This window comes from Salibacterium qingdaonense (assembly GCF_900114715.1).
GTDB classification, from domain to species: domain Bacteria; phylum Bacillota; class Bacilli; order Bacillales; family Marinococcaceae; genus Salibacterium; species Salibacterium qingdaonense.
Genome location: NZ_FOTY01000020.1, coordinates 1 through 57,671, shown reverse-complemented (window position 1 = coordinate 57,671; position 57,671 = coordinate 1). Strand labels below are relative to the sequence as shown.

60 protein-coding genes and 1 pseudogene (1 of these 61 running past the window's edge) are annotated in these 57,671 nt (G+C 45.3%); 35 read left to right on the top strand and 26 right to left on the bottom strand.

Annotation, left to right across the window (positions count from 1 at the left end):
• Nucleotides 1-843, top strand: part of the annotated coding region (locus tag BM058_RS13540) for a zinc-binding dehydrogenase (protein ID WP_090927590.1) (this coding region is incomplete at its 5' end). The annotated region extends 23 nt beyond the left edge of the window; 843 of its 866 annotated nt are in view.
• 63 nt (nt 844-906) lie between these two features.
• Here BM058_RS13540 and BM058_RS13535 read toward each other — a convergent pair.
• Nucleotides 907-1,461: an SDR family NAD(P)-dependent oxidoreductase gene (locus BM058_RS13535; protein WP_245737002.1), complete on the bottom strand. Its 555-nt coding sequence runs from the start codon at nt 1,459-1,461 to the stop codon at nt 907-909.
• A 13-nt stretch (nt 1,462-1,474) separates the two neighbouring features.
• On the opposite strand from BM058_RS13535, the pseudogene BM058_RS13530 reads away from it, so the two are divergent.
• The 12 genes and pseudogenes from BM058_RS13530 to BM058_RS18325 all read left to right on the top strand — a co-directional run.
• Nucleotides 1,475-1,687 (top strand): annotated as a pseudogene (locus BM058_RS13530) (transposase); the annotation flags it as partial.
• Between the two features lie 176 nt (nt 1,688-1,863).
• Entirely contained in the window at nt 1,864-2,880 is a 1,017-nt protein-coding gene (locus BM058_RS13525) for a LacI family DNA-binding transcriptional regulator (RefSeq protein WP_090927586.1), read from the top strand.
• Between the two features lie 156 nt (nt 2,881-3,036).
• The gene (locus BM058_RS13520) at nt 3,037-4,107 is read left to right on the top strand and encodes a TRAP transporter substrate-binding protein (RefSeq protein WP_090927585.1); all 1,071 of its coding nucleotides are present in this window, start codon (nt 3,037-3,039) and stop codon (nt 4,105-4,107) included.
• Between the two features lie 94 nt (nt 4,108-4,201).
• Complete coding sequence (locus BM058_RS13515; protein ID WP_090927584.1) at nt 4,202-4,699, top strand: TRAP transporter small permease; 498 nt, start codon at nt 4,202-4,204, stop codon at nt 4,697-4,699.
• 13 nt (nt 4,700-4,712) lie between these two features.
• Nucleotides 4,713-5,996, top strand: coding sequence for a TRAP transporter large permease (locus tag BM058_RS13510; protein ID WP_090927583.1), 1,284 nt, complete (start codon nt 4,713-4,715; stop codon nt 5,994-5,996).
• A gap of 14 nt (nt 5,997-6,010) precedes the next feature.
• Complete coding sequence (locus tag BM058_RS13505; RefSeq protein WP_090927582.1) at nt 6,011-7,060, top strand: Ldh family oxidoreductase; 1,050 nt, start codon at nt 6,011-6,013, stop codon at nt 7,058-7,060.
• Nucleotides 7,061-7,080: 20 nt separating this feature from the next.
• Nucleotides 7,081-8,238 (top strand): iron-containing alcohol dehydrogenase, encoded by a 1,158-nt coding sequence (locus BM058_RS13500; protein ID WP_090927581.1) that lies wholly within the window; start codon nt 7,081-7,083, stop codon nt 8,236-8,238.
• A 14-nt stretch (nt 8,239-8,252) separates the two neighbouring features.
• Nucleotides 8,253-9,719: an aldehyde dehydrogenase family protein gene (locus BM058_RS13495; RefSeq protein WP_245737001.1), complete on the top strand. Its 1,467-nt coding sequence runs from the start codon at nt 8,253-8,255 to the stop codon at nt 9,717-9,719.
• Between the two features lie 70 nt (nt 9,720-9,789).
• Complete coding sequence (locus tag BM058_RS13490; RefSeq protein WP_090927580.1) at nt 9,790-10,467, top strand: RraA family protein; 678 nt, start codon at nt 9,790-9,792, stop codon at nt 10,465-10,467.
• Entirely contained in the window at nt 10,464-11,432 is a 969-nt protein-coding gene (locus BM058_RS13485) for a 2-hydroxyacid dehydrogenase (protein WP_090927579.1), read from the top strand. The genes BM058_RS13490 and BM058_RS13485 overlap by 4 nt, the downstream gene beginning before the upstream one ends.
• 77 nt (nt 11,433-11,509) lie before the next feature.
• Complete coding sequence (locus tag BM058_RS13480) at nt 11,510-11,782, top strand: hypothetical protein (RefSeq protein WP_090927578.1); 273 nt, start codon at nt 11,510-11,512, stop codon at nt 11,780-11,782.
• A gap of 359 nt (nt 11,783-12,141) precedes the next feature.
• Nucleotides 12,142-12,312 carry a hypothetical protein gene (locus BM058_RS18325; RefSeq protein ID WP_177195562.1) on the top strand — a complete coding sequence of 57 codons (171 nt, stop codon included), beginning with the start codon at nt 12,142-12,144 and terminating at the stop codon, nt 12,310-12,312.
• Between the two features lie 109 nt (nt 12,313-12,421).
• On the opposite strand, the gene BM058_RS13475 is transcribed toward BM058_RS18325, so the two are convergent.
• From BM058_RS13475 to BM058_RS13460, 4 genes are all read right to left on the bottom strand, one after another.
• Nucleotides 12,422-13,618 carry an MFS transporter gene (locus BM058_RS13475; RefSeq protein ID WP_090927577.1) on the bottom strand — a complete coding sequence of 399 codons (1,197 nt, stop codon included), beginning with the start codon at nt 13,616-13,618 and terminating at the stop codon, nt 12,422-12,424.
• A gap of 134 nt (nt 13,619-13,752) precedes the next feature.
• Nucleotides 13,753-14,637 (bottom strand): RpnC/YadD family protein, encoded by an 885-nt coding sequence (locus tag BM058_RS13470; protein ID WP_090927576.1) that lies wholly within the window; start codon nt 14,635-14,637, stop codon nt 13,753-13,755.
• Between the two features lie 81 nt (nt 14,638-14,718).
• A complete protein-coding gene (locus tag BM058_RS13465) occupies nt 14,719-15,621 on the bottom strand; it encodes a DMT family transporter (RefSeq protein WP_177195561.1) in 903 nt (300 codons plus the stop codon).
• Between the two features lie 80 nt (nt 15,622-15,701).
• Nucleotides 15,702-16,868 (bottom strand): DUF4317 domain-containing protein, encoded by a 1,167-nt coding sequence (locus BM058_RS13460; protein ID WP_090927574.1) that lies wholly within the window; start codon nt 16,866-16,868, stop codon nt 15,702-15,704.
• 241 nt (nt 16,869-17,109) lie between these two features.
• Between BM058_RS13460 and BM058_RS13455 the strand changes: the two genes are divergently transcribed.
• From BM058_RS13455 to BM058_RS13415, 10 genes are all read left to right on the top strand, one after another.
• Nucleotides 17,110-18,399: an ABC transporter substrate-binding protein gene (locus BM058_RS13455; protein ID WP_245737000.1), complete on the top strand. Its 1,290-nt coding sequence runs from the start codon at nt 17,110-17,112 to the stop codon at nt 18,397-18,399.
• An 80-nt stretch (nt 18,400-18,479) separates the two neighbouring features.
• A complete protein-coding gene (locus BM058_RS13450; RefSeq protein ID WP_090927572.1) occupies nt 18,480-19,331 on the top strand; it encodes a carbohydrate ABC transporter permease in 852 nt (283 codons plus the stop codon).
• A complete protein-coding gene (locus tag BM058_RS13445) occupies nt 19,328-20,161 on the top strand; it encodes a carbohydrate ABC transporter permease (protein ID WP_090927571.1) in 834 nt (277 codons plus the stop codon). The genes BM058_RS13450 and BM058_RS13445 overlap by 4 nt, the downstream gene beginning before the upstream one ends.
• A 16-nt stretch (nt 20,162-20,177) precedes the next feature.
• The gene (locus tag BM058_RS13440) at nt 20,178-21,902 is read left to right on the top strand and encodes a glycoside hydrolase family 35 protein (protein ID WP_090927570.1); all 1,725 of its coding nucleotides are present in this window, start codon (nt 20,178-20,180) and stop codon (nt 21,900-21,902) included.
• Between the two features lie 26 nt (nt 21,903-21,928).
• Complete coding sequence (locus BM058_RS13435) at nt 21,929-22,912, top strand: LacI family DNA-binding transcriptional regulator (RefSeq protein ID WP_090927569.1); 984 nt, start codon at nt 21,929-21,931, stop codon at nt 22,910-22,912.
• Nucleotides 22,913-22,929: 17 nt separating this feature from the next.
• Nucleotides 22,930-24,945: a beta-galactosidase gene (locus BM058_RS13430; RefSeq protein ID WP_090927568.1), complete on the top strand. Its 2,016-nt coding sequence runs from the start codon at nt 22,930-22,932 to the stop codon at nt 24,943-24,945.
• Between the two features lie 16 nt (nt 24,946-24,961).
• Entirely contained in the window at nt 24,962-27,091 is a 2,130-nt protein-coding gene (locus BM058_RS13425; protein WP_090927567.1) for an alpha-galactosidase, read from the top strand.
• A 171-nt stretch (nt 27,092-27,262) separates the two neighbouring features.
• A complete protein-coding gene (locus BM058_RS18025) occupies nt 27,263-27,529 on the top strand; it encodes a hypothetical protein (RefSeq protein ID WP_143083030.1) in 267 nt (88 codons plus the stop codon).
• A gap of 83 nt (nt 27,530-27,612) precedes the next feature.
• Nucleotides 27,613-28,206 (top strand): hypothetical protein, encoded by a 594-nt coding sequence (locus tag BM058_RS13420; RefSeq protein ID WP_245736999.1) that lies wholly within the window; start codon nt 27,613-27,615, stop codon nt 28,204-28,206.
• A 112-nt stretch (nt 28,207-28,318) separates the two neighbouring features.
• Entirely contained in the window at nt 28,319-29,026 is a 708-nt protein-coding gene (locus BM058_RS13415; RefSeq protein WP_090927565.1) for an SAM-dependent methyltransferase, read from the top strand.
• A gap of 151 nt (nt 29,027-29,177) precedes the next feature.
• On the opposite strand, the gene BM058_RS13410 is transcribed toward BM058_RS13415, so the two are convergent.
• On the bottom strand, nt 29,178-30,053 hold the full coding sequence (locus BM058_RS13410) for a DMT family transporter (RefSeq protein ID WP_090927564.1): 876 nt from the start codon (nt 30,051-30,053) through the stop codon (nt 29,178-29,180).
• 123 nt (nt 30,054-30,176) lie between these two features.
• On the opposite strand from BM058_RS13410, the gene BM058_RS13405 reads away from it, so the two are divergent.
• Nucleotides 30,177-31,397, top strand: a complete 1,221-nt coding sequence (locus BM058_RS13405; RefSeq protein ID WP_090927563.1) for an aminotransferase-like domain-containing protein — start codon at nt 30,177-30,179, stop codon at nt 31,395-31,397.
• Nucleotides 31,398-31,545: 148 nt separating this feature from the next.
• Here the strand turns inward: BM058_RS13405 and istB are convergent, their stop codons facing one another.
• Both istB and istA read right to left on the bottom strand, forming a co-directional pair.
• On the bottom strand, nt 31,546-32,325 hold the full coding sequence (istB, locus tag BM058_RS13400; RefSeq protein ID WP_090927562.1) for an IS21-like element helper ATPase IstB: 780 nt from the start codon (nt 32,323-32,325) through the stop codon (nt 31,546-31,548).
• Nucleotides 32,322-33,875, bottom strand: a complete 1,554-nt coding sequence (gene istA, locus BM058_RS13395) for an IS21 family transposase (RefSeq protein ID WP_090927561.1) — start codon at nt 33,873-33,875, stop codon at nt 32,322-32,324. Before istA ends, istB begins: the two co-directional genes overlap by 4 nt.
• 512 nt (nt 33,876-34,387) lie before the next feature.
• On the opposite strand from istA, the gene BM058_RS13385 reads away from it, so the two are divergent.
• Together BM058_RS13385 and BM058_RS13380 are read left to right on the top strand one after the other, a co-directional pair.
• Nucleotides 34,388-34,924: a YceI family protein gene (locus BM058_RS13385; RefSeq protein WP_090927559.1), complete on the top strand. Its 537-nt coding sequence runs from the start codon at nt 34,388-34,390 to the stop codon at nt 34,922-34,924.
• A gap of 179 nt (nt 34,925-35,103) precedes the next feature.
• The gene (locus BM058_RS13380; RefSeq protein ID WP_090927558.1) at nt 35,104-35,430 is read left to right on the top strand and encodes a hypothetical protein; all 327 of its coding nucleotides are present in this window, start codon (nt 35,104-35,106) and stop codon (nt 35,428-35,430) included.
• A gap of 46 nt (nt 35,431-35,476) precedes the next feature.
• Here BM058_RS13380 and BM058_RS13375 read toward each other — a convergent pair whose 3' ends face one another.
• The 5 genes from BM058_RS13375 to BM058_RS13355 form a co-directional block, all read right to left on the bottom strand.
• A complete protein-coding gene (locus BM058_RS13375; protein WP_090927557.1) occupies nt 35,477-35,770 on the bottom strand; it encodes a hypothetical protein in 294 nt (97 codons plus the stop codon).
• Nucleotides 35,771-35,986: 216 nt separating this feature from the next.
• Entirely contained in the window at nt 35,987-36,460 is a 474-nt protein-coding gene (locus tag BM058_RS13370; protein ID WP_090927556.1) for a hypothetical protein, read from the bottom strand.
• Between the two features lie 94 nt (nt 36,461-36,554).
• On the bottom strand, nt 36,555-36,755 hold the full coding sequence (locus tag BM058_RS13365; RefSeq protein WP_090927555.1) for a hypothetical protein: 201 nt from the start codon (nt 36,753-36,755) through the stop codon (nt 36,555-36,557).
• A 56-nt stretch (nt 36,756-36,811) separates the two neighbouring features.
• Nucleotides 36,812-37,438, bottom strand: a complete 627-nt coding sequence (locus BM058_RS13360; protein WP_143083029.1) for a hypothetical protein — start codon at nt 37,436-37,438, stop codon at nt 36,812-36,814.
• Nucleotides 37,439-37,565: 127 nt separating this feature from the next.
• A complete protein-coding gene (locus tag BM058_RS13355; protein ID WP_177195560.1) occupies nt 37,566-38,390 on the bottom strand; it encodes a metallophosphoesterase in 825 nt (274 codons plus the stop codon).
• Nucleotides 38,391-38,546: 156 nt separating this feature from the next.
• Here BM058_RS13355 and BM058_RS13350 point away from each other — a divergent pair, with 156 nt between their 5' ends.
• On the top strand, nt 38,547-39,251 hold the full coding sequence (locus BM058_RS13350; RefSeq protein WP_090927552.1) for a hypothetical protein: 705 nt from the start codon (nt 38,547-38,549) through the stop codon (nt 39,249-39,251).
• A gap of 372 nt (nt 39,252-39,623) precedes the next feature.
• Nucleotides 39,624-40,688 carry an alpha/beta hydrolase gene (locus BM058_RS13345; protein ID WP_245736998.1) on the top strand — a complete coding sequence of 355 codons (1,065 nt, stop codon included), beginning with the start codon at nt 39,624-39,626 and terminating at the stop codon, nt 40,686-40,688.
• A gap of 19 nt (nt 40,689-40,707) precedes the next feature.
• Here the strand turns inward: BM058_RS13345 and BM058_RS13340 are convergent, their stop codons facing one another.
• Nucleotides 40,708-41,310: a class I SAM-dependent methyltransferase gene (locus BM058_RS13340; RefSeq protein ID WP_090927551.1), complete on the bottom strand. Its 603-nt coding sequence runs from the start codon at nt 41,308-41,310 to the stop codon at nt 40,708-40,710.
• A gap of 351 nt (nt 41,311-41,661) precedes the next feature.
• Nucleotides 41,662-42,636: a sodium:calcium antiporter gene (locus BM058_RS13330; RefSeq protein ID WP_281244700.1), complete on the bottom strand. Its 975-nt coding sequence runs from the start codon at nt 42,634-42,636 to the stop codon at nt 41,662-41,664.
• A gap of 442 nt (nt 42,637-43,078) precedes the next feature.
• Here BM058_RS13330 and BM058_RS13325 point away from each other — a divergent pair, with 442 nt between their 5' ends.
• The 3 genes from BM058_RS13325 (at nt 43,079) to BM058_RS13315 (ending at nt 45,765) form a co-directional block, all read left to right on the top strand.
• Nucleotides 43,079-43,927, top strand: coding sequence for an SWIM zinc finger family protein (locus tag BM058_RS13325; RefSeq protein ID WP_090927548.1), 849 nt, complete (start codon nt 43,079-43,081; stop codon nt 43,925-43,927).
• A gap of 199 nt (nt 43,928-44,126) precedes the next feature.
• Complete coding sequence (locus BM058_RS13320; RefSeq protein ID WP_090927547.1) at nt 44,127-44,672, top strand: sigma-70 family RNA polymerase sigma factor; 546 nt, start codon at nt 44,127-44,129, stop codon at nt 44,670-44,672.
• Nucleotides 44,673-44,730: 58 nt separating this feature from the next.
• Nucleotides 44,731-45,765, top strand: a complete 1,035-nt coding sequence (locus BM058_RS13315; protein ID WP_177195559.1) for a DUF4179 domain-containing protein — start codon at nt 44,731-44,733, stop codon at nt 45,763-45,765.
• A 159-nt stretch (nt 45,766-45,924) separates the two neighbouring features.
• On the opposite strand, the gene BM058_RS13310 is transcribed toward BM058_RS13315, so the two are convergent.
• A complete protein-coding gene (locus tag BM058_RS13310) occupies nt 45,925-46,821 on the bottom strand; it encodes an Rpn family recombination-promoting nuclease/putative transposase (protein WP_090927545.1) in 897 nt (298 codons plus the stop codon).
• Nucleotides 46,822-46,910: 89 nt separating this feature from the next.
• On the opposite strand from BM058_RS13310, the gene BM058_RS18320 reads away from it, so the two are divergent.
• Complete coding sequence (locus tag BM058_RS18320; RefSeq protein WP_177195558.1) at nt 46,911-47,069, top strand: hypothetical protein; 159 nt, start codon at nt 46,911-46,913, stop codon at nt 47,067-47,069.
• Here the strand turns inward: BM058_RS18320 and BM058_RS13305 are convergent.
• From BM058_RS13305 to BM058_RS13280, 6 genes are all read right to left on the bottom strand, one after another.
• Nucleotides 47,063-47,752, bottom strand: a complete 690-nt coding sequence (locus BM058_RS13305) for an ABC transporter ATP-binding protein (RefSeq protein WP_090927544.1) — start codon at nt 47,750-47,752, stop codon at nt 47,063-47,065. The two genes, BM058_RS18320 and BM058_RS13305, sit on opposite strands and share 7 nt — an antisense overlap.
• Nucleotides 47,749-48,123 (bottom strand): GntR family transcriptional regulator, encoded by a 375-nt coding sequence (locus tag BM058_RS13300; protein WP_090927543.1) that lies wholly within the window; start codon nt 48,121-48,123, stop codon nt 47,749-47,751. Before BM058_RS13300 ends, BM058_RS13305 begins: the two co-directional genes overlap by 4 nt.
• 3 nt (nt 48,124-48,126) lie before the next feature.
• On the bottom strand, nt 48,127-48,897 hold the full coding sequence (locus BM058_RS13295; RefSeq protein ID WP_090927542.1) for a hypothetical protein: 771 nt from the start codon (nt 48,895-48,897) through the stop codon (nt 48,127-48,129).
• A gap of 151 nt (nt 48,898-49,048) precedes the next feature.
• Nucleotides 49,049-49,594 carry a CBO0543 family protein gene (locus BM058_RS13290; protein ID WP_090927541.1) on the bottom strand — a complete coding sequence of 182 codons (546 nt, stop codon included), beginning with the start codon at nt 49,592-49,594 and terminating at the stop codon, nt 49,049-49,051.
• A 385-nt stretch (nt 49,595-49,979) separates the two neighbouring features.
• Nucleotides 49,980-51,488 carry a PH domain-containing protein gene (locus BM058_RS13285; RefSeq protein ID WP_090927540.1) on the bottom strand — a complete coding sequence of 503 codons (1,509 nt, stop codon included), beginning with the start codon at nt 51,486-51,488 and terminating at the stop codon, nt 49,980-49,982.
• The gene (locus BM058_RS13280) at nt 51,485-51,982 is read right to left on the bottom strand and encodes a PH domain-containing protein (RefSeq protein ID WP_090927539.1); all 498 of its coding nucleotides are present in this window, start codon (nt 51,980-51,982) and stop codon (nt 51,485-51,487) included. Before BM058_RS13280 ends, BM058_RS13285 begins: the two co-directional genes overlap by 4 nt.
• A gap of 149 nt (nt 51,983-52,131) precedes the next feature.
• On the opposite strand from BM058_RS13280, the gene BM058_RS13275 reads away from it, so the two are divergent.
• Nucleotides 52,132-52,677 (top strand): hypothetical protein, encoded by a 546-nt coding sequence (locus BM058_RS13275; RefSeq protein WP_143083027.1) that lies wholly within the window; start codon nt 52,132-52,134, stop codon nt 52,675-52,677.
• A gap of 4 nt (nt 52,678-52,681) precedes the next feature.
• Here the strand turns inward: BM058_RS13275 and BM058_RS13270 are convergent, their stop codons facing one another.
• The 3 genes from BM058_RS13270 to BM058_RS13260 are packed head-to-tail and all read right to left on the bottom strand — an operon-like array spanning nt 52,682 to nt 54,777.
• Nucleotides 52,682-53,092: a hypothetical protein gene (locus BM058_RS13270; protein WP_090927537.1), complete on the bottom strand. Its 411-nt coding sequence runs from the start codon at nt 53,090-53,092 to the stop codon at nt 52,682-52,684.
• A 34-nt stretch (nt 53,093-53,126) separates the two neighbouring features.
• Nucleotides 53,127-53,756 (bottom strand): DUF4166 domain-containing protein, encoded by a 630-nt coding sequence (locus tag BM058_RS13265; RefSeq protein WP_090927536.1) that lies wholly within the window; start codon nt 53,754-53,756, stop codon nt 53,127-53,129.
• Between the two features lies 1 nt (nt 53,757).
• A complete protein-coding gene (locus BM058_RS13260; protein WP_407690188.1) occupies nt 53,758-54,777 on the bottom strand; it encodes a DoxX-like family protein in 1,020 nt (339 codons plus the stop codon).
• Between the two features lie 118 nt (nt 54,778-54,895).
• Between BM058_RS13260 and BM058_RS13255 the strand changes: the two genes are divergently transcribed.
• Nucleotides 54,896-55,879 carry an alpha/beta hydrolase gene (locus tag BM058_RS13255; RefSeq protein WP_090927534.1) on the top strand — a complete coding sequence of 328 codons (984 nt, stop codon included), beginning with the start codon at nt 54,896-54,898 and terminating at the stop codon, nt 55,877-55,879.
• A 37-nt stretch (nt 55,880-55,916) separates the two neighbouring features.
• Nucleotides 55,917-56,123 (top strand): hypothetical protein, encoded by a 207-nt coding sequence (locus BM058_RS13250; RefSeq protein WP_090927533.1) that lies wholly within the window; start codon nt 55,917-55,919, stop codon nt 56,121-56,123.
• A gap of 309 nt (nt 56,124-56,432) precedes the next feature.
• Here the strand turns inward: BM058_RS13250 and BM058_RS13245 are convergent, their stop codons facing one another.
• Nucleotides 56,433-57,272 carry an aldo/keto reductase gene (locus tag BM058_RS13245; protein ID WP_090927532.1) on the bottom strand — a complete coding sequence of 280 codons (840 nt, stop codon included), beginning with the start codon at nt 57,270-57,272 and terminating at the stop codon, nt 56,433-56,435.
• Nucleotides 57,273-57,671: the final 399 nt, after the last annotated feature.

Genomic DNA, 57,671 nt, shown 5'->3' with positions numbered 1-57,671 from the left:
TGGACAGTATACCCGTCTATGGATGGACAGGCAACGCCGTCAGCAATCGGTCATTTGAAAACAGCATTAACACTGATAGGAAAAGATGTCGTTCTTTTTCCATTCACATCAAGCGGCAGGGAAGGATCTGAGCATATCTCAGAGGATATGTCTTTTATCGGCTCGGAATACGATGGAGGATATGCAGAGTATGTCGTTTGGCCGGCTGACTTATGTTATGAGATGCCTCTATCCGATTCGGTCGAAAGTGCTGCGTTTTCTGTAAGCGGCATGACGGCCTGGCACATGGTGGAACAAATCCAGGTAAAGCCGGAGGAAACGATTGTCGTGACCGGTGCCAATGGCGGCGTCGGTTCTCTGAATGTCCAAATGGCTGCCAATGTATTCGGGGCTGAAGTAATCGCGGTTGTTGGGGATCTGGATCTGGAGGATAAAATGAAAGAATTAGGAGCTGCTCACGTCCTATCGTATAAGTCCAGCCAGCTTGCTGATCAGATCCTCGAAGTAAACGGCGGGCCTGTGGACTCCGTCCTGGATGTCGTCGGCGATGCTTTGTTTACCACGTCGTTGCAGGTACTCAAAAAGGGGGGCAAATTCTGCACTTCCGGTTCAGCAGGCGGGCAAAAGACAGAGCTCGATTTCAGGACCCTCTACTTAAAGCACATCACCCTGTATGGTTCTGTTTTAGGGACAAGAAAAGAGTTCGAACAAATGCTTGATGCTATAGCAGAAGGCAAAATCAAACCTGTCATTGACCGCACGTTTCCACTGGAAGAAGCTCGAGACGCTCAAACCTATTTTAAACATGCAGGGAAACTCGGGAAGATCGTGCTTATTCCGTAAAAGTATTTCACCCTTTGTACTTTTCTCCCGGACTCATGCGTTTAAACGGAATAAGAAGGGCGGTCATAACGCCGTCCACCCTCCATCCACTTTAATGGTTTCTCCGGTAACAAAATTAGAAATCGTTGAGGATAAGTAAAGCACTGCGCTGGTCACATCAGAAGGATCTGCCAGTTTTCCAAGGGGAATACGTTGGTAAACATCCTTTTCAAACGCTTTGTCTTCAAACATGGAAGAGGTCAATTCTGTATTGATAAAAGTAGGAGCCACAGCGTTTACGTTTATATGATACTCAGCCCATTCTATAGCAAGCGTCTTCGTAAGCTGAATCATTCCCCCTTTACTAGAGCAATACGCTGCCCGGTTCCAATACCCCACAAAGCCCATTTGGGAAGCAATGTTTATTATGTTTCCGCCTTTATTTTCCATCATGCAGGCTGCTGCCTTCTGGCTGCAGAAGAAAGCAGACTTTAAATTAGTGTCCAGCACTTGATCCCAATCTTCTTCGGTAACGTCAATGGCAGGTTTAGTAATGTTTAGTCCGGCATTATTTACCAGTATGTCAAGGCTCCCTGCATAGTCCACAGCCGTACGGAACATATTCTCCATATCCTGCATATTTGTGACATCCATCGCCATCGATGAATATAAGGGAGATACAAACAAAGGCAATTATCAAGTCCTTATCGCTGATGGCAGCACCGGGGAACCTCCTTGATATTCTGCCGGATCGAACCGCCGCTATCGTTAAACAGTATTTACGGGAAAAAGGGACGAACGTGGAGATGGTGGTCATGGATATGAGTCCTTTGTCCAACAGGCACTAGGATCCCCAATTATAATTCTCTGATTAAATAGTAACATTTTAAATTTTCTAATGATTATTGAAAATACTATTGAAAACATTCAGAGTTATGTTAAAATACGTATATAAATCATAAAACCGGTTTCAGAAACCGGTTCGGTTTTTAAAAACGGGATGTAATGTTTGTATTTACGTATAAAGAAAGGTGAAAATATATGCCCACTATAAACGATGTAGCAAAAAAAGCAGGTGTATCCAAAAGTACTGTTTCTAGAGTTCTTAATGATAATTTTAGTTATATGTCTGAAACGACAAAAAAGAATATTATCGAAGCAATGAATGAACTTAACTACACTCCCAACTCAGTAGCTCAAAGTCTGAAAAAAAAATCTACCCAAACTATTGGTATTATTCTTTCTGATATTTCTAATCCTTTCTGGTCTGAAGTATTAAAAGGAGTCCAGAGCGAGTGTACAAGAAGTGGTTACACCTTAATGGTAAGTAGTTCTGAAGAAAATGCAGAAGTAGAAGAAGAAAATGTACTTACGTTAAAAAATAAGCAAGTAGATGGCTTAATTATTAATACTACTGGTGAAAATACAAAATTGTTTGATAATTTAATTAAAGAAAAGTACCCTTTTGTATTTTTAGATCGTTTTACTGATGAGTTAAAAACGGACACTGTTGTAGTAGATAACATTTCTGGTTCCAAAAGGTCAATGCAGTATTTAATTGATCAAGGACATACAAAGATTGGTATACTAGCTTATCCCCCGGAAAACCGAAGTCCAAGAATTGATAGGCTTAAGGGATATAAAGAGGCTTTGGAAGAAAACAATATACCTATCAACGAAGACTTCATAAAAATTTGTGATCCTGTTAGGGGAAGTGGAATTGAGGCTACTAAGGAATTGTTGTGTTCTTCAAATGATAAACCTACTGCTATTTTTTCAACTAACACACTTTTGAATTTAGAAATTCTAATGGGAGTAAAAAGAGTTGAATTAAATGTTCCTAATGACGTTTCTGTGATAGGATATGATGATTATCCTTGGGTCCCTTTGTTAGACCCACCGCTGAGTACCGTCGCCCAGCCTGCGTATGAAATGGGGATGAAAGCTGCTATCTTAATAATAAAAAGAATGAATAGAAAGAGGCAGATAAAGCCCAAGATGGTTCAGTTAGAACCTGAATTAATTATAAGAGATTCTTGTAAATCATTAGAAATTTAACCACCCCAAATTTTGATTAGGAGGTGTATACAAATGCAATGCTTAAATTGGTAACGCTTACAATAGTTGTGGGAGAACTTATAGTTGGAGGCACCCAACTATAAGTTTCTAAGAAAAAATAACTTAGGGTATTATTATAACACAGGAGGTCTTTTTATGAAAAATTTTAAAGTAGCGGCTGTCTTATTGATAAGTTTTCTTGCATTGTTGGTCATTACCGCTTGTTCGCAATCAGAGTCAGGTAGTGGACAAGAAGAAAATACTGATGGTAGTGGACAGGAAGAAAATACCGAAAGCAGTGGTGATGATGAAAATGATGAGATTGTATTACGTTTAGGTCATGGAACTGCGACTAACTCGTTGTATCATAAAGGGTCTGAAAAATTTAAGGAATTGGTAGAAGAGAAGACGGATGGAGAAATCACAGTAGAACTGTATCCTGACGGTCAGTTAGGGCACGATCGTGATTTAACGGAAGGAATGGACATGGGAACTGTTGAGATGGGGATGATAGGTGTTGAACCACTAACTTCTATGGCCCCAAAACTACAAGCAGTAAATCTTCCTTATCTATTCACTGACCGTGAAACAGCTTATGAAGTTTTAGACGGTGAAATTGGTCAAGAGATGGTAGAGAATCTTCCTGAAGAGTCAGGCATGCGAGTGTTAGGATATTTTGAGAACGGTTTCAGGAATGTATCCAACTCACAACAACCAATTGAAGAACCAGAAGATCTTAACGGACTAGATATCAGAACTCCGGAAAGTGATGTTTCTTTATCTATATTTAATGCACTGGGTGCTAACCCGACACCAATGGATTTTGGTGAATTATACACTGGATTGGAACAAGGAACTGTGGATGGACAGGAAAACCCAGTATCACTCATTTACACAGCAAAACTATACGAAGTACAGGATTATGTGTCCTTAACGAATCATATGTATTCTCCAATGGTTTTGGCTATAAGTGAACAGACTTGGTCCAGCTTATCCTCAGAGCAACAAGATATAGTGATGGAAGCATCAGATGAAGCAAAACAGTATGAGCGAGAACTAAGTCAAGAGGAAGAAGCAAATTACATTGACATGTTAAAAGAAGAAGGAACTAACATTAATGAACCTGAGACCGAACCATTTGAAGAAGCAACGCAGGAAGTTTATGAAGAATATAAAGGTGACTTTGACGAAGAATTTTATGAAAAGTTAATGGAAGCAACAGAATAAAAGGCAGGGATATGGCCTGGTAGGTTACACCAGGCTATTATCCTTTCAGAATTAACTTGTGTATTTTAGGCTATCACCTATAGGAGGTGAAAAAGTGACGGACTTTATTAGAAAAACAAGATCATCTATAAATCAATTGACAGAGATATTTACAGCGACATTGGTAGTAACAATGGTGATTACAGTTGCAGCACAAGTTTATTGGAGATATGTTCTTGACAGCTCACTTGCTTGGTCAGAAGAATTATCTAGGTTTTTATTTATTTGGATAATTTTCCTTGGCTCAGAAATTGCATTTAGAAAAAATGCACATATAGCTGTAGACTCATTATTTGAATCTCTAAAGGGAAAACCTAAAATATTTTTAAGTATATTAATAGATTTAATCATTGTACTATTTGCAGTAATTGTATTGATAAGTGGTATCAAATTATTTCAATCAACCACGGATGATATTTCAACAGGATTAAACTTGCCGATGAGTTATGTTTATTTGTCAATTCCAGTATCAATGGGGCTGATTATCTTTAACAAGTTATATGAGATAACAAAAAAGCTTATAGAAAAAACTGCTAAAATTTCAGAAAGTTAAGGGGGTGTGTTACATGGTTATCGGTATTTTAATGGGTGTGTTTGCTCTGTTACTGGCAATTGGAATTCCGGTAGCAGTATCAATAGGTCTTGCATCCATAGCTGCTGTAATGTTTATGGGAGATTTAAGCTTATCGGTGATCGCCCAAAGATTTGGAAATGGCGTTAATTCTTTTCCCCTTTTAGCGATACCATTCTTTGTATTAGCGGGAAGTCTTATGAATTCGGGAGGTATTGCTACTCGCCTTATTGACTTTGCTAGTTGTTTAGTAGGGTTTATCCGTGGCGGTTTAGCTATGGTCAATATTGTAGCCAGTAAGTTTTTTGGTGGTATATCAGGTTCTTCTGTAGCGGATGCAGTGGCGATAGGTTCGGCACTTATTCCTGCTATGCAGAAAAAAGGGTATGATGGAGGTTTCGCAGCCGCCGTTACTGCAGCTTCTTCCACCATAGGGATTATTATTCCTCCAAGTATTCCAATTATTATTTATGGAGTAATGGCAGGGGAGTCTATCAGCCAATTATTTTTAGCCGGAGCAATTCCGGGAGTTTTGGTTGGGTTAAGTTTAATGCTTGTTACTTATTTAATGGCATTAAAAAATCCTGAACAGTTTCCAAAAGAAAATCTCCCAACATTAAAGGGAATAGGCATATCTCTTAAAAGGGCATCATTAGCATTATTAATGCCTATTATAGTCCTTGGAGGAATTATCGGAGGAGTAGTTACAGCTACAGAAGCTGCAGTAATTGCAGTTGGTTATTCGTTGATAGTTGGAGGACTGGTTTATAAAGAAATTAAATTGAAAGACTTTAAAAGTATTTTGAGTGAAACTATTACTGGTACAGCAACGGTAATGCTATTAGTAGCCACCGCCTCTCTTTTTGGTTGGATTGTAGCTTACGAACAAATACCTCTCATTATAGGGGACTGGATTCAAGGAGTTTCTGGTAATCCAATAATTACTTTACTCATTATAAATTTGTTTTTGTTACTTACCGGTCTGTTTATGGATCTTACAGCGGCACTGATTATTTTAACGCCTGTATTACTTCCAATTGCGACCACACTTGGAATGGATCCAGTTCATTTTGGGATTATGATGATTGTAAACCTAGCCATTGGTTTGGTAACACCCCCAGTTGGGATATGTTTATTCGCGGTATGTAATATTGCAAAGATAACAATTTCGCATGTTTCAAGGGCAGTGGTTCCTTTATTAGCGGCAATGGTTATTATACTTTTGCTAGTAGCTTTCATACCACAAATATCTATGTATCTACCTAATTTAACTAAATAGGGGGGCATTTTATTTTGCATTTTTATTCAGAGAATCTAAAAGCATTTGTCAGAGATGTCTTAATTAAAGAGGGATTATCAACAGAAAACGCTAGCATTGTCGCTGAAAGTTTAGTAACTGCAAACCTACGAGGTGTCGATTCTCACGGTGTAACTAGACTTCCTATATACGTAAAAAGATTAAACTCTGGTGCTGTAACTCCAAATCCACAAGTTCAAATCGTTCAGGAAAATGACTCTACGCTGTTAATCGATGGTGATGGTGGAATGGGACAAATTGTTGGAACAAAAGCGATAGAAATGGGAGCTAAAAAGGCAAAAGAACATGGCGGCGTTTATATAGGGATTAAGAATTCTACTCATTTTGGTACTGGATCGTTTTTCGTTCAACAAGCTATCAATGAAGATTTAATTGCTTTTGCAAAGTCCAATGCACCTTCAACTATGGCGCCATGGGGAGGTGTTGATCCTTATTTTGGAACGAATCCTTATGCCTTCGGGGTTCCGGCTGAAAGAAACAAATCGATTATTTTTGATATGGCTACAAGTGTTGTAGCCAGAGGGAAGATTATTTCTGCAGAACAAGCGGGAGAGAAAATTCCAGAAGGATGGGCTATTGATAAACAAGGTAGACCTACGACAAATGCAAAAGATGCATTGGAAGGTACTGTTCTCCCATTTGCCGGTCCAAAAGGTTATGCTATTTCATTAATGATTGATGTTATGAGTGGTGCTTTAACTGGAGCTGGATTTGGAGCACACGTTAATAATATTTATGGTGATTTTGATAAACCACAAAATGTTGGTCATTTCTTTCAACTTATTGATGTGAACAGTTTCATGCCGGCAGAACAATTTAAGAGCCGGGTGGATCAAATGATTGATGAAATAAAAAAATCACCAAAAGCAGAAGGTGTGGAAGAAATATTCCTCCCTGGAGAAATTGAGTTTAACAATCATAATCACCGTAGTAAATATGGAATTAATCTTGGCAGGGAGGTGTTTGATTCTTTAAAACGTGAGGGAGAAAAAGCCGAGATCGAAATTGAAAACTATATGCATTAAATATAAGAGGAGGACCTTTTTTGAATTCGTTAAACCGAGTATTTGAATACGAACTGCCAACAGAAATTTGTTTTGGTTTAAAGTCATTGCAAAAATTACCTGAAAAAGTTGAAAAGTATAATGGATCAAGAATATTTGTAATATCCGATCCAGGTGTAAAAGATGCAGGAATTTTAGAAAAAGTTACTGATCAACTATCTAATATTCCTCATGAAGAGTTTTGGGACATTGAAAGAGAGCCAGATGTGAAAACGATTCGTAAGATACAAGACAAGATAAATGATTTTAATGCGGATTTAGTAATTGGTGTCGGTGGTGGAAGTGCACAAGATGCAGCTAAAGCTGTAGCAATTATGGCAACGAATGAGGGCGACATTACTGAATATGCTGGGTTGGATAAAGTTCCGAATGCAGGACTTCCTACCATATGCATCCCTACCACTGCAGGAACTGGAAGTGAAGCTACGATTTGGACTGTGATGTCTGATAAAGAAAATAATAAAAAATTCGGTGTCGGAGGTAAATTAATAGCTCCTACGGTAGCATTGTGCGATCCAGAGTTAACCGTTTCTTTACCTGCTTCTATAACGGCTTCAACTGGAGTTGATGCACTCACCCATGCTTTAGAATCATTTGTGAATAAAGCGACGCAGCCTATATCAGAAGCATTGTCCAGGGAAAGTATGCGATTAATTTCTAAGAGCCTGCGTCAAGCTGTACACCAAGGCGATAATATTGAAGCTCGTTACGACATGTTATTAGGAAGCACTATTGCAGCGACAGCCTTTAACCCAACAAGATTAGGTCTTGCTCATGCTTTATGTATGCCGCTCGGAGGTAAGTTCAAAGTTCCACATGGCACGGCAAATGCAATCTTGCTTCCACAGGTGATGAAATACAATTTAGCTGGAAATGCTGAACGGTATAAAGAAATCGCTGAAATATTTGGAGAAAATACAGAAAATCTACCACTACATGAAGCTGCTGAACTATCGGTGAAAGCCATCAGAAAATTGAATAAAGATGTTGGAATTCCTACTGGTTTAAGTGAATTTGGGGTAACCGAAAATGATCTTGATTATATTGCCGAAGGTGCAATCGGAAGCGATAACGTAGATGTTAATCCTAAAAAGCCTATAATAGAAGATTTAAAACAAATTGTTAGAAATTCATTATAAAAGGAGTAGATACTATGAGTAACATGACTACAACAGCGTTATACCAAAACTTCATTAATGGAGAATGGGTGGAAAGCTCTAGCAACGAAGTGTATGAAGTTGTAAATCCAGCAGATAATCAAGAAAAAATCGGACAGTTTCCTTTATCTACTGAGGAGGATGTAAATAAAGCAGTAGACAGTGCGCATAAGAGCTTTAAAACATGGAGAAAAGTACCAGCTTCTCAAAGAGCATCCTATATCTATCGTTTTATTGATTTACTTGATCAAAATAAAGAAAAGTTAGGACATGCTCTTTGTAAAGAGCAGGGTAAACCACTTAAAGAAGCCATCACAGAAGTCACCCGTGGTGTAAGTGAAATGCGTTTTGTGGCTGGAGAAGCCGTTCGTTTAGAAGGTACTACATTGCCTAGTGATCGCCGCGGGGTGCTTAATATGGCAATTAGAGAACCTATAGGAGTAATCGCTGCGGTAACACCATGGAATTTCCCAGTGCTCACTCCATTAAGAAAATGTTTTCCTGCTTTAGCGTGTGGTTGCACAGTAGTTCTTAAACCAGCAACAGAAACGCCATTAACATCTGTTATTATCGCAGAACTAATAGAAGAAGCAGGATTTCCTGCTGGTACTTTTAATTTAGTAATGGGAAGCGGCAGAAAAGTCGGAGATTCACTTGTTGGTAACAGTTTGGTGAAGGGCATTTCGTTTACTGGATCTACTCCGGTAGGACGTAATATATACAAGACAGCAGCTAATAATTTTACAAAAGTCCAATTGGAATTGGGAGGAAATAATCCAGCTGTTGTAGCTGATTATAACGACTTAGATGATGCAGCTACTCAAATTGTAGGAGGATGTTTTGGGAATGCAGGTCAACGTTGTACAGCAATTGGTCGAGTAATTGTTTTAGATAAGCATGCAGATGAATTAGAGAGATTAATTATTGAAAAAGTGAAATCTTATAAAGTAGGCGATGGTATAGAAGAAGAAACTACAATTGGACCGGTTATTAATGAGGATGCCCGTAATACACTTCATCACTATATGCAATTAGCCAATAATGAAGGAGCTAATATTGTTTTAGGAGGGAATAATGTAACAGGTGAGTCCTTCCAGAATGGTTATTTCTTTGAACCAACAGTGATTTCGAATGTATCCCCGGATATGACTATTGCCAAAGAGGAAATTTTTGGTCCCGTACTTGTTATTATCAGAGTCTCTTCAATAGAAGAAGCCATTGAAGTAAGTAATAATACAGAATATGGATTAACTGCTTCTATTTTCACAGATAAGATGGAATACGGATATCAGTTTATGGAGGATGTGGAGTCAGGAATGATCCATATCAACAATGGAACCGTTAGTGAAGGTCACATGCCATTTGGAGGTGTGAAGAATTCCGGAGTAGGCCCATATTCCATAGGAGGAACAAACAAAGACTTCTATACTGATTTAAAAGTGACTTATATTCAACATCGATAAAAAATTTTTCTATATTATAAAACCGGTTTTAGAAACCGGTTTTATAATATAGAATAGGGGGAAAAAATTAATGAGCAATATTGGATTTAGAGTTTTACCTCTGAACAACAGGGCTTCAAAAGAAATAATAGAACAATATAGTAACTTTGTTACTCCTCATATCTCTGATAATATTAATCGCTTAAATAGTGTGAATTCCAGCATCCGACCTATCCATACTCAAGGAAAACTCGTAGGTAGTGCTTTGACGGTAAAGACAAGACCAGGTGATAACTTATTAGTTCATAAAGCTATTGATATGGCTGAACCAGGAGACGTAATTATGATAGATGCCGGGGGAGATTTAAGTAACGCAATTATGGGTGAAATCATGGTTAGGATATCCAAGAAGAAAGGCATCAATGGTTTTGTTGTAGATGGTGCTATTCGTGATTCAAAAGAAATTAGAGAAATGAATTACCCTTTATATTCTAAAGGAGTCACTCACCGGGGTCCTTATAAAGATGGACCTGGTGAAATAAACGTTCCTGTTCAAATAGGCGGAACAGTAGTAAATCCAGGTGATATTGTAGTTGGGGATATGGATGGCATTGTTGTTGTACCAATGGAAGAGGCAGATGACTTGCAGCGAAAAATTCAACAAACGATAGAAGATGAAAGAAAAACGATGGAATCTATCGAAAACGAAACGGTTGATAGAAGTTGGGTGAACACTCGGCTTAGAGAGAAGGGATGTGAAGGAGTTTGAAGCCAAAAATTTATATAACTAGAAAATTACCTGATCAAATAACTCAAAAACTAAAAGAATATTGTGAAGTAGATATGTGGGAAGAAGAAGATACTTCTGTTCCTCGAGAAGTTTTAGAAAAAAAAATAACGGAAGTTGATGGCTTATATTGTTTATTAACAGAAACTATTGATCACCATTTAATTAATAAAACAAGTAAATTGAAAGTGATCAGTAATATGGCTGTAGGGTATAACAATATTGACATTGAAGCAGCTAACAAGAAAGGAATTATGGTAACAAACACACCAGGTATTTTAACGGAAACCACAGCAGATTTGACTTTTTCGCTTCTTATGGTTACTGCAAGAAGAGTAGTTGAAGCAACAAACTTTATAAAAGAAGGTAATTGGCAGACGTGGTCCCCTATGTTATTGACAGGCCAAGACGTATATGGTGCGACTATGGGAATAATTGGAATGGGACGGATAGGAGAAGCCGTAGCCAGAAGAGCTAAAGGATTTAATATGAATGTATATTACTATAATAGAACACGAAAACCTGACCTGGAAGAAGAGTTACAATTATTCTATGTGGACAAAGAAACATTACTGAAAAATTCAGATTTTGTTTGCGTGTTAACCCCCTACTCTGCAGAAACCAGTAACCTGATAGATACCTTTGAGTTTCAATTAATGAAAGAAACGTCAATCCTTGTTAATACCTCAAGAGGAGGGATTGTGAATGAGGACGCGTTATATAAAGCTCTCGTGGATGGAGAAATTTGGGGTGCAGGTTTAGATGTTTTTGAAGAAGAACCGCTATCTAAAGATAATCCCCTTTTATCTCTCCCCAATCTGGTTGCTCTTCCTCATATAGGCAGTGCCAGCAAAAAGACAAGGTTAAAGATGGCAGATATGGCAGCTGATCAGCTAATACAAGGTTTACAGGGCTCGGAACCTACAAATCTTGTAAACGAGTTATAGCACTCGGCAAATCATAAAAATGACCTTTTTCTGGATGGCAGATGCGGCGCGAAGGTACTGCAGGAGCACAAGCGCTGTTGTGTAGCAGACTTTGGTTCGACAAGAGCAGTTATGCCGGCGATGACGTTGCTGCTTGCATCAGCGCTGAGCGATGGCAGGAAGATAAAAATAAGGCCGGTAAATCCGAGAAGGACACCGCTGATATGAAAGAAACTCAGTTTTTCCGGGAGACGATTCAGACAAGTAGAATCGATCAGATCGGCGTGGTGCCGATGATGATGGACGCGATACTGCTCGTCACGCATTTGGTCCCAGGCGAGAAGGAAAAACGGCAGAACGGTTTTGAATAACGCAATAGAGACTCATAACAGCCTCGGCGTACGCTGGGGCTGATTTTCTTTATTCGGGGCGGGATTTTCATGAACGCGGCGCTCACAATTAACGTGACCGCGCCGATAGTCGTCCGGACGGTGCTCAATGTAAGTGGGGCGGGGTCATCCAGCCCAGGTTCGGCAAAGAATACTGTGCTCCCCATATGATATGTTCAGTATTAAGAATACGTATCTCCTAATCGATTCCTTTTTCCCATTATTGCTTAAAGGAGAAAAAAATAATTGGTTTAAGAAAATTCAAATATCAATCATCGGAACGTTTAGGAAGGGGCTGGGATAAGTTATAATAAAAGTATCGTTTAGCGGAGGTGCATAATATGTCTATTCCAGAAAAAATTATCAAGGAAATTGACATGTTGAGTGAGGAAGAAAGGCAGAGGGTACTCGATAAAATAAAAGAAAAATATATGTCTCCGGATGTTATTTTACTAAATAAAAATTATGACTGGTGGGATAATGAGGAGGATGACATATACAATGAGCGGTAGGATGAAGCAGGGCGATGTTTGGTTGGCGGATGTCCTATTTAAAGGGACTGATCAAACGAAGCAGCGCCCTGTTATTATTGTAGGAAATGAATTGGCATTGGCCTGGATTTCATCCAGCCGGTTTCTTTACAGAGGAAGAAGCCAACCCTGCCAGAAAGATTCCGATAAGGACAAAAACAAAAGCATGTAAGAGCCCCAAAATTTCTCCAAATAACCCCAGAATCGGCGGGCCGGCAAGAAAGGCGGAGTACCCGATAATAGAAACAATACTTACTCTGGTGACGGCTCCTTCTGATTCGTCGCCGGCAGCGGAAATGCCGACCGGAAAGCCCAGCGATGTGCCAAGTCCCCATAAAAAGACACCAACTGATGCCACAGGCAGATATCCTGAGAATATCACAAGAGCCAGTCCTGAGAACGCTAATCCGGAGGCGGTTCGAAGAACGGGAACCCGGCCGAATCGATCGAGGAAAAATCCGCCTGCTGTGCGGCCCAGGAACATGGCCGTTAAAAACAGGGTGAACATGGCGCTCCCGGTGATAGGCTGCACGTGGAAACCGTCCACCATGGCAAGAGGCAGCCAGTCATTGGCCGATCCTTCCGCAAACGCCATGCCGAAGACAACGAGACCAATAAGCAGCGTCCTGGGTTCTTTCCACACGGTCCATGCGCTGACAGATGGATCCGTTTCTGTTTTCTTGCGGGGAAGATCCTCTTTTCCCGTCCCATGCGGCAGAAATCGGTAGGAAAAAAGAAGAATCAGAGCCATCACCACGCTGATGATAAGTAAGTGGACGGTGACAGAAATATCGAGCGCCATCATGAGGGCACTGCCTCCGGCTCCTGCCAGTGTACCTCCGCTGAAGGAAGCATGCAGGGCGGGAAGGAGGGTCTTGTGCAGGGCGCGCTCCAAAACGGCACCTTCTAGATTAATGGCGACTTCAAGAAAACCGATGCCGAGCCCGAACATCATCAGCCCAAGAAAGACCAGCAGACTGACGGAAACATACGTCCCGGTTCCAACCGCCGCTGTTCCAGCCGTCACACACAGGATGCTCAACACTGTAACAAAGCGGGCGCCGGCTCTTGCGACAGCCCGCGATGCACATAGCAACCCTGCCATCGACCCAAAAGCCAGTCCGAAAATAATCCAGCCCATCTCTGCTGTCGATGCTTCCAGTGTATCCCTGACCTCCGGAGTCCGTGCCACCCACGAGGCCATGGCGATTCCAGGTAACGTGAAAATAATAAAAAGTGCGTTGCGTGACCATATAAGTTGTTTCGTCGTGGCATTGCTGTTTGACATGTTCTCGTATTCCTCTTCTACTCTTACGTCATCCTGTCATCATGGTAACATAAGGTACCTGCCGCGATAGATGAAAAGATGGATGAAGCCCTTCCTATCAGGGATTTCATCCACCTTTTTAATCATTTATAACGCTATTGTTGTTTTAATTGAATCACTTTATCGGTTGTGAGCCCGGTCACTTCAGCTATTGTTTCCACGTCCATGTCTTTTTTCAGCATCGCTGCAGCGATTTCCGTTTTTGTCCTTTCTTTCCCCTGCTTTCTTCCCTGCTCTAATCCCTGCTCTTTTCCTTTTTCCAACCCTTTCTTTTCGTAAGAGACCATAAGCTCCATCACTTTGTCGCTTTCCTGTTTTTCCATTGTTTTCACCTCTTCCCGTAATTGTTCTTCTTCAGAAGGAGTAAGTGTTAAGTAGGTTTCGAAAAAACCGGTCAGTAATGTGAAATGAGCAGGATCTATATTCATACGGACCATCATACGCAAAAATTCTTTTTTTACTTGTATTTTCTCCTTCTCATTATACCCCATTTTTGAAAGGAATGCAGCGGCTAAGGGGTTGTCCGAGCGGATAAAGTGTCTCCAGTTCTGCTGTTTTAATTGGACGGTTAAAAATTGAAAACGGAGCACATCGTGAAAAGGAAATTGAATGGAGAAATGGTCCGGTTCCTCCCGTCTCAGATCATAGGTGAAAAGGGCAATCGGAAGAATATTGCAGCGGTATTTTTCATATAACCGTCCGTAGTAGATAAACATACGCTCATTGAAGTCAGGCTGGGGGTAACTCTGTGATTCCGTGTGGATAATAATAACGGTTTCTTCTTCTTTCCGTCGTGTTTTTACAAGGAGATCTACTTTGTACTTTTCCCCTTGTGTCACATCACTGAAGACTTCTTCCGCTAAAAACTGGACATTGGAGAAGTCAACGGCATCGTGCACCGCGGGGAAAAACAGCTCGATAAATTCTTCAAAAAAAGTGGTCAGCACTTCTTTAAACAATCGGTCGTGATCAACAGCCATAACATCCTCCCTTTGTAAGAACATGTGTTCCAATATAGAATACATGTTCCCGTTATAAAAAGCAAGAGGAGTAAATGCCTGTCATGCGCCTGTTTTTGGTCTGAAATGCTTATTTGGCATTCGGCTGATGAAAAGAGACACGATAATGATGCCGAGGCCGAAGATAACGTAGATAGAGAGATTTTCGTGCAGCACCAGAGCACCGAGCAGCACGCCGACGGGTGGGATGAAGTAATTGGAGAAGGAGGCGAAGACGGCTCCTTCGGCGTGGACGAGGAGGTTGTAAAACCAGTACACCAAGCCGGTCTGCACGCTTCCTATGATAACGAGATCCCTGATCGAGCCGGCGGACAGCTCCGTGAAAGCGGGATTTTCCATGAGAAACATCAACGCGATCAGGATGCCGGCGGCGATGTACAGGACGTTGCGCATGGCGGTGACGGCGGACGCGGCGGGCAGGTACTGCAGGAGCACAAGCGCTGTTGCGTAAGAGACGGCGGCCCCGACGAGGGCGGTTATGCCGGCGATGCCGCTTGTGACTGTGTCAGCCCCGAGCGATGGCAGGAAGACAAAGAGAATGCCGGTAAATCCGAGAAGAACGCCGCTGATCTGGAAGAAACTCATTTTTTTCCGGGAAACGATACGGACAAGCAGAATTGTCCAGATCGGCGTTGTACCGATGATGATGGATGCGATACTGCTCGTTACCCGCACCTGCCCCCAGGCGACAAGAAAAAACGGCAGAACGGCTTCGAATAACGCAATAGAGACGTATAACAGCCACGGCGTGCGCTGAGGCCGGCTTTCTTTTGTACGGGATGGAATTTTCATGAAGGCGGCGATCACGGTTAAGGTGACCGCGCCGATCGTCGTCCGGACGGCGCTTAACGTGAGAGGGGTGACGTCATCCAGCACACGTTCGGCAAAGAAAAACTGCGACCCCCACATCACACTGATAATCATTAAAAATACATATTTCCACATCGATGTCTTCCTTTCCTTATTCATTCATCCGTCTCTATTGTAATCAAAATAGATTAGCCGGAGAAAAACATAGAGGCAATTTATTCATTAAAAGCTTCCGGGAGCATTTTAAAACCGTCCACTTCTGCATCCTCATCGACTTCAATCATTATACAGCGTTTCCCCTGATAGTTGACCTGCCTCACGTACTCAAGGTCCTGCGGGCTGATGGAGATGTTGGCGATTTTGGTGTTGATTTTGATGGATTTAGAGTTGTATTTGGGGACGATACTGCTTGCTTTCAGTTCATGGGTATCATTATCGACGGCCCGCTGGAACGCTGTTTTCACGTTTTCTGGATCCACTTGTTCCCCGCTCTGTTTCAGCACATTGCCGACGTCTTTGTAATCGAGCGTTGGCGGCGTATCTTCTTCATTTTCTTCGACGACGCGGTTAATTTCTCCATACACATTTGCGAGGGTGGCGGGGGTAACCTGGCCGCCCACAACGTCTTTGATGACTTCCTCGAACACCGCTTTATCCTCTTTGGCCGTCTTGATTTCCTCTCCGTTCAACACCTCTTCGATGAATCGATAGTCCGGCTCATTTGCTTTTCCCGCGGTGTAGAGAACGTGGTTCACATCAGAAGCACCATCCGTAATGGACGGGAAAAGAAATCCGGATATTGGATGTTTCAGGTCAATGACGGGATCTGTTTCGATTTTGTACTTGAACTCCTTCTCAATGTAATCGAACTGCATTTCTTTTTTCGGGTCTTCCGTTTTATTCATGCTGCAGAGAATAAAGGGATTGGAGTAAACCGCGTCGCGGTCACTTTCTTCCGTTTCATCATTTCGTTGTTTTGTTGGCTTTAAGTATTCCGCACGAATGAAGGTGATGACAATATCTTTTTCAGACGGATGATCTTCTATCATTTTCTGCGTCATATGCAGCATTTGTTCTTTCCAGTCTTCCGTGTCACTGCTTAAAAGGCCTTTATGTAGAATGAGCTGGCTGGAGTTTTCTGCGTCACGCTTAAATTTTAATTCAAATAATTTTTCATCCAGCTGGCCTGTCAGCACTTTCCTGAAATTGTCCATGAAAAGCTCCTGCTGCTCCTCGGTAAGCATTTCAAACGGCTGACTCTGTTGGTGATATATTTCCGTCGTTTCCTTCATGATATATACATTGAAGATGTCAGAGATCTTCAGTAAATCATTATCCATCTTAAACTGCCGGCGTATCCCGGCTATATCTTTTTTGTCCATGTTCTTTCACTCCTGAGTTGTTTTAGCGTATAAGCTGTCATTGTTTGAATGTACTATTTTAACATACGGTCATTATCGTCGTGATTCCATTCCTTTTTTTGTTTGTTCAAGCATTTCGGGATAAACAGGGTAAAAACACAATAAAACATTTACTAAATTTTATTGACATATTTACGCAACGTGTTTACTATAATAATTGAAAAGGCTTTCATTATTGCATTATTGAGGGGGAGGATTTATTTTGAAAAGACTATTACTGGCTTTATCGTCGTCGGCGGTTGTGCTGGCGGCCTGCAGTGGGAGTGGCGGAGAAGATTCGAGTTCAGAAGGGAATGACGGCGGCGATTCTACGAAGACGCTGACGGCCTGGGCATGGAATATTAATATTCCGGTTATGGAAGAAGCGGCGGAGCGGTTCGCCGAAGAGAATCCGGGATTTGAACTGGATATCAGGGAGCAGGGTACTCCTGATGTTTACGAACAAATCACCACAGGGCTTCAGGCCCAGGGGGAAGGGCTTCCGGATATTATGCTGATTGAAGACGACCGCGTGCAGGGATATTTGAATAATTTTTCAGATGCTTTTCTTGCTTTAGATGAGTATGGTTTTCAGGAAGAGCATGGTGATAAGTTTCCTGAATTTAAGAACGAGCTGCTCACTTTAGATGGAAGCACTTACGGCATGCCTTTTGATGCGGGTCCGGGCGGGGTTTTCTACCGGACGGATTTGTTTGAAGAGGCAGGCATTGATGCCGAAGAGATCGAAACGTGGGATGATTTTATTGAAGCGGGACACGTTCTGCGTGATGAACTTGATGTAGCGATGACAGGGATCGATATAAACAACGATGACGGTGTTTACCGGATGATGCTGAATCAGCAGGGAACGTTCTATTTTGATGAGGAAGATAACATCCATTTAACTTCCGACGAATCCGTTCGGGCGATGGAAGTCGTTCAGACGCTGGATGAAGAAGGGTTGAATGAGAATTTAGTCGGCTGGGATGCCTGGCTCGCCGGTCTGGCTGATGGGACAGTTGCTACGGCGCCGAGTGGAGCATGGCTCACTGGTTCGTTGATAGAACAGGCACCGGATCTTGAAGGAAAATGGGGCGTGTTCCCGCTGCCTGCATTTGAAGAAGGCGGAAACAGAGCCGCGAACCTTGGAGGAAGCAACTTTATGATCAATGCCGATACAGAGAACCCGGATCTGGCGTATGAATTCATGGAGTTCTTTTCCACCTCTGAAGACGTACAGCTGACAGCGATGGAAGGCGGTCTGTTTCCATCTCTGAATACGATATACGATGAAGAGGCGTTCACCGAGCCGGTTGCTTATTTCGGCGATCAGCAGATTTGGGATATGTTTGCCGGCATGATGGATGAGATTCCGCCGGCCAACTATACTGGTGATTATAGTGTAGCCCGTGATGAAGCGGAAACAGCGCAGTCCGAAGTTGCAGAAGGAAATGATGTGCAGGAAGCACTTGAGAGTGCAGCAGAACGTCTTTCGAACCGGATTAACAATTAAAAGGTAAGAGAATAAAGGGCGCACTTTCCTGCCCTTTATTCTTTCCTGTTCCGCAATCTGCGAAGAAGGCTGGGTGAACAATGAAACAGACAAAAGCTCCCTATTTTTTTATCGCACCTGCAGTGATACTATTTTTGATCTTTACGGCTTATCCGATTATTGCCTCTCTCTACTTAAGTTTTCACCAGAAAGAAGATGGGGTCTATACGTTTGCGGGGCTGTCCAATTATACCCGTCTTTTAAATGACAGTATTTTTTGGACCGCATTATCCAATACCTTCATTATATTCATTTTGCAGGTTCCGCTTATGCTGATGCTTGCGATGATTCTTGCAAGTGTACTGAATAGTCAATTGCTGAGGTTAAAGGCACTTTTCCGGGTTTCTTTTTTTCTCCCGGCCGTTACGTCTCTCGTGGCGTATTCGCTTTTGTTTTCTATTATGATGCAGGATAACGGGCTGTTTAATGAACTGCTCGGTTATATCGGTATGGACGGCATTCCGTGGCTGTCTGATTCCGTCTGGGCAAAACTTTCGATTGTCATGGCTATGACATGGCGGTGGGTCGGGTACAACATGATTATTTTCCTGGCCGGTCTGCAGAATATTCCTGAAGAGATGTATGAGGCTGCTTCCATTGATGGAGCGGGAAAAATCCGGCAGTTCTTTTCTATCACTGTTCCAAGTTTGAAGCCTATCATTCTGTTTGCGGGGATTCTCTCCACGATCGGAACGCTGCAGCTTTTTGATGAACCGTTTAACCTGACAGGCGGCGGACCGGGGAATTCCACCATGACCCTTGGCCTCTATATTTACGAAAACGGCTTCGAATACTTTGATTTCAGCTATGGAAGTGCTGTTGCCTATGTCGTAGTTGTTTTAGTGGCTATCCTTTCCTATGGCCAATTTAAATTCACGGGGGATAAATCATGAGACAGTCGACTACGAAGCGATTTCTAGGAAAACTGGGTATGTATACATTGTTAACCATATTTCTGATCATTTCCGTTTTTCCGTTTTACTGGATGCTTGTCGGTTCGACGAATCCTTCGGATAAAATGATCTCAAGTCCGCCTACGCTTACGTTCGGTAATCAGTTCATGGAGAATCTCGTGAATCTGAATGACACGGTGGGGATCTGGCGGGTCATGTTCAATTCCCTCTTTGTCGCAGGTATGTACGTAGTGATTGCCCTTATTGTGAGTACAGCGGCGGCATATGCTTTTGCAAAATTTAAGTTCAAAGGGCGGAACACGATTTTTATTATCATGATTCTCTCTATGATGATTCCGTATCAGGCGACGATCATCCCGTTGTTCCAAATGATGTCTGCTTACGGGCTGTTGGATACGTATTTCGCGCTGATCGCGCCGCAGTTGTGCTATCCGTTCGCGATCTTTCTCATGCGGCAGAACTTTCTTGCCTTTCCGGATTCGCTGCTGGAATCCGCACGGTTGGATGGAGCCCACGAGTTTAAAATCTTCACAAAAATAGTGCTCCCATCCATGAAACCGGCTCTTGCGGCAACGTCCATCTTTTTGTTTATGTACCAGTGGAATAACTTTATGTGGCCGCTTGTCGCGATACGTACGGAAGAAATGTACACCTTCCCGGTAGCGCTGTCAACGTTGAATGGGGTGTCCTACACAGACTACGGCCAGATGATGATGGGAATCTCTTTAGCAACCGTACCAATAATTATTGTATTTCTTATACTGCAGAAGCATTTTATTTCCGGCATGCTGGGAAGTGCTGTGAAGTAGGAAGGATGTTCGACCAATGCTTGAAACAAAAGAAGGAAGTTTGTACTTGGACGGGAAACCGCTGCGCATCATTTCCGGAAGCATTCATTACTTCCGCATCGTCGAGGGGTATTGGCGGGACCGCCTGGAAAAGTTGAAAGCAGGTGGATTCAATACGGTGGAAACGTACATTCCGTGGAACTTTCATGAACCGAAAAAAGGAAGGTTCATCTTGGAAGGAATGCACAACGTAGAAAGATTCATCCAGCTGGCGGAGGAGATGGGACTGTATGTGATTTTACGTCCCTCGCCTTATATATGCGCAGAATGGGAGATGGGCGGTCTTCCCGCATGGCTCCTGAAAGATCCTGATCTGCGTTTCCGCTGCTCGGATCCGGTGTTTTTAGCCCATTTGAAGGAGTATTACGATCATCTGCTTCCGGTACTCAAGACATATCAGTACTCCGAAGGTGGCCCGGTGATCGCGTTTCAGATAGAAAATGAGTACGGGGCATACGGGGATGATAAAACATATTTGGAAGCCATCCGCCGCATGTATCATGAGCATGGCATACGGGAGCTGCTGTTTACGTCAGACGGTCCGGATATGAGCAAACCGGGTTCCCTTCGTGACGAGTGGACGACGTTAAACTTCGGCTCCCGGCCGGAAGAAGCGTTTCAGGAACTGGAAAAGTGGAAACCCGGAGAGCCCCGCATGTGTATGGAATACTGGATCGGCTGGTTTGACGCGTGGGGGCATCCTCACCATACCCGCGACGCGGCAAGCACCGGCGACGTATTGAAACGGATGCTGAACATGGGCGCGTCCATGAATGTTTACATGTTTCACGGCGGGACCAATTTTCAGTTTTACAACGGAGCCAATCACTATGACACGTATGAACCGACGATTACGAGCTATGATTATGATGCGCTGCTGACCGAGTCCGGAGAGATTACGGAAAAGTTCAGGACGGTACAGCGTATCCTGGCGGAAGAAGGACAGGACGTCGAAATGATTCCCGAAGAAAAACCTGCTCGGCTTTCGGAGCGTAAGGTCGAACTGTCCCAATCCGTGAGTCTGTTTGACACCCTTTCTACCGTTTCCGCCAGGAGAAAGAACGTCACTCCATTAACGATGGAAGAATTGGATCAGTCCTACGGATTTGTTCTTTACCGCACGACGTTTGAAGGGAAAGGGATGTTTTCTGTAGAGCTGGATGCGATGCAGGACCGCGCCTTTCTCTACATTAACGGAGTGTATCAATATACGTACTACCGAAACGATACAAAAAAAGTGGTGGATCTCTTTTTTCCAGAGGAGAGCAACACCTTCGAAATCTTTATAGAGAATATGGGAAGAGTCAACTATGGAAAGTATTTATCCGAGAGAAAAGGGCTTATTCAAAACGTGTGGATTGGAAACAGGTATACGTTTGACTGGGAAATGTACTCCATTGAGCTGGAAGAACCCGTGCTGGACTTTCACCATCAGACAGATGAACGGTTCCCTAAATTTTTTGAAGGGAGCTTTTCCGTGGAGACCCCGGCGGACACCTTTGTCCAGTTAGACGGATGGAAAAAGGGAAATGTCCTGATTAATGGATTCAACCTGGGGCGTTACTGGGAAATAGGTCCTCAAAAAACCTTGTATCTTCCTGCGCCGTTGCTGCAGGAAGGAGAGAACAAAATACAGGTCCTCGAATTGGAGGGACACTCTACACCATCGCTGTCCCTCGTCCCTGAGCCGGATCTCGGGTAAATGCTGCTGCATGGAAAGGAGAAAACATGGCCACGATCAAGGAAATAGCAGACCGGGCAGGAGTATCACCATCCACCGTATCAAGAGTACTGAACTATGATAAAGCCCTATCAGTGGCAGATACGACGAAGAAACGGATATTTGAAACCGCAGAAGAACTGTCCTATCAAAAAGTACGTGGAAAGAAGACAGAGGTTCGTACCATTGCGTTTCTGCATTGGGTGGATGATCGGGAAGAACTCGATGATATCTATTATATGGCTATCCGCTTTGGGATTGAAAAAAGAGCCGACATGTCGAATGTGAAATTGGTGAAATACGGAGAAGGCGAATTGGAGCAGATTGAAGCCGACGTGGAAGGGATTATTGCGGTCGGCCATTTTAATCAGGATCAGGTTCAAGCCTTGAAAAAGCTGGAGAAAAAAATAGTGTTTGTCGATTCAAATCCCGATGAAACAGCATCCGACGCCGTGTTGGTGGATTTCGAACGTATTTCTAAGATGATTATTGATCACTACGTGGAACAGGGATATAGAGAAATTGGGTTTATCGGAGGCTATGAAACATTCAAAGATACGACGGAACCGATGACAGATTTAAGGGAGCGGTATTACAGATCTTATATGGCTGAACTTGGTCTGCTCCAGGAAAAGTTCATTTTTGTCGCCGATTTTTCCGTAGACTCCGGGTACGAACAGATGAAAAAGGCGATACACACGCTGGGAGAAGAACTCCCGGGAGCCTTTTATGTAGCAAATGATCCGATGGCTGTCGGTTGTCTGCGTGCTCTGCATGAATCAGGTTTAAACGTTCCTGATGACGTCAGCCTGATCGGAATCAATGATATCACGGTTTCCAAATATCTCTTTCCACCTCTCAGCTCCGTTAAAATTTATACGGAGCTCATGGGGGAAACGGCAGTTGATCTTGTACTGGAACGGATTCAGGAAGAGCGGAAGGTTCCGAAAAAAGTTTATTTGAGTAGTGAATTGATGCTCCGGCAATCGTGAAAAACAGGGGGTTGAATGTGTATATAGGAGTCGATTACTATCCAGAGCAGTGGCCAAGGACGCAATGGGATAAAGATATACAGTTAATGAAGACACTGGGGATCAATGTCGTCCGGATGGCAGAATTCGGCTGGTCTCTGATGGAGACGGAAGAAGGGTGCTATGATTTCAGCCTCTTTGACGATGTAATGGATCGTTTTGATAGAGCCGGTATGGCTGTCGTACTGGGCACACCGACCGCAACTCCGCCGCCGTGGATGGTTGAAGCCTATCCGGAAATACAGCCGGTCGATAAAAACGGGAGAACCGTTTCCATTGGAGCTAGACGTCATTACACGGTGAACAGCCGAACCTATCAAGGGAAGACCCGTCAGATCGTAGAAGCGATGGGCCGGCATTTCCGTCATCATCCCGCGCTTATAGGCTGGCAGGTGGATAATGAATACGGTCATGAAGCTTCCGATAGAAGTTACGGTGAGGAAGACGCGCGTGCATTTCGGCAGTGGCTTGAAAGAAAGTACGGCACGTTGGAAAACGTCAATAAACGATGGGGAACGGTATTCTGGAGCCAGGTGTACACGAGCTGGGAGCAGATCCCTGTTCCTCTTCCGGTCTATCAGGAACACAATCCAAGCCTGCTGCTGGATTTTGATCGGTTCTGTGCGGATGCTTACGACATCTACAACCAATTGCAGGTGGATGCGCTTCGTACCTGGATTCCTGATTCTCAGTTTATTACACATAATTTTGTCTATTCCGGCCTGGCCCTGGATCAGAAAAAAATGGCGGAGAACCTGGACTTCATTTCATTTGATAACTATCCGGTCTGGGGAGGGCTGGCGGAGCCGATACCTCCGGCCGCAACAGCCCGCCAGCTCGATTTGTGCCGAGGTACAAAGCAGGAAACCGGCTACTGGGTTATGGAAGAGCTGTCCGGTGCCCAGGGCTGGAGTCAAATCGGCTACCTCCCGCGCCCCGGGCATTTGAAGCTGTGGACGTACCAGGCGATTTCCCGGGGAGCAGAGGCGATTGTTTATTTTCGCTGGCGTGCAGCACGGTTTGGGACGGAGCAGTTTTGTCACGGGATTTTGGACCATGACGGTGTTCCGCGCCGAAAGTTTGATGAAACAAAAGAAGTGATACAGTCTCTCGAAACAGTCGGAGACCGCTGGATAACAGCGGAGGTAACGGCTGACATCGGCTTTTACCATGATCCGGAAAACGAATGGGCATGGAAGATTCAGCCTCAGTCCGATCAGTTTGATTATGCGCAGGAAGCACTGCGGTTTTATGAGCCGGCTTTCGCGTGGAACGTACCGGTGGACATGATCCGGGAGGATGCAGATATCTCCAGGTACCGCCTGATCATTGTTCCGCTCTACTTTTTGACAAAGCCTGGTTTTCAGGAGAAGCTCGAGTATTACGTCCGCTCCGGCGGAACGGTTGTATTTACGTATCGGACCGGGGTGAAAGACGCCGATAATATTGTGACGGAAAAGACACTTCCGGGGTCTCTTGCTGCACTGGTTGGAGCGGAAATACACGAATACGAATCGATCCGTGAGAACAATTATGCTGTTATTGAAGGAGTAAAAGGGGCTGTAGCAGGTGAAAAAGCGGAGGCACACGTATGGTGTGATTATTTGGTACCTGATACAGCGGAAACACTTGCCGTTTACCGGGACGGATGGGTGGATGAGCGGGCAGCCATTACGAAAAACAGCGTTGGAGAAGGAAAGGTTTATTATATTGGATGCGGAGTAAATACGGATTTCCTTTACACGCTGTACCGCGATATGTTTGAAGATGCTGGTGTGTCAATAATGGAGACACCGAAGAACGTGGAGATGGTCCGCCGTGAAGGAAAGTCGGAGAATTTTATTTCTATCATGAACCACGATACAGAAAAAGCCGGTGAAATAACGCTCCCACCAGGGACGTGGACGGAACCAGCAACAGGTGAATATTTTCAGGAGCGTATGGTGCTTCCGGCTCTCGGGAGTATGCTGCTGGTGCAACATTGCGAAAATTAAATGGGGAGTGGAGCAAATGGGTATTTTTCAGTTAAAGAACGAACAGCGTCTGGTACTGGAAACCAAAGAGACGGCGTATGTTATTGATATTCATAAACATGGTCACCTGCAGCATGTCTATTGGGGGGAAAAGCTTCCGGAAACAGCGGATTACGAGGCGCTGCAGTCCATTGTCTTTTCTCCCTCCTCTTTTGAGGCAACGCGCGGGGTGATGGGGTATGATTATATTCCCTGGGGAGAAATGGTGTATACAGAACCTACTCTTAAAGCCTCTTCTGCATCGGGAGAACGAGGATTTAAGTGGGAATACGCCGGTCTGGATATAGCCGCTGAAGATTCAGGGAAGCAGCAGGTTGTTATCAAGCTCCAGGATTCCCTTGGCAGGTATCAAGTGGACGTAACGTATGACGTCTTTCGGCAGGATGACATCATTGCCAGAAGTCAGACCATTACAAACATAAAGGGAGAAGCTTTATATATAGAAGCCGCCCGTTCCATGCAGGTTTCTCTGCCGCCTGCCTCGTGGTATAACCTCTCCCATCTTGCAGGGAAATGGGTGGGGGAGTTTCAGCTTATTCAGGAAGAGATCCGGGAAGGAAGGAAAACGATCGACAGCCGCCGCGGAAACACGTCCCACCATGCGAACCCGTGGTTTGCGATTGATCAAGGAGCTGGCGAAGACAGTGGAGATGTCTGGTTTGGACACCTTGCCTATTCCGGAAACTGGGATCTTCATGTAGAAAAGGATGCCCATGGATTTATTCATGTGTGCGGAGGCATTAATGATTTTGATTTTATGAAGGTGCTTCAACCGGGAGAGTCGTTTCCAACCCCGGTATTTTATCTTGGATATACCTCGAAAGGCTTTACGGGTATGAGCCATCAGGCGCACCGTTTTCAGAGGAAACATATAATGCCGGAGCCGCACAGGGAAGCAGAACGAAAAGTGTTATATAACTCCTGGGAAGCCACGTACTTTGACGTTTCCGAGGAGAACCAAAAAGCATTGGCAGATGAAGCAGCAACTATAGGATGTGAACGTTTCGTTGTGGACGACGGATGGTTTGGTAAACGAAACTCGGATCAATCCAGTCTTGGAGACTGGGAAGTAAATCAGGATAAATTTCCGAACGGCCTCGACCCATTGATTTCCTATGTAAAAGAAAAAGGGATGGATTTTGGTATCTGGCTGGAGCCGGAAATGGTGAACAAAGACAGCCGCTTGTTCCAAGAGCACCCGGAGTGGGTGTATCATTTTGCGACAAAGGATCAGACGACAGCCCGGAATCAATTGGTGCTTCAGTTCGGCCGGGAAGATGTACGTACTTATGTGAAAAATATGCTCGACAAGCTCCTGGGAAGCAGTGATATTTCCTTTATTAAATGGGACATGAACCGCTCGTTGTCGGAAGTTGGCCGGATAGGCGCTGGTGTGGGAGAGCAGAAGCAGTTATGGCATGAACATGTGGAAGGTCTTTATGACGTGTTTGACTATATCAAGAATGCTTATCCTCACGTGCTGGTGGAAACCTGTTCCGGAGGAGGCGGCCGCATTGATCTCGGTGTTCTGCAGCGGACGGATCAGTTCTGGACCAGCGATAACACCGATGCCCGGGACCGGCTTTCCATTCAGCGCGGGTGTTCCTACGCCTATCACCAGAAAACCATGATGTGCTGGGTCACTGATTCCCCTAACTGGCTGAATCAGCGCACGGTTCCTTTGAAATACCGCTTTCATTCCGCTATGATGGGCGGTCTTGGTATTGGTGGCAATCTGCATGAATGGACGAAGGAAGAAAAGGAAGAGGCCGCCCACTGGATTACTTTTTACAAACACATCCGGCCGGTGATTCAGGAAGGCCTTGCTTACCGCTTAACGGCAACTCATCCAAAGAAGGAAACGGAAATCATGCAGTACGTGAGGGAAGACGGCAGTCGTTCTGTTGTATTCCTGTTGGAAAATGGCTTATCTTTCGGTCCTCATCCGGTTCAGGTGAAGGTAAAAGGTCTGGACGAAAACGCCCGCTATTACTCCTCTGATGGTACAACGGCCACCGGTGCGTTTTGGATGAATCATGGACTTATATGGCCATTGAATGAAGAGTATCAGTGCGAGATCATCGAACTTTCGAAGGTAGAAGACTGACGCCTTAGAGATAACAGGCAGAGCCCCATCCGTTAAAAGTGGATGGGGCTTTGTTATGGTTAAAGGCACCGTAAAGAACACTAGTTTTAGTTGAAGTATCTCTTCGGATTTTCCCCTCTTCCGAAGAAGTAAGAAGCAGATACATCGGCAGTTGCCCATTGTCCATGGAGTATGAGATGGAAAATCTTATTGTTCCAAAGAGAAAAGTTTGAAATAATTGTAAGTGGAAGATGGTGTATTGATGCTGTGGTCTATGTTTATGGAGGAGGCGTTTTAATGAAAGAACCTCATGATAAAGAAATTCAAAAAGTTAAGGGAGGATATGTTAAAATAGGAAATGACAGGATCAGGACAAAGGTTAAGGACCTGAGTAAAAGAAGCTGGCTTATCATTCTTCTCCTTCTTCTGGCTATGTTTCTTCTGGATTTGTTGAATTGAGTCATTTATTTCTTTTGAGAGATACCTGAAGGGACTGAGTGGTCAACGATAAACCAGCACAAATCAGGACGAGGTGTATGGAAATGAGAAAATTAGTCATAGCAGGAACGATCCTGCTTCCAACGGCATTCCTGCTTATGGCATGCAGCGACGAGGCAGGAAGCAGCAATGAGAACGAAGATAATAACGAAACAACAGAGCAGCAGGAGCCGGCAGCCGCAGAATCAGAGAATGTTGATGCAGAAGCTTCTATGGATGCAGCGGAAGATGCTGCCGAACAGCCTGAGAGGGAAGAAGACGATGCCCTGTCGGAGTTTTCTTCGGAAGACATCGAATACGCCCGCGTGTGGCGGCAGCTGGGCGCGAACCAGGAGATAGAGGCTTTGTACGTCCGGCATATTTCATCGGGGGAGCCGTTGAACCCGGACGATGAAACGAGCGCGGTGTACCCGGAAGATGTGGTGCAGTTATCGGGAGCCCGCCTGGTGGACGGATCCGTTACCTACAGCAGCAACGGGGACGGTACGATTAATAAGTATAATGTGCCGTTACGCTGGGACGGAAAGAATCCCGCCGGCAGAGAAGTTTATACAGAGATTATCGACAATACAGAAACAATAAGAATCAACCCCGGGGAAGATAAAGAAATTATTAAACTCATCCGTCTCATGCAATAATTCATGCCGCCCTGCGGTTTTCTGATTTCTCTATTCCCTCATTCAAGGATGGGTGTTTTTAGGACGATGCTTATGCTACTATGAGTATAATCTTGAATAGAGGTGAGTATAGATGAGCAGAGTTGAGCAGAGTACAAAGTTAGACTTAGAGAAAATCGTTTTTATTGGGAGAACCTACGAAGAGTATTTGGATATGTTTTCTCTTTCGGTGGAAGAACTGAGAGGAAAAAGAATACTTGATTGTCCTGCAGGAGCATGTTCTTTTACTGCAATGGGACAAAAAAATGGATTAGATGTCACTGCATGTGATATTGCATACGATCATGCAGGAGAAGAACTTGAAAATAAAGGACTACAAGATATCGAACATGCGATGGAACACATGAAAAAAGCAGAAAAGAATTATATTTGGGACTATTTCAAAGACATAGATGGCCTCAGAAGATACCGCTTAAGCGCATTAGAGGAATGTTCTAATGATATGAGGAACTTTAGCGAACGATACGTTCCCGTCACCTTACCTTCCATGCCGTTTAAAGATGAAGAGTTTGACGTTCTTCTTTCCGCTCACTTTTTATTTATGTATGCGGACCGATTAGATTATCCATTTCATATCGAAACAATAAATGAGTTATTAAGAGTTTCTAAAGAGGAAATCCGCATTTTTCCCTTAGTTGATTTGGAAGGGAAAAGATATAGGCATTTAGATAAGTTGCTGGATTACCTTACTAATAATGGGTGTTCCGTTGAAGAAATTAAAGTATCATATGAATTTCAGGTAAACGCTAATTCCATGTTGAAGATTAAAAAAGGTTTATAAAGTAAGGGCAGCGACCAACGTTGTTCTTATGCAGTATATTTTTTTGATTGTCCTTTTCTGCCCGATTCATAGCATTACCTCTGTGGTTTTATTTTGTTTATGAGCCATTTTGTTACAATTTATGCTAACAGGAAATGTTATGCTGAGTCTATCACTTTTGTTCTTTTCCTTTCCCTGTGTATAAAGTAGAAACGGAGACCCCGGCTAAAACGATAACACCGCCTGCGATCGATAGAAGGGTGGGTGTTTCGCCTATCCACACCCAGGAGATGATGATGGCCAGGACAGGGGTGAGGTACAAGGAACTGGTGGCTTCCGATGCGCCTTGTTTTGATGTGGCGTATGCGATGGCGAAGTAAGGAATTACGGTCGGAAACAGGCCGAGATACAAAACGGTGAGTAAACTCTCCATAGAGGCCTGCTGCACAGCTTCCGCCGCACCGGGGGTGGAAATCAGCATGAAGAGGGTTCCGGCCCAGATGGTGTACGTCGTAAATGGAATGAACCCATACTTTGTCAGATAGTTCGATTGCAGGACAAAATAAACACTCTCCCCCAGAGCTGCCGTTACAATCATCAGCACCCCCCATTCTAAGGTAAAACCTCCCCCTGCATCGAACGAGATAAGAAACACTCCGAGTAATGCCGTGATAGAACCGGCCCATCCGTATGTACCAAAGGTTTCTTTTAAGAAAAGCCTGGCAAGCAGCGCGGAAAGGAGCGGCGTGGTCGATACGAGGAAACTCGCTGCTCCGGCACTGACGGTTTTTTCTCCGATACTAAGAAACGTGTGGTAGACGGAAAAGCCCAGGAATCCGAGAATCAAAATGGCGGGAAGGTCTTTTCGTTCCGGAAGTTTCATTTTGGTGACTGCGGCAGCGATGACCAGGGCGGTGGAACCAATCAGCAGCCGCAGCATCGATACATGGAACGGGCCAAACGATTCCAGTCCCACGCGTATAGCTGGAAACGCGGAAGCCCATAGAATAATCGCTGCGGCATAGGCGGATAGTACACGAAGAGGCATTTGTTCATCATCCTTACGATTAGAAGGTGTATTTGATCTTACAGCTCTTATGGTAAAATAGTTACTAAGAATTGGAATCAACCATTTCCGTGAAAGCAATGCCAACCAATCAAGGGTGAAAATATGAATCCATCAGGTACGACGTACAGGGATATTGTGGAATACATCGAAAAGAAAGCAGCAGAAGGGGAGTGGTCCGCCGGGCGGAAACTTCCGACCCAAAGGGAGATGGCTGCTGCATTCGGGGTGAACCGGAGCACGGTGATTCATGCGCTGGATGTGTTGAAAGAGAGAGGAATCATAGAATCGAAAACAGGAAGTGGGACGTACGTTTCGGATTATGATGCCTCCACCTTATCAAAGCGCTTTGTCAACTGGACGGACTTTTCAAAGTACAGTCTTCATCCAACGAACCACGACATCGTGAGAAAAATAAACAAGCTGGAGCTGGATGATTCGATCATACAATTAGGCAAGGGGGAGCTTCACGAGGAGCTGTTTCCCAAGCGTTTATTTGATGAATCGCTCTGCTCGCTGGAGACGACGTATCATCATTACGGATATGATGACGGCACGGGGGATTATAGATACAGAAAAGCGGTCTCGTCCTATTTGAAGGATCGGGGGATTGCTTCCAGTCCGGACACTATACTGCCGGTATCCGGTGCGCTGCAGGCGCTGCAGTTAATAACGCTTGGCTTACTGCAGATGGGGGCCACCGTCTACACACCGCAGATTTCGTATGTTCATTCCCTGCATGTTTTTCGAACATCCGGTATGCAGCTGAAAAGCATTCCGTTTAAGAAACAGAGGCTGGATACGGAGTACCTGCGGGACGATTTGTCCAAAAACAAGGGATCGTCTATGTTATATGTCAATCCGACATTTCAAAACCCGGTAACAACCACGCTGGATGATCAAAGCCGAAAAGAGTTGGTGGAGCTGTCGCGGGATTATCAAATGCCTGTCATAGAAGATGATATCTTCCGGGATTTATGGATCGACCAGGAGCCGCAGCCACCCATCGCATCTTTCGATCACAACGGGCATACGCTGTTTATCGGAAGTTTTTCCAAGACGATGGCGCCAACGCTTAGAGTCGGCTGGATGACAGGCCCGGCAGATGTCATGGAGAAGCTGAGTGATCTGCGGATGCAGCTGGACTACGGCACCAGTTATCTCCCGCAGCTTGCCATGTATGATTTTCTTGAAACAGGAAAATACGACGAGCACCTGAACACGCTGAGAAAAAAACTTCGGGACAGACGAGACACGCTGGCCCAACTTTTGGAGACATACATAGCTGATGCTGCAACCTGGGAGATTCCCGAAGGAGGCATGTGAGTACGGCGGACGACTTTTACCACTTATGCCATCTTTTTTACCACCTTTTGCGGATAAATGTACCACTTTATGCGATTCTTTTTACCACGCTTCGAAAAACGGGTGAAACCAGTCTTCTTATGGTTTCACCCGTTTTCATTATTATTTTCTAAAAGAGAGCGTTGTTCTCTTCCTGTTCCTTTTCTTGTTGAACGCCGAAACGTTCTCGCATAGATATCTTTCCGTCAATGAAAATGTCATACGAATCATGGACAATACGGTCGAGAATGGCTTCTGCCAAGGTGCCGTCTCCCAGCTTTTCATACCATCCATCAATATCGAATTGGGAACAAAATATCGTAGATTGTTTAGCCTGACGCCTGGCATTAATGATTTCCAGCAGAAGAGCTGCTTCTTCATTGGTCAAAGCATGAAGCAGCCATTCATCAAGGATCAGTAGATCCACCTTCAACAGTTTTTTCATCAATTTAACGTAGCTGTCATTCTGCTGATATTTGGCTACTTTAAATGATTCTAATAAGTCAGGCAGTCTTGTATACTGAACCTGAAAAAACTGGCGGCATGCCTGTACTCCAAGAGCTGTAGCTATCCATGTTTTCCCGGACCCGGATACTCCTTTTAATATAACGTTTCGGCCATCCAGAAGATAGTTCCCCGCGGCTAAACGGAGTAGTAAATGTTCATCCAACTTCCGATCCTCATAATATAAAATATCTTCTATCGAAGCTTCTTCTGGAAAGCCGGCTTGTTTCAGAAGGCGGTGTAATTTGTTATTTTTACGTTGGGATTCCTCATGATCAATCAAAATGCCTAATAGCGTGTCAAAATCCATCTCTCTGTTTTCTTTCCTTAAAAGAAGCGTTTCATAGGCTTCCGCCATGCCTGATAGTTTTAGGGTTTTTAGTTTATTGATATTCTGCTGGTTCATTTACGTTTCCCTCCAAAATAAGAAGCACCGCGGGTAAAACCGTGCTTCGCATCAACTTCTTGATTTTTCTGCGTTAACGTTTTCTGCTTGGTTTCTCTTTTATTGTTTTTGATTAAGGTCTGGATACTTTTGACCGTAGGTCGGTTTGTAACGTGACACGCCATGTGACAAGCTCGTTCTATCTCTTGAACGGAATAGGTGCGTTCCAGTTTCTTTAAGGCAAAAATGGACTTCATAGCTTGTTTTTCGATGGTGTAGCTGTCCAGCAGATATGTTACAACCCGGAGGGTATACTCTCCTATTTTCGTTGCCCAGTCCAATGCTTCGGCCGGTGTTTGTTCGGCATACTGTTTATGATGAGCCGGCATGTGATCAGCCAGGGTGGAATATTGACCGTATTTCCCATATAATGTTGGATGAGAGGCTATTCTCATGTGATGAAAATACACTTCTACTGCCGTGTCTGAAACTCTTACATCGACCTGCTTCCTAATATAGTCATAGGGAACGGAATAAAACATGCTCTTCACCGAGATATGGTAATCGGGCTGAACCTTGGCCGTCCGCCATTCAGCCATCTGATACGGCTTAGCGGGAAGAGGGGAAAGGGCGAATTTCTCCTCCTCCATAAACGCTGACCATCTCGATCCTTCTTTTTTTGTAAAAGGACGATGATTAAACGCTTCGAGCTTTTGGTGAATCTCTTGATTCAACTCTTCCAACGTAAAACATTGACTGTTTCGTAAAGAAGCAATGATCCACGTGGAAACGGTATTAACGGAGCTTTCCACGCTGGCTTTATCCTTTGGTGCCCTGACTCGGGCCGGTATAATAACAGATTGGTAATGACGTGCCATGTCTTCATATGTTTGGTTTAACACCAACTCTTTGAATGTGTGTTTGGTGACTCCGGTTTTCAGATTATCGGGAACGATGATTTGAGTCACCCCTCCCATGTAGGCAAATGCGCGCTGATGGAGTTTAATCCAGGCTGCTAAGTCCATGGATAAAGAACCCTCTACATACGAAAGCTGAGAACAAGGAAGTGTCGCTACAAATACATAGACTTTGATTTTTTCTCCCGTATCAGGATCGGTGATAAACAACGTGGATCCGGCCCAATCCACCTCCAATGCTTCTCCCGGCTTTCGACGAATCCGCATCGTTGCTTTATATTTTTGAGCAAAGCGGTGATAGTGTTCGGTAAATGTCCGGTAGGCATAAGGGATCCTGCCCTGAGCCTGTGCTTCTCGCTTATATTCCTCGTGAAGCAGCGTCAAGGTTACATTCGGTTTAGCCAGTTCAGCATACAAATAGTCAAAATCAATCACATGCCGCCCTGAATCTTCTAATTTTTTCTCAGGATAAAGAAAATCTTCAATCCAGGGATCCGTCATATCTTCATCCAATGGACACTTCAACCCCCGTTTTTCCGCAAGTCGGATGACTTCTGTCACCTTTTGCCGGGAGTGATGAGTTATAGCGGCAATGCTTCGTAAACTCCTTTCTTCTTCACCTTGTAATTCCAGTATTCGACGATAAGGAAACATAAAAAACCTCCTGTATTCCTAATGTCATGCCGTAAGGCATGCCCACTAAGTATACAGGAGGCAGTGGAATGGTAAAGACAAATGCAGAGAGTGGTAAAATACGCTGCATTCGTTGGTAAAAAAGATTGCATTGGTGGTACAAATCAAATGCCGTACTCAGCATGTTCATCTGGGTGCGGTTTGCAGATGACATAAACGTTCGGAGGCTGTTTTCTGCGCTTGTGGACACGGGTGTCTTAATAAATCCAGGCTTCATCTACAGCTATTACCATAATCAATACGCCAGGTTGTCTTTCACCAGTTCTTCTCTGGAGGACATGGAATACGGGGTAAAGGTAATAAGAGACGCGGTGGACGAACAAAAGTGACGCAGTCGTTTCATCGGGTGAAGGAACACTGTGCATGTATTTTCTGATTTATCGAATTTTTTAGTATATTTTAGTTTACTTGAACCGTATGTTCATGCTACATTTATATTGAATTGAAGATAATGTAATGAGGAGGAATCAGGTATGGCAAAAACAGTGTGGTCTATCGATCCTGTACATAGTGAAATTGGATTCTCCGTGAAGCATATGATGATTTCAAAAGCGAAAGGCACGTTTGACACTTTCGAGGGTACGTTAAAAGCGGATGTGGACGATTTAGAGAATGCCGAAATCGAAGCGTCCATTGATACTGCAAGTATTAATACGAACGATGAAAATCGGGACGGCCATTTGAAATCGGGTGACTTTTTCGATGTGGAGAACTATCCAACCATCACATTCGTTGGGAAAGATATTCAGAAGAAAAAGGATGACCGTTTTGATGTCACAGGCGATCTTACCATGCTCGGTACGACAAAAGAAGTGACGTTGGATGTCACCTTTGAAGGGCAGAGTAAAGATCCGATCAGCGGAAACATGGTCGCCGGCTTCAGCGGTGAAACAACGATCAACCGCAAAGAATTCGGACTCACGTGGAATGCTGCGGTGGAAACAGGCGGCGTTCTTGTCGGGGAAGATGTGAAAATTAACCTTGAACTTGAACTGCACAAACAGGAATAGAACGGAAAGCATCATTGAATAACTAGGTTTATCCATCAGCGGTTCGGCTGACACTTTTAAGACCCTCGTCCCTTTTGCATCCGCAAAGAGACGGGGGTCTTATTTAAGGTTGCGGGAATACCGTATTACAGTGAAAAGGGTTCTCGGGCTGTTTACACTCATAAAAGGGGCAGAGAAATATGAATAAAATAATGGTAGCTTTCTGCTTCGTATTCCTGCTTTCGTTATTTGGCTGTGGAAAGGAAGAGTCCGACTATACCAGCGATATTGAGAAGGTTAATGAAAATAGTATAGAAGTAGTGTACCCTGAAGAGGATAGGAATCCGGATGCATCTTATCCTGTTTACACCGTCAAAGTAAATGAAGATACGGAGTTTACTGGAAGTGCCGATGCATTCCGTGATCTTGCTGAAGGCGACAGGGTACAGGTTTGGGTGATCAATGCCGGTCCGGATGGTGAAATTCACAATAAAACAGCCAAAAAATATAGGAAGATTACTTTGTGAACTATATCAGGGGTTTCATCCATCTTTTCAATCGTTTATAACGCTTTTATTGTTTCAATCGAAGCACTTCTTCTGTTGTGAGGCCGGTCACTTCAGCTATCGTTTCCACATCCATGACTTTCTTCAGCATTTTCTCAGCGATTTCTTTTTTCACCTTTTGATTTTCCATGTATTTACCCACATCCATACCTTTTACATATCCCTGTACCCTGCATGAAATCTTAAGTTCTTCTAGTGCTTCTTCCAGCTCTTCTTCCAGCTTTTCTTTCATATAATTCACCTCTCCCTGCATTTTTTCGAAGGAGTAAGGGGCAGATATATGTTCCAAAAATTGTTCCACTTTTGTTCTCCTTAAGAATACCTGTTCCCGTTAAAGAAAGCAAGATAATTTTTAGTATAGTTTCAAGAGGCAGAGGAACCGTTCCAGCCCGCGTCCGTGATATTGGTTATGTTCTTTATTTTTTGGAATGGAAGAAGAAGGGGAAATATTCGTGTTCGAGAGAGTCTGTGCTTCGCTATTACTTCCGCAGGAGGAACTTATGAGACCGGAATCTTTTCAATTTTCTAAAGCATTTACCGTTTTCTTCAGCTCGCTGAAATCAATGTTGCTGTAGTAGTAAGTTTCTGATCCGTCTTCTGTGTAAAGTGTTGCTTTTTCTTTCTCTTTATATGCTGTTAATCCAAAAAATTCATTATTTGCACTTGTAGACTGGCCTTCTTTTTCAAAATAGATGAATATATTGCCTGGAGTATGACTGTGATTCTGCAGGTTCTGCATGGTTTCGGGGTCATTTGTTTTATAGAAGTCAGCATCGTTAAGAGTTGATATGATGTGCTGCATCTTTTCCTCAGTACTTACTTCTATTTGATTTGCCGGTTTCGTCACTCCATTTTCTGTAACTGTGCTGATCGTTATTTTCGTGATATCAATGTCTTGGTTCGTCATAATCTCACTAAAAGATACATGCTGCTCTGTACTGCTGCAGCCTGCAAGTAAAATGAAAAAGATCAGGGTTCCTATTTTTATCAAAACAAATTCCTCCAGAAATCGACGCGCTGATTAAATAGTGCGTCCTTTTTATTTGAACATAGAGGAAACGGTCTATATCTATGATTTGTTGATGTTAAGACAGGTCATTCCCTTCGCTATTTTCGTTTTTTGTTTTGGCAGAATAATTCCAGATAGTAAACGTAATAAAATATACGATGACAGGTATCAAAGCATAGTCGCTGTATTCGGATGGGAGAAAAAGCAGGAAAAACACTGCGATGATAAAAAAGGGAGGCATCAGTATCCAGTAGCGCTTATTTTTAAAATGGTTCATCATCCACTCCCCTTTCTGCCCTTTTAGTCAGGGACAAGGCCGTTTGTCCCTGTGATTTAAGGGTTCTTGAGTTCAACGGAGACGTCGCTTGCTTCTTCGGCGGCGACTTGTATATCAAACGAGCCGTCTGTGATGAATCCCTGGATCTGCATGGTTCCGTCCCGGGAGTCGGAGATTTCCTGTTCCCATAATACCTGGTCCTCTGTTTCAGCGGACAAGGTGATGGTTCCTTCGCCAACCGATGCTGTATAGGGAATGAAAAGCGTTCCTCCTCCTTTAGTTGTCCCGACTTCCGTTACATCATAATTCCCCCGGAGCGTACCGATGGATACTGTAACGGTATCATTTGTCATTCTCTTGCTGGCATTTACGGTTACATTATCAGCATAAAAGTACAGAAATGCCGTCACACCGATGGCGAGAAGAAAAGTGAATACCGACGCTGTGATGAAAAATACCTTCATGTTGATATGTTGTCGTATAAGACGGTTCAATCTGTTGACGAGTCGAAAGAAAACAGGAAGTAACACAGCCCCGAAAAGCACAGCCGCCCAATGAACGGGGGACAGCACGGCTAGAATGAGTATCGCTATGTACCCTGCTGTAAACATCCAATAACTGATGTGCGAAACCGTGCTGCTTTTATCCGGTTTACCAAACATCCACTCTATCACTCTTTGCAAAAAATCCCTCCTATTTTCCCGCCAAACGCTCGTGTTCTCAAAACATATGAATCAAAGGAAATAATAACATATAAAAGGAAAGAGGAGGAAGAAATATGGGGTTGCATCCATTATCAGAATGTCTTCTTTACGTTTGTCCTTCCACCGTCACGACGGTCATCTGGCTTTGGTTTAGAAAGCGGATCGGCAGGACGCTGGTGCCGAGGCCGCTGTCGATGTAGAGATGGCTGCCGGAGGCGAAGGAATACGTTCCTTTGTCATATGTCGGGAACAGTTTTTCACCTGGTGAGATGAGTCCCCCGATGATAGGAAAACGGACCTGCCTGCCGTGGGTGTGGCCGCTTAAGACAAGGTCGGCACGGGCGGCCGTTTCATCCCGGACGACAAGCGGTGCGTGGGACAAGAGAATCGTGTAATGCTCCTCGTTGATGCCCTGGAACGCGCCGGTCATGTTGTCGTGGTTCGTGTAATGGTCATCAATACCGGCAAGGTTGATCACAGCACCGTTCACTTCGACCTGTCTGTTCGTATTGTCGAGGATCGTGATGCCGCGTTCTTTCAGCCCCTCAAGAAGCGTTTGGGTGTGGGGGTTATCGTATTCATGATTGCCCGTGACAAAATAAATCTTCTCCGTCACATTGGTCAACGCCTCCATCAGCTGCAGCATCGGCTCCATGCTGGAGGTTCCCTTATCGACGAGATCGCCTGTGACGACAATCATATCCGGATCTGCGTTCTCTGCCGCGTGGATAAGGGCCTGATTGTCCCCTCCGAATTGTTTATTATGTACATCGCTGATCTGGAGCATGCGGATCGATGTATCTGCCGGGATTTCCCCGGTTGTAAACGTCACATCCCCGGTGTGAAGGACATTCGTGTCGTAATAACTTTTTGCCCCGATGGCCACGGCGGCAATGACCAGAATCAGGAGCAGCCAGCGTTTCTTTGTCATAAAAAGGACCATCCTTGTTGAAAAATAGGAAAATACCTGCGTTGATTGTATGATAGCACGGATACCGGTGATGCGGCAGAGATAATAAGAATTTCTATTTTTTCATCGGGACTGTGGTATAATGGGGATAACCTCAAGAAGAAGGGAAGAAGAAAGATGGAAGAAATGCTGCACCGTATTCTGAATGAACTTTCTGCGGTAAGAACCGGCATGTCAACGATGGAAGCCGGATTGAAAGCAGACATCACAAGCACGAGGAACGAATTAAAAGAAGAGATAACGGATGTGCGTACGGAATTCAAAGATGATAATGAGAATCTACGCATGGCGTTCAAGGATGAAATAGGGAGCACGCGTACAGAATTAAAAGAAGAAATGGGTAGTGTCCGTAACGAGGTGAAAAGCGACATCGCGGATGTGCGTACAGAGTTAAAAGAAGATATCACTGGTGTGCGGATGGAGCTCAAAGACGATATCGCAGGTGTGCACGTGGAACTGAAAAACGATATCACGGGTGTGCACCACGAGTTAAAAGGTGAAATGAGCGGGATGCGTACGGAATTAAAAGATGAAATGAGTGGAACACGCACTGAATTAAAGGATGAAATAGGCGGAGTACGCATTGAATGGAAAGAAGAAATAGGATCTGTGCGCACAGAATTAAAAGAAGAAATAGGCGATGTGCGTGAAGAATTAAAAGAAGGACAGCAGCGCATAGAGAAAAAACTTATGAGCATTCCGGAAAGTTATGAAAAACTTGAGGCGTTCATAGGAAGTCGGCAGCGTACGCTCGAAAAGTTATCGGAGCGGTCTCTTCATCATGAAGCAGACATCGAATACCTGAAAAGCCTCCGAACCTGATCCCCATGCACCTCTCCCCAAAGTGCTTCTCTTTACCCTGCCGCCCAGTGTTTTTCTTTCCCGGCTTATCGTCAAGTGCTGTTATATCTATCGTTCTTCTCCTTCGATGGTAACCACCGTCATCTGGCTCTGATTCATAAACCGAACGGGTATCGTACTCGTTCCAAGACCTCTGCAGATGTAAATCCAGCTGCCGGGCAGCGGTGATATCCGGTGTGATAAAAAGGTACCGGATTCAATAATCCTTTCAGGCTCAAACTGTGATGATTTGAGTGATGGTCCCCCGTGCTGGTACTGCTTGATGTTTCTTCTGTCGGTGGTACGGGGAATATTCTAAGCGGCAGAAGAAACCAAAAGAGGGAGGACACACGTATGGCATCTTATGAAACGATGGTGCAGCGGTTGGCAGAGATGACAGAAAAGCAGAAGGTCCATGGAGTGAATGAGGTATACAAAGGCATTCCGGATCTCGACCGGACAGGGGATCTCGACCCGCGGGTGCTTGCCGATGCGGAGCATATGCCGGATAGGGAGAACGAGGAAGTGCCTTCTATTGAGACGATACGGGAGAACATGGGCCGGCCGAATCAAGACGTGACGAAAAGCACTGTATCGGAGGAACGTATGTTGATACCTGCCGAACATAGATCGATACCGGCTGTGGTGTATACACCGGAAGAAAAAGGACCCCGTCCGGTCATCGTTTATTTTTTCGGAGGAGGGTTCATCGGCGGCAGTGTGGAGGCCGTGGCGAATCCGTGTAAAGCGCTGGCAGAAAAAGCCGGAGCGGTTGTGGTGTCGGTGGATTACCGGCTGGCTCCGGAGCACCCTTACCCCGCGGCAGTGAACGACAGCTTTGCCGCGGTGGAATGGGTACATGCCCGTGCCGGAGAACTGGGCGCAGATCAGAACCAGATAACGGTAGCCGGGGACAGCGCCGGCGGCAACCTCGCCACCGTATGTGCGCTTCTGGATAAAGAACGGGGCACTGGAATGATCGCATTTCAGGCACTGCTTTATCCGGTCGTTCATCTGACATACGCTGAGTCAAAGCACTACACATGGAGCTTGGACCGTTATCAGATTCACTATCACCCGGAGCTTGTCGAACAGAGAATACGTGCCTTAGAGGCATTGGGACCGTTGTTCCGCTCCTCGTATCTGCAGGGAACAGAACCGGACACCCCTTATGTATCCCCGCTGGCAGCGGAGGATGTGAGCGGGATGCCTCCGGCGCTCATCTTCAGCGCCGAATATGATTTTCTCCGGCTGGAAGAGGAAGCGTATGCCGAAAAGCTTGCCGCTGCCGGGGTACCTGTCACGCGTATCCAGTACCAGGGCATGGATCACGGGTATATTGATAAAATCGGCGGCTACCCGCAGGCCGAAGATACGATACATGAAATCGCCAAAGCGATGCAGAGACTCTTTTCGTAAGAGTCTCTTTTTCCGCCGTTTATTCTTTAACACTGTCCGCGAGAAACAGGGAGGCGTCCTGTTCGTTAAATAGGCCCTTTCCGTGATGGAATGTTCTGATGTTTGTGGAGGAGAAGCCGGCTTCGGTAAGTAACGCTGTCAGCTCGTCATGGGAGAGCGTCTTGTGGATATGGTCATGCTGATCCATCGTCTCGTCTTTATCAAAATCAACGATCAGCAGCCGCCCGCCTTGTCGTAACACGCGAAACAGCTGCCGCAGAAGGTCTGCTGCATCATGAATATGGTGGAGAACGAGGGACATGACGATGACGTCCGCTTCAAGCTCCGGCGTTTCTTTCGTGAAATCCGCGTGTTGAACGCGGACGTTTGACAGGCTGCGGCGGGAAATCTTCTCCCGGGCCATATGGAGCATCGGCTCGGACGAATCAACGAGCTGCACCGAACGCACCTTACCGGTCAGCTGCAAACCAACGAGCCCCGTGCTGGCACCGTACTCCAGCACGTCTTTTGAGCCTGCGTCCGGCAGCTTCTTTTTAATTTCTTCCCCAATAATCTCCGACAACTCGATTTGTTCCGGGGTATCGAACCGCTCTGCCATTTCATCAAATATGTTATCTTCCATCGTTATCTGCTCCTTCAGTTGATATTTAAAAGGATATTATAGACCTTAGTTATCTTTAATTAAAATTTATTATAGCAATGCGTATTCACTTCTGTCAAAAATGAGATGTTGGATGAATCTGGGGTGGAATTCTTTTTGACAAAATGGAAAGATCTTTTTTGAGCCACTGTTATCTGACATTGCTTCATAAACCAAACCGGCAGGATACTTCTGTCGAAGCCGCTTTCGATGCAGGAGCCGGCTGTCTGGGGCGGATGGCACGTTGCCCGGTCGTACTTTAGAAACAGGAGTTCTTCTCTCCCCAAAAATCCCCCTTCCTCTGCATAGATAGGAGCGATCCTGCCGTATGTTTTAACTGTTTTCGTTATAGAACAAAATCGAAGTAATTATGACAATGTAGCTCGTGACGATAATCAGGGACGGCACGATATACGTGAGTGTGTTCCGGGTGTGATCTCTTTTGATAATGGCCATCACGAGACCGGTCAGTACAAAGCCGGCCGCAGCAATAATGATGGTTTGATTACTCGTGTCATTCCATATACTCCCTTTTGTATAAAAGAGATCTCCTATGGCTGTCATGAGTACATTAAAAGCATTACTGCCGAGAATGGTTCCGACAGCGAGATTGACGTTGGCTAACCGAAGAGCGACATAAACGCTGACAGCATCCGGGATCGACGTTGCCGTTGCGACCAAAATACTGCCCACGGCTGTAGCACTGATTCCTGTTGTGTCAGCCATAATATCCCCGGATACCGACAATGCACTGCCTGAAACGAAAATCACAGCAGCAAAAAAGATGAATTTTTGCACCGTGCGGGGGACATAAATCGTTTCAACACTTGATGAAGCAGCAGATGATCCTTGTGTGATAGTTTGCTTTTGTGAAATGTACCACATCCCGGCGGCGTACACCGCTGTGACCAACACACTGATGAGGCTGATCCATAAAAGAGAAAGCGGGAGATGGAGAATCATCCCGCCACATGTGATGGCGCATAACAGCAGGCCGATGATGCCGGTATAAAGGTGGTGGTCCGAGACGTTCAAAAACAGGCGGTGACGACGGAAATGAACATCCAGCAGAAACAAAAAGAAGATATTAAAAATGATACTCCCAAGCCCATTTCCCACGGCAATATCAGCATTCCCGATGATTCCGGCAGAAACCGTCGCGGTCAGTTCCGGAAGCGAAGTGGCGGCTGCCAGCAGCATTGTGCCGGCTACAAGACCACCTATTTTTGTGTGCTGGCTGATTTGGTTGGCGTACGTGGACAACCGGACCGCACAAAAAGCGGATAGGAGAGCGGAAACTATAAAAATTGTTATTGAAATGCCGGCAGTAATAAGAGGCGGCCCTCCTTTTTATAAAATACAAGTAATTCCCTGTTTCCTTTTGTTCTGCGTTCCAAACGTTCTATAAAATTTACCGGGACTTTTTTGGTAACATGAATAGGAGAAGAGGACGAGGAGGGGACATGATAAGCGATATGGTGTAGTTTCAGTCAAGTTTACATAAAACAGATAGAATATGGCAGCGGGCCGCGGCTTATCCGTATAGACAGTGCAGAGTACTGACAGGATTGACTACACAGAAAATGGAATGAAAAAATAAAAGCGGACTCAAACAGACGGACTTGATAGCGGCACTTGTCGTCCGTATTATGCAGGTTCTGTCGGATTAATTTTGGATGATAGTGGAGGAAAATTTGAATCGTTTACGTTTGTGGAACACGAGAAGACAATGATTGGGGAGGCAGGATTCATGCATTTGTTCGATATAGAAGAGGAAATAAATGAGGATACGTTTTCGCGCGGTATGATGTATATGGCGGAGGAACAAGTGACCAAAATCAGTGAGCCGTACCGCCACCACTTTGTTGTGGAAGTGGCCGGAAGTGTCAGTGTGGATATTGTGCTCGATGACTCTCTTGAAGTCGTGCGCACGTTCTGCGACTGCCTTGAAAATGCCGGATACTGCGAACATACCGCTGCGGCGCTGATTGCCCTCGGCGAAGAAAAAGAAGACGACGAGCCGGTTCCTGATCCGGAGGGGCCCGATGTGGAAACAGCACTCGCATCGTTTGATCAGGTCGATCTTCGAAATCTGCTGCGCAGCGCTGCATCGGAGTATCCGGAAATCAGAAGCCGTATTTTCGCGCTTTTTCATCAAAACAAAGAACCCCTTGTTTCCGCCCAAAAACAAGTGCAGGCTTATATCGAAGCGCGGGTTCAGGATGGAAGGATCGACGCCGGAGACGTTCCCATGGCACTCGAAGGCGCACACCAGGTGCTTGAAAAAGTAGAGGAACACGCAGCCGAAGGCAGGATCGAAGAAGCGGTGCAGCGGGCGCTGGTCGTCCTTGGTACCGTGGTGGACGCGCTGGATTCCTTCGACGAAACAGCCGGAGAACCGGTGGTTGTTATCAACAACAGCCTCGAGCTTCTGAAACAGGCCGCAGCCGTTTCCTCGAGCGCACTGCCCGAAGACGCGAAGCAGCGGATCTATGACGCTGTCACTACCGAAGCAGAAGAGCCCCGCTATGAAGGGAGAAACAAATGGCGTAACGCGCTTCTGGAGGCACGCATTTATGTGAAGAATGAGCAGGAGTGAAGCATAAATCGGAAGAATCGATAAGGAAATGCAGTCGGTTGATGTTAAGAAGATGCAGCCCCTGATCACAGCGGTACATAATACATTAAAAAAAGAGCCATTGGAAGGCTCTTTTTTTAATAACTCAACGAAATTTTCTTGTTTTGAAACTTTTGCCCCGCTGAAATTTCTCTAATTGGTGAAAGGGGGGAGAGAAGAGATGAATCATGATACAGGACTGGTTCAACAAGCCATGGATGGAGAGGAAGAAGCTTTTGAAAGTCTGCTTCAATCTGAAAGTGAAAAACTGTATTTTATTGCGATGTCTTATGTACAAAACAAGGATGATGCCCTCGATGCTATTCAAGAGGCAGCATGCCAGGCATTTTTGTCTATTCATCAGTTGAAAAAACCTGAGTTCTTTTCTACGTGGCTCGTGAGGATTCTTATCCGGGAATGCTATAAAATTTTAAAGAAAACGCAGAAAACAGTTCCATTTGAGGAAGAAAAGTTTGAAGAGAAGATGGCTGACTCCTTTAAGGGAACAACCAGGCGGGAAGCACGTCTTGCCGAAGCGGTGGATAAGCTCGAACATTCCCAGCAAACGGCAATTTTACTGTTTTATTACCATGACCTCCCGATCAAACAAATTGCAGAAGTGATGGAGAAACCGGAGGGAACGGTGAAAACGTACTTACGCAGAGGGAAAGATAGGCTGAAAAAACAAATAGAAAGGGGAGAGTGCAGAAATGAAGAATGGGCCTGATAAGCATAATGAAATGGACTTTCCTAAAGAAGAAGTATTTGCAGCTATTTCGAAAGGAATGCAGAAAGGAAAAAGCAGAAAGGAAAACAAGCAGCACACAACTATAGAAAAACCTCCCATATCGAAAACGGTGAAGGGTAAAATACTTTACATGGCGGGTGCCGCAGCTGTTTTCATTGCCTTATTTATGGGAACTGCCTATTTTTCACCGGCGTTTGCGAATGCCGTATCAAATATCCCGGTTGTCGGTTCTATCTTTAGTGATAACGGAAGACCAGGATTGGAACAGGCCAGTGAGAAGGAGCTGACAAATGCGATTGGTGAAACCCAGACCATTGATGGGACAACTATTACAATTAAGGAAGTATTGTATGATAACTCACGATTGACGATTAGTTATTTTCTAGAGTCCGAGGATGCTATTGGGGAACACTACTTTTCAGGAGATTCTTTCCGATATAAAATAAACGGAGAATTTCCGGACGGCAGTTCCGGCGGTCACCAGGCCACAACTCTTTCACCAACCTCACGAACAGGGATAATGGAGTTTAATATAGGAAATGAAGCTCCTGATCAATTTAACTTTGAGCTATTCATGGAAGCAGATAATGGGAAAGAATGGGAATTTTCTTTTCCTGTAGAAACGATAGAAGGCTTAAAGACATTCGCGGTCAATCATAACCAAACAACGGGAAACATTGATTTACATGTTTCCGATATGTCGATCAGTCCATCTGGTATCAGTTTGAATTATAAAACAGTTTCACCGGCACCCGAAAGTGGCCGTATCGGCCGCATCCCGGCACAGTACCTTGAATTTCGTATAACTGATAGAAATGGAGAAGAAGTCACCTCGTATTCGGGCGGAAGCTCAGGAACAAAGAAAAACGGCAGCATTCATTCAACGGGTAATAAGTTATTTGATCCCATTGGAGAAAAGGTTCAACAATTAACGATAACACCTTACCTCAAGTTACCGAGTGATGGAGGAGGGGTGAAACTGGAGCAAGACGGAAATGAAACGGCGTTAAATGGAGATATGAGCGAACTTAAAAATGTAGAGTTTGCCCCGTTTACGGTGGAAATACCTTAGAATACCGCACCCTGATTGTGGCTTTAACAATTGGGGTGCGTGTTGTATATATTACGGGGGAAATTTCTATGGAGGCGTCGAAATGAACGGGGAACTCAGGGTCATTGTTACTGGAAAAAAAAGACGCTGCGCAAGACAGCAGCTGTCCACATTTTATCTTTATTTTTCTTTTAACCGCAGAATATCTTCGGGCGGGAGTCCTGTGATTTCTGCAATAAGAGGAACGTCCATATCTTTTTTCAGCATGGCCGACGCCGTTTCAATTTTGTTCATTTCTTTTCCCTGCTTTTTGCCCTGTTCCAATCCTTGTACCCTTCCTTGCTCCAATCCTTTATCCAGCCCTTCTTTTTCATAGGACACCATAATCTCCATGACTTTGTCTCCTTCCGGCTTTCTCATCATTTTCACCTCTTCTTTTAGTAATTGTTCCTCGGACGAAGTCAGTTTTAAATACGTTTCGAAAAAACCGAATAATAGGGTGGTGTGCGCTCGATCGATATTCATGTGCACCATCATACGCAGAAATTCTTTTTTAACCTGTACTTTCTCTTTTTCATTATACCCCATTTTGGAAAGCAATGCAGCGGCTGCCGGGTTACCTGTATGGATAAATTGTCTCCAGTTCTGCTGTTTTAACTGGATCATAAGAAATTGAAAGTGGAGCACGTCGTGAAAGGGGAAGCGGATGGTGAATGTATCGGTTTCGCTTCGTTTCTGATCATAGGTGAAAAGGGCAATCGGCAGAATGCGGCAGCGGTATTTCTCGTACAGTCGGCCGTAATAAATAAACATGCGTTCGTTGAAATCGGGCTGGGGATAGCTTTGGGATTCGGTGTGGATAATGATGACGGTTTCTTCTTCTTTCAACTTCGTTTTTGCGAGGACATCCACCTTGTATTTCTCCCCTTGAGTCACATCGCTGAACACTTCTTCCGGTAAAAACTGAATGCCCGAAAAGTCGACAGCATCGTACACCTTTGGAAAAAACAGCGCGATAAATTCTTCAAAATAAGTCGTCAGAATCTCCTTAAACAGGCGGTCGTGGTCAATCGTCATAAACCCCTCCTTTTCCGAGAACGTTTGTTCCTTTATAGAATACACGTTCCTGTTGTGAAAAGCAAGTATTCTGGAGAATCAATCGAGAAATGTGGAGAGTCGATCGAGAAATGATGAGAATCGATGCAGAAATTCATGTTTTCCGCTGGAATCAATCGAGAAACATGCGGATCGATCGAGAAATCCAGGGAATTGATCGAGAAATTTCCCACATCAAAAAAAAGAAAGGAGCCGCAGCCCCTTACTGATATACTTCGGTCATCCATTCGACGATGCCTTTGCCGTGTTCGAAGCGGAGGTCTTCGACGTTGTGATGGCCGATAATATGTCCGTCTTTGATGGCGATGACGTCGTCGAGAATGCCTTCGATTTCCTTGATTTCGTGGGTGGTGATAAGCACAATCTGGTTTTCGATGTCGATAAAGGAAATCAGGCTTTTCACGATCGAATCGCGCACCATCGGGTCAAGACCGGAGAGCGGTTCATCCATGAGCAGCACCGGCACGTTACGTGAGAGCGTGAGCACGATTTTCAGGCGGCCGCGGTTTCCTTTGGACAAGGTTTTGACTTTGCTGCTGCGTTCCAGGTTCATAAACGACAGCATTTCATCGGCTTTTTTCGTATCAAAGTCCGGAAACTGCGAAGCGTGAAAATCAATCATGCCGCCGACCGTGAAAAAGGGATAATAGTCGTCAAGTTCGGACAGGTAGGCGACCCGGTCCGCTATCCGGCGCGTGGCTTTGTGCCCGTTGACGGTGACACGCCCTCTTGTCGGATGATTCAGCCCGGCAATCAGTTTCAGTGTCGTCGATTTTCCGCTTCCGTTTTCTCCGACAAGCCCGACAATTTTACCTGGTTCCAGCGTCAAATCCACCGAGTCGAGTGCTTTTTTCCCGTGGTATCGTTTGGTTACTCCCTGCAATTCAATCATGATTCATTCTCCTCCTCTAAAAACTCCTGGATTCCGTGTTGAATTTCGCGTGCTTCATATCCCATATCTTTCATGACCCGGACGAACGAAGCGATTTCCTCCCGCTTCAACCGTTCACGCATCGACCGGAGGATGGCGGGGTCTTCTGTGACAAACGTTCCCTGTCCTCTCCGGCTTTCTGCAATACCTGACTGCTCGAGGATCTGATAGGTGCGCTGCACCGTGTTCGGGTTCACATTTGACTGCACCCCCGTCTCCCGAACCGACGGAAGTTTTTCGCCGGGATGCAGTTCGCCGCGCAGAATCCGGCGGTTGATCCGCTCCGCCAGCTGCATGTAAATCGGCGTATTCGATTCGAATTCCTGACTCATAGACTACACCTCAACTTTTCGATCCAGAATCCAGACAGCCGCAAGAAATAAGACGACAGTCAAAAGGATGTCAAATACATAAGAGCCGATAAAGACCACCGGTGTCTCTACTTGAAGAAACGAGAAATTAATCCAAAAGAATAGACTTTCCAGATTAATTGTTCCCCACTCCGTGATGGCCGCATAAAACGACGTATTGGCAAACCATCCAAATGCAATGAGAGCGGCGATGGCAGCAAGCACGGTCAAACATATACTGAGAATCGTCGGCATGGCTTTTTTCATCAATAGAAAAATCATCCAGAAAAAAAGGAGACCAATGCTCATGCTGATGGAATACAGCACGATATGGATACTTAGGACTACAACTGCGCTTACTCCAAAATTCCAATCGTTTGAGAAGACATCCCACTGTACCTGCGTGGCGGTGATGAAGACAATTGCAATAAGAACCGCCATAATCATCACTTGATAGATAACGCCGGACGTCATCTTCGCGAAAATCAGTCCCGAAGCCGACCGCGCGTGATGGAGCCATAAATGCAGCCGTTTCGTCTCCGCCGTCATGCTGAAAATAAAATAAAAGCCGAGGTACAGAGCCATCCCGAGAAACGTTACTGCACTGAAAATGAACAATGTTTCATTCAATACCCCGTTCCGGCCCCCAAAATAAGAGGCAATTCCACCGATAAATAATAGAGCGCCAACAACAATCCAAAACGCCGGCAGTCCGAGCCGCAGTTCTTTTTTCAGTAAACTTCCCCAACCCTGCATGTTTTCTCTCTCCTTTTTCTTTTGTGTTAGTGAACTAGTTATATAGTACACTAATACTTACATATGGTCAATGGAGAAAATCATAAAACCTGGAAATCCACGAAAAAAGCACCCGATGGATAGAAACATCGGGTGCTTGGAAAATAACTTTTTACAGATCGGAGTGGTTCCGGATCCGGCTCATGCCGTAAGCGGCGAGAAAAATGATAAACATCGAGATAAACGAGTAGACGTACCGCCAGTTGAGCAAATGATAAATATCAATCCAATGAAGCAACGGCAGCCCTGCAAACGATATCAGAGCAGAAAGAACAATGCCCCGCAGAATAAAGGAGCGTGTAGGAAAAAGCTGAACTGTAAACATGACGAGAACCGGGATGAAAATAAAGTCCCACGGGATATAATTATGGATTAACGGGATAACGCCGTAATGGTAATCGAATAAGCCGAGGTAATGTCCGGCTGTGTCGAACGTGGCGGAGCAGACAGCAGCGGTGAGTCCGGCCAAGAGAAGGCTTCCCTGGTTTCTTCGGTCATGAAAAAACCACCACGCCGCGATGGAGATAATGGTGACGAACACTCCGAACCACCAGTGCCAGTCGAATAACACGTATTCTTTCCATAATTCTATCACCTGATCGTGAATCAATACGATCTGTCTGTTTAAATCGGTTGATAGCTCTTTGTATCCCGGCATGTTCTAACCTCCGCTTCCTGTGCCGTATGCATTCTTATACCTAGCTTAAACAGTATGTCTTCTTTTATTCATATGTTTTCTATAAAGAAGGGCTGCAGCTTTGTGGACACTATCATCGAAAAACAAAGGTGTAGTGTCCACGGATAATCGTTTGGTGGACACTACACCGCTTAACTCAGAAGTTAGTGGGCCCCAGTGGAAACCAATGGACACTAATTGCTGGTGCCGGAAGTCTTAGTGTCCCCGAACTGCACTTCCATGAATACTAAACATGCTTCCCGGCGGTGTAGTGTCCACGGAGCCGCCGCAGCCTGAAACAACCACAGCCGGCTCCCTTTTAAGCAAAAAAAGAACCGGAGATCCCGGTTCAGATAAACGACGCTGGTTATTCGGTTAGTATGTCACCGGTCCGCCGGCTGTACCAGTCTTTCATGTCCCGCGCGGAATCCACGGGAATGTCGTCGATGTCGGTGTGTTTGACCGGATTGGAGCGGTTGATCGTTACCATCGTCGAGAGGCCGGCTGGTTTCTGGAGAATGCCGCGTTTGAATGTCATTTCCGACACTTTTTCCCGCTTTGTTACAAACAAAAAGGTGGTCCAGCCGCCTTTTCTCCACTGGATGCATTCATTATGGACGGCGTAGCGGGTGTGGGCGAAATCAAGCAGGCGCGAGAGTATCACGAGAACGAGCAGCACCGCTGACAGTATCCACCACGGAATATAGATATCAAACGGCGACGGCTCGAAGTAAAAGAGAAGCCCGGTTGCGATCAGCCAGACCCAGCTCGGCCGCACGAGCCGGACGAAAAGGGAGCGGCGCGGCAGTGGAGTCATGGCATCGGTGATGGAGAAAACAGGCAGGATTTCTTCGATTAATCCGGCGGCGCGGGCGGTGGACATGTACGGGTACAGCGATGTGATGTTTTCGGTTCCGCCTGCGGCATTTGCCCCGCCGGCACTGATCAGCCTCATCTCTGTCATGCCGAGCCACCGGTTGATGGGTGGCTGCCGGTATTCCACCGCCTGCACTCTGCTTTTTTGCACAGAGAACGACGAGGTCTGGAAGAATCCTTTTGTAATGTAGATCCGTTCGTCATCGGATGCTATTTCATAGCGGCCGTACTGAAGAATGGTTTTCACCGCGCCGAAGATAACCGCAGCCGCCGCGAACAGCACGACGATAAGGGTAATTTTCCACCAGGCATCGATGAGAGCAGATACAAAACCGCTTTCCATCACCCGGTTGAATGTGTCGGTGGAGTCGACGTTCGACACGAGAGAAATAATCACCGGTATCAAGGCAAAAAAGCTCAAGGACAAAAACGATGCTTTGATATGATCTTTTGTTCCAGGACGGAAATGAACGGTTTTCGCAGGCGGGGCGGACGGTTCCGTCTCTGCATCGCCTTCTGCGGCATCCGCTTCTGCCTCCCCGGTTTCTGTCTCCGCTTCGTGCTGTTTCACAACATCCTCGAGCCGGTCTGCTTCCGCCGGCGGCACGGCCCGGAACGTGACAGAATCGTCGTGATCCTCCATGTTCGTTTCAAATGTAATCGACGTCATGCCGAAGAGACGGTGGAGCCAGGACGTATGACGCTGCACGTTCTGGATTTTGGAAAAAGGAACGGTCCGTCTTGATTTGGCGAAAAGCCCTTTGTACAGCTGGAACGCTCCGGTATCAAGCTTATACGTATGAGTGAACCATTTATAGACATACGATAACGCAATCAGGGCGAAAATCCCGAGAAATATGTAACGGGCGTACGTGTAGAAGGCGTCGTCGGAACCGGCGTTGAACACAAACAGATAAACCCCGATAATTATCATGTTGCGGATCAGGTTTTTCAGCTGGAATACGAGCACAAGCGGGTGGTAGCGTTTGGCCTGCGTCATTCTTCCACCTCCTTGATTTTCGCGTACCGCGCGATGAGATTCCGCACGTCGATCGCGGTATCCTCCGGCAGCGCCGGAATTTCATGCTCGGAGTTCAACGTTTTGATGGTAAGCGTAAGCAGTCCGTATTTCCGTAGAAACGGCCCTTGTTTCGTTGCGATGGACTGAATTTTTGTCATCGGTACGATGTGATGCACTTCTCTTATCGCGCCGCGCTTCAACTGGAGAAATTCGTCGTTTACATCATACCGCCAGTGCCTGTACGTGAGCCAAGGGCTGATAAATATAGACCAGACTGCACTTAAAACAATAAGAACAACAAGTCCGATGAGGATCCAGTTTACCCAATCCGGCCACGAGAACCGCTGATCGAGGTAGTAGAGCACTCCAAGAACAGCAATATTGATGAATTGTTCGAGAATACTGGTGATGACCCAGACGCGTACCGCTTTCTTTGAAAGCCGCCGCTCGGGCTGCTGCAGCGATGATTCCAAGATGCAGACCTCCTTTTCATTTTATTCTATAGTACGAAAACACCCGGGCTTTCGTTTCTTATGATTTTTCCAAAAATGGAAGCCGGGCGTTAATCTCTATGATAAGATGGCAGTATCATCATACAGGAAATACGAAAGTGGGGAAAGGCATGAAACGATGGATGCTCCTGCTCATGCTCGTCCTGACAGCCTGTTCCGGCGGAGAAGAAACGTTGAATCCGATCAATGACGAACTGCGTGTTGCAGCATATGAACGGATCAGCGAAAAACTGCAGAATAACAACGGAATGACAAAAGAACGTGCAGAGAAGGAAACTTTCGATCATCTCGTGCAGCGGGTAGCGGTCGTTAATAGAGCGCAGGAGGTCGGAATAGAAGTCACAGAGGAAGAAGCGATGGAGATGTCCAATAATGTGAGGAGTAAACTGGAAAACGGAAAAATAGATAATGCGGAACCAACATGGAAAGATATCCGTAACACCATGGAAGCCGAGAATCTCACCGAGACGGAGTACTGGGAGGAATATGCAAAAAACGGCTATAAGGAAACGATCATGATCGATAAGCTGAAAACATACGAAGAAGAAAACGCACTAAAACCCTGGAGTGTACGGAAAAAAGAAATTGTGAAAGCATTTAGAGAAGAAAATACAGCGCGGATAGAACAATTTAAACAGAAAATCGGACTGGAATAAGGGGTCAAGATTCCCTTTTCCGCCCGGTCAGCCCTTTGATCAAAAGAACCCCTGCTGCCACGGAGAGAACAGCATGTGTCTCTGGAAGAAAAAACATATCAGCATAAAACGGCCTGTCGGCGTCAAACCACGCGAGCCAGTTTCCTCTTGGGACAAAAACAAAAATGCCGGTGATAAGCGTTGGGATGAGAAGCCAATTGAACTCGGGACCGCGCCGGAACAGGGATACAATCCGTTCTGCTTCGAGCAGTATTCCGATTCCCACCGCGGATAGTGTCATCCGGATAAGGGGGGACGTTCCCGGATTACCCCGCTGCACCGCCGTTTGAAGGTCGTAATAGGTCTGAACCATCACATAAAGACAGCCCAACATGGCACAACCTACCGCCGCATACCCAAGCACCCGGTTAAACATAAAAATATCTCCTTTCAACATGAACTAGATTATATTAAAGCAGCCAACGTTGCGGAATGTCGACCCTTGTAAATTCGCCTTCATAGGAGAAAAGCGTGCCAATCAAAGGGTTTTCAACAACGACTTTTACTTTAAACACTTGATGTTTCTCATTAAAACTCTCGGTTACGGAGGCTGCGCCCTGGAAAGGTCTTGGGATAGGAATTTTTATTTTCCCGAGTATCAACCGCTGCTTCTCTGATGTGATATGTAACCCGCCGTCTCGTAAAACAGAAAACGATAAATCGGAGTATACGATGGGCGGTTCTCCCAAATAATCCTTGATTATATTTCTTTTCTTATCAAGGCTCATGACAGCATGGAAATACCTTTTGTTTTTCTCAAAATGAAAAATTCTTTCCCAATAAATTTCCTCCTGCCCATCATCACCTGTTCTACGGGTGTTCCTTATCGTAAAAGGAATATGTTCCCCGCGTTCCGGAAACAGCAGTTTCCACCTGGTTCCTAGTGTAAACAAGGGAAGTAACCACTTTGGACCACCCTCTATGGTCCGCATCACGCCCTGCCCTTCAAAACGGCTGCCATCCAGTAACTCGTATCGTCGCTGCAGTGCTGGATGTAATCGATGAAATTCGTCTCCCAGAACCCATTTGTAAATCGTCATCTCAAGCTCCTTCTTTCTTTCTTTTACAGTTGGCGGCAGTTGGCAGTTCTCCAGCGCTGATGAAGTACCCCACAATCGATAGAACAAATAACGCCAGATTAAAGGTGAAAGGGTTAAATGGATCAACGAGAGAACGTGGATCAGCCAGCACGGCAGAAAGAGTGAGAAGAGGTAAAAGAATCATCTGTAGAAAAAATAAATGCCGTTTCTTTCTATACAACAGCCATATCCATCCAAATATAACTTCTCCCATTCCTATAATCAGCACTGCCCATAAGCTTTGCGTATTCGAAAGGGGAAGAGAGGCCTGGACCATCTCCATTTCATCCGGATGCCTGTAAATAAGTTTAGGAATAAGACCATGATACATCCATATAAAGAAGAAAAAGAACGTCAGAATCCAGTGACTAAAGAACCTTATATATTGAGAGGTCGGTGTCTCTCCTTGTTCCAACCATTTTTTTAACACATCAAAGCTAAGGGCAGTTCCCCATCCCATCAATGGCCGGAAAATAAAATGGTCGACAAAGTCACCGATACGGCCGAATCCAGGGGTATAATCATATTGTGTTAAAAAAGTGATCGTATCATCATGTTTGGGTTGGTACTTCCAATATCCCTTTCCTTCACGGATAGGGGAAAGGGATTGGTCGGTTCCAAAATGCAGCGACGATGTGCGTGAACCGTCTTCTGCGTGAAAACTTCCGACACTTTTCCCCCATCCCTCTACGGCCGTAAAACCCATCTTTGTTTTATATGAAAATAATTGCGGCTCCGATTCTTTTTTGGGTACATACGTAATAGAAGAAAATCTAAGATCCCACTGCGCATGCAAAACTGGATCTTGGCTGGCTTCCCATAACGTGTCTATGTTCGTATCTATTGGTATCTCCACATAAATGGGTTGGTTCTTCATATCTTTCTCACCTCCAATACAGCAACCTTTGCGTTCAGCAAACGTTTCAGTCTGCCAAAAGCATTTGTATCTTCCTGTGTCTATTATATAGTATGAAGCTTCCAAGAACGAATAAAAACAGGATGTTTTTGAATTTTCATAACATACAAGTAAAATAGGAAATAACGAAGGTGCAGAAAGTTTGTAATGGTCGGAAAATACATCCTGTAAGGGAGGGGATGGGGTGAAAAAGGTACGCCGCATTGCCGGGATAACGGTGGCTTCGACGGTGGTGATTTACCTCGGTTTGGCCCACGGTCTGGCGCTGTTTTCTGAAACAAAGGCGCCGGCGGGGGAGCAAACGAGCCTGAACATGGAAAACATCGAAACGGAAGACGACGAGCTGCCGAAGCTTGAAACGTATGAGGCACGCGATGGTTCGACGTTATCGTACCGGCATTATGAATCAGACGCGGACCAGGTGCTCGTGCTGCTTCACGGTTCCGGTTATCACAGCGCGTATCTGCAGTCGCTTGCGTCCCACCTCGCAGAAGCTGGTACGGCGTCTGTGTACACGCCCGACCTGCGCGGCCACGGACCGGCACCTGAGACGCGCGGGGATATTGATCACATAAGCCGGCTGGAGAAAGATGTTCATGACCTGATCGATGTGGTCCGGGACCGTCATCCGGAAGCGTCCATCGTACTCGGCGGGCACTCGAGCGGCGGCGGAACGGTGATCCGGACAGCCGGCGGAGACGAAGCTCATCCCGCGGTGGAGCGGTATCTTCTGCTTGCTCCTTATATCCACCACACCGCATCGACCAACCAAAGCGAAGAGAGCGGCTGGGCGAATGTGAATGTGCCGCGCATGGCCGGGCTCAGTATGCTGAATACGATCGGAATCGGCTATCTGAACGGACTGGATGTGATTTCGTTCAACATGCCGGAGAGCGTCCGGGACGGCACCGAAACGCTGACCTACAGCTACCGGCTCCAGAAGGGAATGCATCCACGGGATGACTACGCCTCAGACATTGCTGCGATGGAAAACGTACGCGTGCTCGCAGGCAGCGCGGACGAATCGTTTCATGCAGGTCAATATGAAAAGGTCTTTGATACCCGCCGCGCCGACGTTCGCCTGCTGGACGGCCTCGGCCACTTTGGCCCGGTGCTGAGTGAAAAAGCGCACCAGGAAGCGGCCGCCTGGATCGAAGAGGAGTCATAAGGAGAGCATCACATTTTGTAAAGAAAGGAGACAAACGTTGCCAAAAGGTCTCCCTGTTATATTATTCTGGACGATTGGAATACCTGCTGCCATTACCGTTTCACGCATAGGAATCGATTGGGGGCTGGGAAGAGACATCGAATGGCTGTCCTATGCGCCTGTCTTTCTCGGCACAGCTGCCGCAGGATTTGTTTTTGCCGGGCCGCTGCGTTATGCTGTTCATCATTTGAAAAAAGATAAATAGAACAGCGTCTTTCTGAGAAAAGTTCTGTGGACACTATACAGCCCGGAAGCATGCATAGTGTCCACGGAAGCAGTGTTCGGGTACACTAAGGTTTCCTGCATCCGTAGATAGTGTCCATTGCCTGCGGCCGGCGCCCACTAACTCTTGATTGGAACGGTGTAGTGTCCACAAAAGGACGACATGTGGACACTAGTCGTCTATTTTCCGCCTGCAGTGTCCACAGCCGGCGGAACGACAGCGCAGCGCCTCTCGTAAAAACCATGCATCCATAAAAAAGAAGGCTGCCGCGGCAGCCTTCTTGTATTACGATTAAAATTCTTCATACACCGCCGGGTCGCCGTCGAAGATGCGGCCGTCGTCCTGGGTGAGGCTGTTGATTGTCTGCATATCTTCCTCTTCGAGAGTAAAATCGAAGAGATTGATGTTTTCCAGCTGGCGGTCGGGAGACGAGGAACGCGGAATCGGAACCGCGCCGATTTGAAGATGCCAGCGCAGCACGACCTGTGCCACGGTTTTGCCGTATTTGCCGGCAATGCCCTGCAGGGTTTTGTTTTCATTGATGCCGCCGGCCTGATGAAGCGGGCTCCAGGATTCGGTGATAATGCCGTTGTCGTCATGATACTTCCGCTGCTCCTGCTGGTTGAAAAACGGATGCAGTTCCACCTGGTTCACCGCAGGCAGCACGCCGGTTTCCTGCTTCAGACGGTCAAGATGCTCCGGTAGAAAGTTGGACACACCGATGGAGCGGATAAGTCCCCATTTCTGCGCATCAATCAGAGCCTGCCAGGCTTCGACGTATGTATCCTGGCTCGGATTCGGCCAATGAATCAGATACAGGTCATAGTAATCGAGACCGGCGCGGTACAGGGATTCCTGAATGGTAACCAGCGCTTTATCGTAGCTGTGATACCGGCCCGGAAGCTTTGATGTAATAAACAGTTCCTCGCGCGGGACGGACGTGCGTGTGAGGGCTTCTCCGACCGTTCCTTCATTTTCGTAATTGTACGCTGTATCAATGAGACGGTAACCATTACGGATGGCGCTTGCGACGGCGCCTGCGCCCGGATTTCCGTTCAGCATCACGGTGCCGAAGCCGACGGCGGGGATATCGTTTCCATCGTTCAGTTGAATGTAAGGAATAGCTGACATGGTATGAACGCTCCTTTTTCTTCGAAATAAAATCCATTAGAATGTTCCCCGATTTACCATAAGCTAAACATACTTTTTCCAGCAGTAACCAGAATAATCATTTGAACGGTTCTTTCCGGAGGTCCCCTTTTCCAAAGAACATAGAGTGCCTGATACGGTCGTATACTGAGACGATGATTATAGACGAAAGCGCCGGCAGGGCACAGGATAATAAGGAGAGAACACTTCCTTTAGCGCTGCTGAAAGAAAGGAGGGTACACAATTTTGAAAGCGCATACAAAAGGGAGGGGTGTTCCAACTAAAGGAGCATTCCTGTTAGGGGAAAATGTGGGTTTTGAACAAAAAAGAGCCCCCTTGGTATAGTACGGAGTGTCCGATGAAAAATCATCGGCCTCTAAC

Bases quoted from the DNA above. Each gene is read 5' to 3' on its own strand.
- BM058_RS13535 (WP_245737002.1), bottom strand. From the start codon at position 1,461: ATGCAGGATATGGAGAATATGTTCCGTACGGCTGTGGACTATGCAGGG.
- BM058_RS13525 (WP_090927586.1), top strand. From the start codon at position 1,864: ATGCCCACTATAAACGATGTAGCAAAAAAAGCAGGTGTATCCAAAAGT.
- BM058_RS13520 (WP_090927585.1), top strand. From the start codon at position 3,037: ATGAAAAATTTTAAAGTAGCGGCTGTCTTATTGATAAGTTTTCTTGCA.
- BM058_RS13510 (WP_090927583.1), top strand. From the start codon at position 4,713: ATGGTTATCGGTATTTTAATGGGTGTGTTTGCTCTGTTACTGGCAATT.
- BM058_RS13495 (WP_245737001.1), top strand. From the start codon at position 8,253: ATGAGTAACATGACTACAACAGCGTTATACCAAAACTTCATTAATGGA.
- BM058_RS13490 (WP_090927580.1), top strand. From the start codon at position 9,790: ATGAGCAATATTGGATTTAGAGTTTTACCTCTGAACAACAGGGCTTCA.
- BM058_RS18325 (WP_177195562.1), top strand. From the start codon at position 12,142: ATGTCTATTCCAGAAAAAATTATCAAGGAAATTGACATGTTGAGTGAG.
- BM058_RS13475 (WP_090927577.1), bottom strand. From the start codon at position 13,618: ATGTCAAACAGCAATGCCACGACGAAACAACTTATATGGTCACGCAAC.
- BM058_RS13470 (WP_090927576.1), bottom strand. From the start codon at position 14,637: ATGGCTGTTGATCACGACCGATTGTTTAAAGAAGTGCTGACCACTTTT.
- BM058_RS13465 (WP_177195561.1), bottom strand. From the start codon at position 15,621: ATGTGGAAATATGTATTTTTAATGATTATCAGTGTGATGTGGGGGTCG.
- BM058_RS13460 (WP_090927574.1), bottom strand. From the start codon at position 16,868: ATGGACAAAAAAGATATAGCCGGGATACGCCGGCAGTTTAAGATGGAT.
- BM058_RS13450 (WP_090927572.1), top strand. From the start codon at position 18,480: ATGAAACAGACAAAAGCTCCCTATTTTTTTATCGCACCTGCAGTGATA.
- BM058_RS13445 (WP_090927571.1), top strand. From the start codon at position 19,328: ATGAGACAGTCGACTACGAAGCGATTTCTAGGAAAACTGGGTATGTAT.
- BM058_RS13440 (WP_090927570.1), top strand. From the start codon at position 20,178: ATGCTTGAAACAAAAGAAGGAAGTTTGTACTTGGACGGGAAACCGCTG.
- BM058_RS13435 (WP_090927569.1), top strand. From the start codon at position 21,929: ATGGCCACGATCAAGGAAATAGCAGACCGGGCAGGAGTATCACCATCC.
- BM058_RS13425 (WP_090927567.1), top strand. From the start codon at position 24,962: ATGGGTATTTTTCAGTTAAAGAACGAACAGCGTCTGGTACTGGAAACC.
- BM058_RS18025 (WP_143083030.1), top strand. From the start codon at position 27,263: ATGAGATGGAAAATCTTATTGTTCCAAAGAGAAAAGTTTGAAATAATT.
- BM058_RS13420 (WP_245736999.1), top strand. From the start codon at position 27,613: ATGAGAAAATTAGTCATAGCAGGAACGATCCTGCTTCCAACGGCATTC.
- BM058_RS13415 (WP_090927565.1), top strand. From the start codon at position 28,319: ATGAGCAGAGTTGAGCAGAGTACAAAGTTAGACTTAGAGAAAATCGTT.
- BM058_RS13410 (WP_090927564.1), bottom strand. From the start codon at position 30,053: ATGCCTCTTCGTGTACTATCCGCCTATGCCGCAGCGATTATTCTATGG.
- BM058_RS13405 (WP_090927563.1), top strand. From the start codon at position 30,177: ATGAATCCATCAGGTACGACGTACAGGGATATTGTGGAATACATCGAA.
- istB (WP_090927562.1), bottom strand. From the start codon at position 32,325: ATGAACCAGCAGAATATCAATAAACTAAAAACCCTAAAACTATCAGGC.
- istA (WP_090927561.1), bottom strand. From the start codon at position 33,875: ATGTTTCCTTATCGTCGAATACTGGAATTACAAGGTGAAGAAGAAAGG.
- BM058_RS13385 (WP_090927559.1), top strand. From the start codon at position 34,388: ATGGCAAAAACAGTGTGGTCTATCGATCCTGTACATAGTGAAATTGGA.
- BM058_RS13380 (WP_090927558.1), top strand. From the start codon at position 35,104: ATGAATAAAATAATGGTAGCTTTCTGCTTCGTATTCCTGCTTTCGTTA.
- BM058_RS13365 (WP_090927555.1), bottom strand. From the start codon at position 36,755: ATGAACCATTTTAAAAATAAGCGCTACTGGATACTGATGCCTCCCTTT.
- BM058_RS13355 (WP_177195560.1), bottom strand. From the start codon at position 38,390: ATGACAAAGAAACGCTGGCTGCTCCTGATTCTGGTCATTGCCGCCGTG.
- BM058_RS13350 (WP_090927552.1), top strand. From the start codon at position 38,547: ATGGAAGAAATGCTGCACCGTATTCTGAATGAACTTTCTGCGGTAAGA.
- BM058_RS13345 (WP_245736998.1), top strand. From the start codon at position 39,624: ATGGCATCTTATGAAACGATGGTGCAGCGGTTGGCAGAGATGACAGAA.
- BM058_RS13340 (WP_090927551.1), bottom strand. From the start codon at position 41,310: ATGGAAGATAACATATTTGATGAAATGGCAGAGCGGTTCGATACCCCG.
- BM058_RS13325 (WP_090927548.1), top strand. From the start codon at position 43,079: ATGCATTTGTTCGATATAGAAGAGGAAATAAATGAGGATACGTTTTCG.
- BM058_RS13320 (WP_090927547.1), top strand. From the start codon at position 44,127: ATGAATCATGATACAGGACTGGTTCAACAAGCCATGGATGGAGAGGAA.
- BM058_RS13315 (WP_177195559.1), top strand. From the start codon at position 44,731: ATGCAGAAAGGAAAAAGCAGAAAGGAAAACAAGCAGCACACAACTATA.
- BM058_RS13310 (WP_090927545.1), bottom strand. From the start codon at position 46,821: ATGACGATTGACCACGACCGCCTGTTTAAGGAGATTCTGACGACTTAT.
- BM058_RS18320 (WP_177195558.1), top strand. From the start codon at position 46,911: ATGTGGAGAGTCGATCGAGAAATGATGAGAATCGATGCAGAAATTCAT.
- BM058_RS13305 (WP_090927544.1), bottom strand. From the start codon at position 47,752: ATGATTGAATTGCAGGGAGTAACCAAACGATACCACGGGAAAAAAGCA.
- BM058_RS13300 (WP_090927543.1), bottom strand. From the start codon at position 48,123: ATGAGTCAGGAATTCGAATCGAATACGCCGATTTACATGCAGCTGGCG.
- BM058_RS13295 (WP_090927542.1), bottom strand. From the start codon at position 48,897: ATGCAGGGTTGGGGAAGTTTACTGAAAAAAGAACTGCGGCTCGGACTG.
- BM058_RS13290 (WP_090927541.1), bottom strand. From the start codon at position 49,594: ATGCCGGGATACAAAGAGCTATCAACCGATTTAAACAGACAGATCGTA.
- BM058_RS13285 (WP_090927540.1), bottom strand. From the start codon at position 51,488: ATGACGCAGGCCAAACGCTACCACCCGCTTGTGCTCGTATTCCAGCTG.
- BM058_RS13275 (WP_143083027.1), top strand. From the start codon at position 52,132: ATGAAACGATGGATGCTCCTGCTCATGCTCGTCCTGACAGCCTGTTCC.
- BM058_RS13270 (WP_090927537.1), bottom strand. From the start codon at position 53,092: ATGTTTAACCGGGTGCTTGGGTATGCGGCGGTAGGTTGTGCCATGTTG.
- BM058_RS13265 (WP_090927536.1), bottom strand. From the start codon at position 53,756: ATGACGATTTACAAATGGGTTCTGGGAGACGAATTTCATCGATTACAT.
- BM058_RS13245 (WP_090927532.1), bottom strand. From the start codon at position 57,272: ATGTCAGCTATTCCTTACATTCAACTGAACGATGGAAACGATATCCCC.